The sequence below is a fragment of the Galbibacter sp. L-19 genome (assembly GCF_056857615.1).
This window is the reverse complement of record NZ_JBSXNL010000030.1, coordinates 1-57,671: the sequence shown is the minus strand read 5'-3', so window position 1 is coordinate 57,671 and position 57,671 is coordinate 1. Positions and strand designations below refer to the sequence as shown.

The 57,671-nt window shown below is 33.1% G+C and carries 45 protein-coding genes (1 of these 45 running past the window's edge); 13 read left to right on the top strand and 32 right to left on the bottom strand.

Annotation, left to right across the window (positions count from 1 at the left end; translation table 11 throughout):
- The 4 genes from AC13CQ_RS02530 to AC13CQ_RS02515 form a co-directional block, all read right to left on the bottom strand.
- Positions 1–439, bottom strand: the beginning of a protein-coding gene (locus AC13CQ_RS02530) for an RHS repeat domain-containing protein (RefSeq protein ID WP_482882695.1). The gene continues 2,795 nt to the left of window position 1, outside the view; only the first 439 of its 3,234 coding nucleotides appear in the window; it begins with the start codon at positions 437–439; the stop codon falls past the left edge of the window.
- 1,273 nt (positions 440–1,712) lie between these two features.
- Positions 1,713–3,806 (bottom strand): alpha-L-fucosidase, encoded by a 2,094-nt coding sequence (locus AC13CQ_RS02525; protein ID WP_474506732.1) that lies wholly within the window; start codon positions 3,804–3,806, stop codon positions 1,713–1,715.
- Between the two features lie 12 nt (positions 3,807–3,818).
- Positions 3,819–5,357, bottom strand: a complete 1,539-nt coding sequence (locus AC13CQ_RS02520) for a sulfatase (protein ID WP_474507764.1) — start codon at positions 5,355–5,357, stop codon at positions 3,819–3,821.
- Entirely contained in the window at positions 5,341–7,686 is a 2,346-nt protein-coding gene (locus tag AC13CQ_RS02515; RefSeq protein ID WP_474506734.1) for a glycoside hydrolase family 95 protein, read from the bottom strand. Before AC13CQ_RS02515 ends, AC13CQ_RS02520 begins: the two co-directional genes overlap by 17 nt.
- Before the next feature lie 168 nt (positions 7,687–7,854).
- Between AC13CQ_RS02515 and AC13CQ_RS02510 the strand changes: the two genes are divergently transcribed.
- From AC13CQ_RS02510 to AC13CQ_RS02480, 7 genes are all read left to right on the top strand, one after another.
- Positions 7,855–9,045 carry a glucuronyl hydrolase gene (locus AC13CQ_RS02510; RefSeq protein ID WP_474506735.1) on the top strand — a complete coding sequence of 397 codons (1,191 nt, stop codon included), beginning with the start codon at positions 7,855–7,857 and terminating at the stop codon, positions 9,043–9,045.
- A 371-nt stretch (positions 9,046–9,416) separates the two neighbouring features.
- Positions 9,417–9,980, top strand: a complete 564-nt coding sequence (locus AC13CQ_RS02505) for an RNA polymerase sigma-70 factor (RefSeq protein ID WP_335587816.1) — start codon at positions 9,417–9,419, stop codon at positions 9,978–9,980.
- Positions 9,981–10,102: 122 nt separating this feature from the next.
- Positions 10,103–11,059, top strand: a complete 957-nt coding sequence (locus tag AC13CQ_RS02500; RefSeq protein WP_337901986.1) for a FecR family protein — start codon at positions 10,103–10,105, stop codon at positions 11,057–11,059.
- A 395-nt stretch (positions 11,060–11,454) separates the two neighbouring features.
- Positions 11,455–14,643, top strand: coding sequence for a SusC/RagA family TonB-linked outer membrane protein (locus AC13CQ_RS02495; RefSeq protein WP_474506736.1), 3,189 nt, complete (start codon positions 11,455–11,457; stop codon positions 14,641–14,643).
- 19 nt (positions 14,644–14,662) lie between these two features.
- The gene (locus AC13CQ_RS02490) at positions 14,663–16,405 is read left to right on the top strand and encodes a RagB/SusD family nutrient uptake outer membrane protein (protein ID WP_008613157.1); all 1,743 of its coding nucleotides are present in this window, start codon (positions 14,663–14,665) and stop codon (positions 16,403–16,405) included.
- A gap of 185 nt (positions 16,406–16,590) precedes the next feature.
- Positions 16,591–17,730 carry an alkaline phosphatase gene (locus AC13CQ_RS02485; RefSeq protein ID WP_040879676.1) on the top strand — a complete coding sequence of 380 codons (1,140 nt, stop codon included), beginning with the start codon at positions 16,591–16,593 and terminating at the stop codon, positions 17,728–17,730.
- Between the two features lie 2 nt (positions 17,731–17,732).
- Positions 17,733–19,511, top strand: a complete 1,779-nt coding sequence (locus AC13CQ_RS02480) for an alkaline phosphatase (RefSeq protein ID WP_474506737.1) — start codon at positions 17,733–17,735, stop codon at positions 19,509–19,511.
- 246 nt (positions 19,512–19,757) lie between these two features.
- Here the strand turns inward: AC13CQ_RS02480 and AC13CQ_RS02475 are convergent, their stop codons facing one another.
- A complete protein-coding gene (locus AC13CQ_RS02475; protein WP_474506738.1) occupies positions 19,758–21,119 on the bottom strand; it encodes a Gfo/Idh/MocA family protein in 1,362 nt (453 codons plus the stop codon).
- A 220-nt stretch (positions 21,120–21,339) separates the two neighbouring features.
- Positions 21,340–23,943: an alkaline phosphatase D family protein gene (locus AC13CQ_RS02470; protein WP_474506739.1), complete on the bottom strand. Its 2,604-nt coding sequence runs from the start codon at positions 23,941–23,943 to the stop codon at positions 21,340–21,342.
- Between the two features lie 210 nt (positions 23,944–24,153).
- Between AC13CQ_RS02470 and agaR the strand changes: the two genes are divergently transcribed.
- Entirely contained in the window at positions 24,154–24,918 is a 765-nt protein-coding gene (gene agaR, locus AC13CQ_RS02465; protein WP_008613187.1) for a transcriptional repressor AgaR, read from the top strand.
- 70 nt (positions 24,919–24,988) lie between these two features.
- Here agaR and AC13CQ_RS02460 read toward each other — a convergent pair whose 3' ends face one another.
- The 12 genes from AC13CQ_RS02460 to AC13CQ_RS02405 all read right to left on the bottom strand — a co-directional run bounded on the left by AC13CQ_RS02460 (position 24,989) and on the right by AC13CQ_RS02405 (position 38,162).
- Complete coding sequence (locus AC13CQ_RS02460; protein WP_474506740.1) at positions 24,989–25,192, bottom strand: hypothetical protein; 204 nt, start codon at positions 25,190–25,192, stop codon at positions 24,989–24,991.
- Positions 25,193–25,228: 36 nt separating this feature from the next.
- Complete coding sequence (locus tag AC13CQ_RS02455) at positions 25,229–26,299, bottom strand: BatD family protein (RefSeq protein ID WP_474506741.1); 1,071 nt, start codon at positions 26,297–26,299, stop codon at positions 25,229–25,231.
- Entirely contained in the window at positions 26,283–28,010 is a 1,728-nt protein-coding gene (locus tag AC13CQ_RS02450) for a VWA domain-containing protein (RefSeq protein WP_474506742.1), read from the bottom strand. The genes AC13CQ_RS02455 and AC13CQ_RS02450 overlap by 17 nt, the downstream gene beginning before the upstream one ends.
- The gene (locus AC13CQ_RS02445) at positions 28,003–29,010 is read right to left on the bottom strand and encodes a VWA domain-containing protein (protein ID WP_337901976.1); all 1,008 of its coding nucleotides are present in this window, start codon (positions 29,008–29,010) and stop codon (positions 28,003–28,005) included. The genes AC13CQ_RS02450 and AC13CQ_RS02445 overlap by 8 nt, the downstream gene beginning before the upstream one ends.
- Positions 29,003–29,479, bottom strand: a complete 477-nt coding sequence (locus AC13CQ_RS02440; protein WP_474506743.1) for a DUF4381 domain-containing protein — start codon at positions 29,477–29,479, stop codon at positions 29,003–29,005. Before AC13CQ_RS02440 ends, AC13CQ_RS02445 begins: the two co-directional genes overlap by 8 nt.
- The gene (locus tag AC13CQ_RS02435; protein WP_474506744.1) at positions 29,476–30,417 is read right to left on the bottom strand and encodes a DUF58 domain-containing protein; all 942 of its coding nucleotides are present in this window, start codon (positions 30,415–30,417) and stop codon (positions 29,476–29,478) included. Before AC13CQ_RS02435 ends, AC13CQ_RS02440 begins: the two co-directional genes overlap by 4 nt.
- A gap of 336 nt (positions 30,418–30,753) precedes the next feature.
- Positions 30,754–31,719 carry an AAA family ATPase gene (locus tag AC13CQ_RS02430; protein ID WP_474506745.1) on the bottom strand — a complete coding sequence of 322 codons (966 nt, stop codon included), beginning with the start codon at positions 31,717–31,719 and terminating at the stop codon, positions 30,754–30,756.
- Between the two features lie 263 nt (positions 31,720–31,982).
- Positions 31,983–33,035 carry a sulfatase-like hydrolase/transferase gene (locus AC13CQ_RS02425; protein WP_474506746.1) on the bottom strand — a complete coding sequence of 351 codons (1,053 nt, stop codon included), beginning with the start codon at positions 33,033–33,035 and terminating at the stop codon, positions 31,983–31,985.
- Entirely contained in the window at positions 32,941–33,492 is a 552-nt protein-coding gene (locus tag AC13CQ_RS02420; protein ID WP_474506747.1) for a sulfatase-like hydrolase/transferase, read from the bottom strand. The genes AC13CQ_RS02425 and AC13CQ_RS02420 overlap by 95 nt, the downstream gene beginning before the upstream one ends.
- 714 nt (positions 33,493–34,206) lie before the next feature.
- Entirely contained in the window at positions 34,207–35,289 is a 1,083-nt protein-coding gene (locus tag AC13CQ_RS02415) for a Gfo/Idh/MocA family protein (RefSeq protein WP_474507336.1), read from the bottom strand.
- A 153-nt stretch (positions 35,290–35,442) separates the two neighbouring features.
- Entirely contained in the window at positions 35,443–36,798 is a 1,356-nt protein-coding gene (locus tag AC13CQ_RS02410) for a pyridoxal-phosphate dependent enzyme (protein ID WP_474507337.1), read from the bottom strand.
- A gap of 128 nt (positions 36,799–36,926) precedes the next feature.
- Entirely contained in the window at positions 36,927–38,162 is a 1,236-nt protein-coding gene (locus tag AC13CQ_RS02405; protein ID WP_474507338.1) for an ABC transporter permease, read from the bottom strand.
- A 3-nt stretch (positions 38,163–38,165) separates the two neighbouring features.
- Here AC13CQ_RS02405 and AC13CQ_RS02400 point away from each other — a divergent pair, with 3 nt between their 5' ends.
- Positions 38,166–39,395 carry an exo-beta-N-acetylmuramidase NamZ family protein gene (locus tag AC13CQ_RS02400; RefSeq protein ID WP_474507339.1) on the top strand — a complete coding sequence of 410 codons (1,230 nt, stop codon included), beginning with the start codon at positions 38,166–38,168 and terminating at the stop codon, positions 39,393–39,395.
- Positions 39,396–39,403: 8 nt separating this feature from the next.
- Here AC13CQ_RS02400 and AC13CQ_RS02395 read toward each other — a convergent pair whose 3' ends face one another.
- Entirely contained in the window at positions 39,404–40,219 is an 816-nt protein-coding gene (locus AC13CQ_RS02395; RefSeq protein WP_008613217.1) for a sterol desaturase family protein, read from the bottom strand.
- 69 nt (positions 40,220–40,288) lie between these two features.
- Positions 40,289–40,783 (bottom strand): YkgJ family cysteine cluster protein, encoded by a 495-nt coding sequence (locus tag AC13CQ_RS02390; RefSeq protein ID WP_474507772.1) that lies wholly within the window; start codon positions 40,781–40,783, stop codon positions 40,289–40,291.
- 154 nt (positions 40,784–40,937) lie between these two features.
- Between AC13CQ_RS02390 and AC13CQ_RS02385 the strand changes: the two genes are divergently transcribed.
- Both AC13CQ_RS02385 and AC13CQ_RS02380 read left to right on the top strand, forming a co-directional pair.
- Entirely contained in the window at positions 40,938–41,609 is a 672-nt protein-coding gene (locus AC13CQ_RS02385; RefSeq protein ID WP_474507340.1) for a hypothetical protein, read from the top strand.
- Between the two features lie 3 nt (positions 41,610–41,612).
- Entirely contained in the window at positions 41,613–42,320 is a 708-nt protein-coding gene (locus AC13CQ_RS02380) for a class I SAM-dependent methyltransferase (RefSeq protein WP_474507341.1), read from the top strand.
- Between the two features lie 31 nt (positions 42,321–42,351).
- Here AC13CQ_RS02380 and AC13CQ_RS02375 read toward each other — a convergent pair whose 3' ends face one another.
- Positions 42,352–42,984: a 7-carboxy-7-deazaguanine synthase QueE gene (locus AC13CQ_RS02375; RefSeq protein WP_008613221.1), complete on the bottom strand. Its 633-nt coding sequence runs from the start codon at positions 42,982–42,984 to the stop codon at positions 42,352–42,354.
- 226 nt (positions 42,985–43,210) lie between these two features.
- Between AC13CQ_RS02375 and AC13CQ_RS02370 the strand changes: the two genes are divergently transcribed.
- Complete coding sequence (locus AC13CQ_RS02370) at positions 43,211–44,725, top strand: helicase HerA-like domain-containing protein (RefSeq protein WP_335587354.1); 1,515 nt, start codon at positions 43,211–43,213, stop codon at positions 44,723–44,725.
- Between the two features lie 796 nt (positions 44,726–45,521).
- Here the strand turns inward: AC13CQ_RS02370 and AC13CQ_RS02365 are convergent.
- From AC13CQ_RS02365 to AC13CQ_RS02320, 10 genes are all read right to left on the bottom strand, one after another.
- The gene (locus AC13CQ_RS02365) at positions 45,522–45,890 is read right to left on the bottom strand and encodes a VOC family protein (protein ID WP_474507342.1); all 369 of its coding nucleotides are present in this window, start codon (positions 45,888–45,890) and stop codon (positions 45,522–45,524) included.
- Positions 45,891–46,091: 201 nt separating this feature from the next.
- Positions 46,092–46,907 carry an AraC family transcriptional regulator gene (locus AC13CQ_RS02360; RefSeq protein ID WP_474507343.1) on the bottom strand — a complete coding sequence of 272 codons (816 nt, stop codon included), beginning with the start codon at positions 46,905–46,907 and terminating at the stop codon, positions 46,092–46,094.
- A gap of 106 nt (positions 46,908–47,013) precedes the next feature.
- Positions 47,014–47,841, bottom strand: a complete 828-nt coding sequence (locus AC13CQ_RS02355) for a mechanosensitive ion channel family protein (protein ID WP_335587357.1) — start codon at positions 47,839–47,841, stop codon at positions 47,014–47,016.
- Entirely contained in the window at positions 47,834–48,010 is a 177-nt protein-coding gene (locus AC13CQ_RS02350) for a hypothetical protein (protein WP_008613227.1), read from the bottom strand. The genes AC13CQ_RS02355 and AC13CQ_RS02350 overlap by 8 nt, the downstream gene beginning before the upstream one ends.
- Before the next feature lie 2 nt (positions 48,011–48,012).
- On the bottom strand, positions 48,013–48,585 hold the full coding sequence (locus AC13CQ_RS02345) for an RNA polymerase sigma factor (protein ID WP_008613228.1): 573 nt from the start codon (positions 48,583–48,585) through the stop codon (positions 48,013–48,015).
- 83 nt (positions 48,586–48,668) lie between these two features.
- Positions 48,669–49,148, bottom strand: a complete 480-nt coding sequence (locus tag AC13CQ_RS02340; protein WP_474507771.1) for an SRPBCC family protein — start codon at positions 49,146–49,148, stop codon at positions 48,669–48,671.
- Entirely contained in the window at positions 49,138–49,836 is a 699-nt protein-coding gene (locus AC13CQ_RS02335; RefSeq protein ID WP_474507770.1) for a lycopene cyclase domain-containing protein, read from the bottom strand. Before AC13CQ_RS02335 ends, AC13CQ_RS02340 begins: the two co-directional genes overlap by 11 nt.
- Positions 49,836–50,285: a sterol desaturase family protein gene (locus AC13CQ_RS02330; RefSeq protein WP_456867525.1), complete on the bottom strand. Its 450-nt coding sequence runs from the start codon at positions 50,283–50,285 to the stop codon at positions 49,836–49,838. Before AC13CQ_RS02330 ends, AC13CQ_RS02335 begins: the two co-directional genes overlap by 1 nt.
- Positions 50,282–51,133 (bottom strand): phytoene/squalene synthase family protein, encoded by an 852-nt coding sequence (locus AC13CQ_RS02325; RefSeq protein WP_008613233.1) that lies wholly within the window; start codon positions 51,131–51,133, stop codon positions 50,282–50,284. Before AC13CQ_RS02325 ends, AC13CQ_RS02330 begins: the two co-directional genes overlap by 4 nt.
- Entirely contained in the window at positions 51,130–52,593 is a 1,464-nt protein-coding gene (locus tag AC13CQ_RS02320) for a phytoene desaturase family protein (RefSeq protein ID WP_474507346.1), read from the bottom strand. The genes AC13CQ_RS02325 and AC13CQ_RS02320 overlap by 4 nt, the downstream gene beginning before the upstream one ends.
- 417 nt (positions 52,594–53,010) lie before the next feature.
- Here AC13CQ_RS02320 and AC13CQ_RS02315 point away from each other — a divergent pair, with 417 nt between their 5' ends.
- A complete protein-coding gene (locus AC13CQ_RS02315) occupies positions 53,011–57,579 on the top strand; it encodes a choice-of-anchor L domain-containing protein (protein ID WP_474507769.1) in 4,569 nt (1,522 codons plus the stop codon).
- On the opposite strand, the gene AC13CQ_RS02310 is transcribed toward AC13CQ_RS02315, so the two are convergent.
- Positions 57,554–57,671, bottom strand: a 118-nt coding sequence (locus tag AC13CQ_RS02310) for a transposase (RefSeq protein ID WP_482875575.1), incomplete at its 5' end; no start/stop codon positions are given. The genes AC13CQ_RS02315 and AC13CQ_RS02310 overlap by 26 nt on opposite strands.

Genomic DNA, 57,671 nt, shown 5'->3' with positions numbered 1-57,671 from the left:
CAGTTCCTCCAATTTCAGAATCTTGGATATCGTCATAAATAGCTGAAGATCCTTGTTGATTATAGTCATTTCTAATATCCGAGACTTTTCGGGTCTCATACATATAACCAACACCGGGAACATCATCTGGAAGCCCTCTCATAGTTCTAGATACAACTCCACCAGCATTTAAACTCCATCCTAGGCCTACTCTGGAAGCAATTTCTTCTACTCGTATTCCTCCCGCATGATATGAAATACTTATTGGTAAATTCAAATCTCCATGCTTAATCTCATACAATGGGATTGAAATATTAGGAATTCCAGTTGATGTTGCTACTGGCATATCTACATATTTACCTAGCGATGCAGCTTCTGGAGATGGAGGTAGAATAGAGGGAAGTTCTTGTCCAAAAATACAGCTGGTAAATAATAGCAGACTAAGGTATATTTTATTCATATTGGGGTTCTTTATTGTTAAAAACAAGGATTTTATAAATCAAATTCACAATAGGTATGCTATGCTTAAAAAAGCATATCTAAAAAAAAAAGGAATAACGATATGATAGAATTTCTAAACACTATTGTATCATTACGTTATTTATGATTAGGAAACAGAGCTAGATTTTTATTGCCTGAAAGAATTCGTGGCAGTCTTTTTGAAAAGAATGTATATACATAAGTAGTCTTGTTTAGGTTAAATGTTTATTAGTAATAAGGGATTAATTCTATGTCGAAAATAATGAATATTTTTAAATATAAAAATATTCATGTTAATTTTTTTATAAAATAAAAAATAAAGAATACCCACTCTTAATTTAAAACCTTAAAAATCATTATATTAACTTCTGATGTATTTAATCCCATACAACAATAACCGATATTGACCATTGTAATGGAAGCTAACTAAATATTAGGCTTATTTTAGAGAATTATAATATCCCTGACAGAACATGAGATATAACTGTAAACCCCTTTATTAGAGAACACAAAAAATAAATTTATGTCACTAAAAATCTTAAATCCGTGTTAAAAATGTTAAAGTGATACTTTTATGGATACCCACTAAAATACAGAGTCTCCAGTTCCCTATAAACACTGGGGAAATATAATTTTAGTCGTTCTCCCCGACTCCACTTTTTGGACGACAATCCATATCACAAACCCTGTAATAAGTTGATTTACAGGGTTTTTTATTTTTTATCACTTTATATAATAGCAAATGATACGGCACTAAACGATACCTATATGGATACCCCCTTAATTCTCCAAAAAAAAGGTCTCGCTTTAATTATAAAATATTAATTTTCAAATGATTACAAATATTAAAGCGTTTTTAATTTTTATGGCTTTTGAATGGTTTTAGTCAATAAACCAGATTAAAATTTTCAATTATGAGAACGGATTACCATGTACATTTTTATATTAGAAAGACAAAAATTAAAAAAATGGCGTAGTTCAAGCAGATTTTAAGTGATCTAAAAAAGGAATGGCGCTACAAACTAAGTTTATAACGCCATTAAGAATCTTTTACAAAGAGATTTTTATTTGCACCAAGTACTTTAATAGGTTTATACAAGTTAATCGGATGGAAGTAAATTGTACATAAAGGAATTGAGATTATTATCTATTAAATTTCCCTTCTGAAAACCCCATAAATACTATTAAACTTTCATTATTATCCCCTCCATGAAGAGAATCTTTATCATTGCAATTATAGAGACTCTCTTTTATTAATTCAAAATAACTCCTATTTCTCCTATGGTAGTTTCTTTACTTTCTCCTGTTGTTTTATTGGCAATTAGTTTTATCCATTTTGCCTTGGTAGGAGCAAATACAACTTCTTGCTTAATTCTATTATTAACAATATTTCCAAATTCTCCTTGAGAGGTTTTCTTCCAGTTTTTTCCATCTGTAGATACTAAAAAAGTATAGTTAGTAATTAAACCATACGGAAACCTAGCCTGCATTGGCGTATATGTAAATCCTTTAATTATAAGTTCCTCTCCTAAATTTATCATCACTTCTTGAGTCTTATTTATATTTTTATCGGAGCTCCAAAATGTATTCGGATCATTATCTATTATTTTAGCCGCCGCTTTTTCCCCAGATGTTACTCTGTCTATTATCCACTTTTGCTTTGTATATTCTAACTGGATTTTCTTAACCTCAGTTTTTTCTCCCGTTTCTGTATTGACAGATACATACTGTAACACAGTCGGATTTTTAACCATAAAAGGAGCTGTATAATTAATGCCAGAAGTAGTTGGTTTGGAGCCATCCAATGTATAATACACTTCTATAGCACTATCTTGGATATGCATTGCAACTTCTCCCTGTTTATTGCGAGTAACTTTTGGTAATACCAACAAGTTTGGTGCTTTATACAATGCTACCTTGGACAACGTAATTGCTCCTTTTGCTTTTTTAATAGAAACTCTTACTTTGGATGCCTCTACAGCTTCAAATCTTAAAATTCTTTTATAACCAATGGTGGTCTCTTTAGCTACACTTTTCCATTTATTATTTACAAAAACAGCCACTGTAAACTCTTGAATTCTTTGCCCTAAAGGAATATATTCTTGTAATAAAATTCTATTTACTGTAGTTGGTTTTTTAAATGTAAAAAGCAATTCTGCACTGGTTACGGCATCATCTGTAGCCCAATAGGTTTCTGTATTTTGATCTATTACATTTGGCACATCAAAATTCTCATTCTCCCCCCTAACGTTAGATGCCTTTATCTTTGCATTTATTGCCAAATCTTCGGCAAAATCTTTATCTAACTGTGTACGAAGTAACATTAATTGCTGCTGATCTAATTGGTGTACCAATCCACGTTTATCTACTGGCAAGTTCAATAAAAGTGAGGCATTTCTACCAACAGATTTGTAATATATATCGATTAACTCTTCCAGTGTTTTAACTTGATGATCTTCTGAAGCATGGTAATACCAACCTGGTCTAATAGATACGTCTGCCTCTGCTGGCAACCAATGTGTTCCATCTTCATGTCCACCTCTTAATTCTTTGTATCTAGGCCATCCTGGGTATATTTCATCTCTCCGCATGACACTCCAATTAGTAGCATTTGCCTTTCCATTTTCATTCCCTACCCAACGGATATCTGGTCCGCCATCGCTAAATATAACCGCATTGGGTTGTAATTCTCTAACAATATTAACCGCTTTATCCCATTGGTAATACGTTTTATTATCAATCTTTCGTGTCTCATTTGCTCCTCCATAATATCCAGAACCTCCATTTGCTCCATCAAACCAAACCTCAAAAATAGCACCATAATTAGTTAATAATTCGCGAAGCTGCTCATGAAAAATAGAAACATATCTTGCATCTCCATAATGCTCATTATTTCTATCCCAAGGCGACAAATAAACGCCAAACTTTAATCCATACTCTTTACAAGCCTCAGAAAGTTCTTTAATAATATCTCCCTCTCCATTTTTATAAGGTGAATTTCTTATAGAGTGTTCGGTGGTTTTTGTTGGCCATAGGCAAAACCCGTCATGATGCTTTGCGGTAATTATAATAGCTTTCATTCCTGCTTCTTTAGCTACTCTTGCCCATTGCCTCGTATCTAAATTTGTTGGGTTGAATTGTTCAGGACGCTCGCCTCCTAATCCCCATTCCATATCTGTAAACGTATTCATGTTAAAGTGAATAAAAGCGTAATACTCCAACTTTTGCCACTCTAATTGTCGAGCAGATGGTGTTGGTTCTACGGGAACTGGAGCTACTACTTTAGGCTTACACGAAAGTATTGTTATTATTAAAAATAGTAATATGGTTGTATTGGCAGGTCTCATTAGTTTGTTTTTTTATAACGTTTCGGCTGGGTATTTTACAGTCTTCTTTGTTTTTTTATCTATTGGTAATTGTGCTTTTACCTGTTTTAAATAATTAGTTAGCTCGCTTGCAAGCTCGCTAACTACTTTACGCTCCTTATGCGATAAATTGTTCTCTTCTCCAATATCATTAGGAATGTTATACAACTCAAAATGCTGGTCTTTATAAAAATAGATAAGCTTCCAATCTCCTTTTCTTATCATGCTTGAGGTTCCTATTCCAGGGCCATTTCCTCCCCATCTATTTGGATAATGCCAAAACAGGGATCTATTATTGGATGTTTTATTTTTCTTTATTAGCGGAACAAAACTTTTTCCATCAACTTGTTGTATCGTTTCTACTTTTTCTATTCCAGTCATTTCTAGTATTGTTGGAAAAAAATCTTCAATAATTAAATACTCATTTGTAACAGATTCAGGTTTTATCACTCTAGGCCATTTAACAAGCATTGGTTCTCTAATTCCTCCTTCATACATAGAACCTTTTCCGCTTGCTAAGGGTTTGTTGTGTGTATGCAACTCGCCTCCTCTTTTGTGTGCGCTTAATCCTCCGTTATCCGACATGAACAAAATAATAGTGTTTTCAGCTAAATCATTTTCATCTAAATAATTCATAATATCCCCTAAGCTTTTATCCATTCCTTCTACCATTGATGCGTATTTTGCTTCCTCCTCATCAAGTCCTTTATCTATATATTTCTGCAAATACCGATTATCTCCATATAATGGAATATGCACTGCATAGTGAGCCATGTATAAAAAGAAAGGTTTGCTTTTTACACTATCTAAAGCAATCAAGGCTTCCCGAGTTAGAGCCTCTGTTAAAAATATATCTTTGCCATAATATTCTTCAAGACCTGGCACATCATTTAGGTGTTTTTTGTCTCCATTATTCCCAAAATCTTCAGTACCTAAATAACTATGTGGAGAACCTGCTGCATGCCCTGCTATATTAACAGTAAACCCAAGATTTAAAGGGTTTTCGCCTGGTGTGTCTATTGCTCCAAAGTGAGCTTTCCCAACATGAATTGTTTGGTACCCGTTATCTTTTAAAATTTGAGGTAACGTAGTGGCTAACACTGTTCTTTCCACTCCTTCTTCAGGAGAAATTCCGTTAACGTTCCAAGCGGGAAAACTCAAGTCTTCATCTTCATAATCGGTTGCTTTATTTTTTTCTAATGTCCAGTTTGTTACACAATGTCTAGCTGCATTCATCCCTGTCATAAAACTTACTCTTGTTGGCGAACAAACAGGTGTTGCGTAAGCCTGTGTAAACTTCATGCCCTCTTTTGCTAATCGTTCCATATTTGGCGTTTCATAGAGTTGATTAAAAGGTGTTTTCTTGTTCCAGAACGGTACAGATGTATCTTGCCAACCTAAATCATCTACCATAAAAACAACGATATTTGGTGGGTTTTCTTCTGATGAGTATTTTTCTACCTCTTGAGCATTCAGTTTAAAAAAGGTAATACTCAGTAAAACTAATAGCAACATTCTATTCCAAATTCCCATTGAGTTCTGTTTTCTGATTAGCAACTAAAGTAACTAATTGTTTTTTATTGTTGTATACTACTTCTACGTCTTTATTTTTTGCTGAAAGTAAATGTAAAGAAACTAATTTTCCGTTATTCCAAGTAATATCAACCTCTATATTTCCTCTTGCTTTAAGCCCAGAAATAGTTCCCGATTTCCATTGCTTTGGGAGGGTTGGTAATATTCTAATAAATCCTTCGTGCGATTGCAATAAAAGCTCTGCTATTCCAGCTGTATAACCAAAATTCCCATCTATTTGAAAGGGCGGATGCTCATCAAATAAGTTTGGTGCAATTGATTTTTCAAAAAATTTATTGATATTTTCTTCAGCGGACACAGCATCCAATAAACGCGCATTGAAATTAATCATCCATGCCCTACTCCAACCAGTTCCTGCTCCTCCATGCTCCAATCTGTATTCTATAGATTTTTGTGCTGCTTTAAAAGCATCTGGAGTTTCTGGTGTAATTTTATTTCCAGGATATAATGCGTACATATGAGAAATATGCCTGTGCCCTTTTTCTGCTTCTTCATAATTTTTATCCCACTCTAACACCCTTCCATCTGCTCCAATTTGAACCCCTGGACGTAGGTTTTCGGCTTTCTTTTTCACTTCTTTAATCAACTCATCATCTATAGCTAATATTTCTGAAGCACTTATTATGTTTCTAAAAACCTCCCCAATAATTTGTTGCCCCATAGCAGTCCCTCTTGAAACAGCAGCTGGTTTTCCATCGTTGGCGATATATGAATTTTCTGGAGAAGTCTCTGGATACGAAAACCATTCTTTTGTGCTTTCATCATATTGAAGCCAGTCGAGATAAAAAGTAGCCACCTCTTTTAAATAAGGATACCCCTGCTCTTTTAAAAACACTTCATCTTCTGTAAACAAATAATATTCCCAATAATGCTGAGCTAACCAACCAGCACCATGAATCCAAGCTCCCCAATATGGTGTTCTTGCTCTCATAAAAGTTGGCCCCCATAAATCGGTTGCATGATGCGACATAGACCCTCTATTAATTCCGTACTGTTTAGCAGTTTCTTTACCACGTATAATTAAACGATTTCCAAAATCAAAAAGAGGAAGCTCACATTCAGCTAAATTAGTTATAGGAGCCAACCAATAATTCATTTGCAAATTAATATTTAAATGATAATCGGCATTCCAAGGTGCTGTAATATGATTATTCCATATGCCTTGTAAATTTGCTGGATTTGTACCCTTTCTTGAAGAAGAAATTAATAAATATCTTCCATAATTGAATAAAGTTTCTTGTAAACCAACATCAACCACACCAGCTTTATAACGCTCTAAACGCTTATCTGTAGAGAACTCCTTATTAGAATTGTCTGTTTCAATATGCAGAGAAACTCTATTATACAAGTTTTTAAAATCTTGAATATGATTATTCACTAAAGCTTTATAACCTTTAGATTCGGCATTTTCAATAACAAGCTCAGCTTTCTCTATATAATCGGGATGATAATAGGATGTCTCGGTAGCAATAAGCAACAACACTTCTTTGGCATTTCTAACAGTTAACCTGTTTCCATTAGAAGTGATTATCCCAGATTTACTTTTAACCTTTAAGCGAGTTTGAAATTTAACTCCATTTTTAATAGGTGTTGGAACACTCTCTACAACTCCTCCCATTTGTGTAACTTCTCCATTCATCAACATTAATTGCTTTTCTGGAAAAGTAGCAACCTTTACTGTTTCAACCCCTTCATCTTTTGGTCTTGACATTTCAATATCGAAATCCATCCCATTTTGATTAGAATTTTCTAATTTAATGACCAATACATTATCTGGTTGCGATGAAAAAGCTGTTTCTTTAAAAGTATTTCCATCCACACTATAAGAAACATAACTAGTTGCTTTCTCAAAATCCAAGCTTCGTTTATAATTAGTTACTCCCCCTCTGTTTTTAAAATGCAAAAATAAATCGCCTGCCGTTTGATGAGAACGAACTATATCTTGTCTTGAGAATTTATCTATAATTAGCGAATCTGCTTCATGTACTTTTCCTTCATCAATTAATTTCCTCATCAGAGCTAAATCTTCTGCTGTTCCTTTCGCATTAGATAAGTTAGGGCTTCCCGGCCACATAGAATCTTCATTTAATTGAAAATGTTCTGTTTCAATACCCCCATAAATCATCGCTCCCATTCTCCCATTTCCAACTGGCAAAGTTTCCATCCAAGTATCAGCAGGCTGAGAATACCATACCCCTGAATTGCTTTGACCTACAGCATTTAACGACATAATCATTATTGAAGTAATAAAAAGTATTCGTAACATCATTATTTATTAATTTGTTTTGATTAATTTTCATTTAATATACATAAAATAAATAATAATTTTCGATAAAATTTACAATCGATTGTAAATTTTTGTACTTTTTATATATATTTGATTATTATAAAGCAATTATATTTCTCTTATTTCTAACTATAAAAATAAATACTAGCCATGATTAAATCCTTAAACACCCTAATTACATTAGTACTCGTTGTAATTTTGAGCGCATGTAAAGAACAAAAAAAAGAAACAGAAACTGTAAAAAAAATGGATCTTACTGAAACCATTACAGAACAGTATAACAAAGCATATCCAGAGGTAAACAAACATATTGAAGATAAAAAGTTTATTCCACGTGCTATAAAAGAAGATTCGACAAAATTTGTTGGCGTATACGACTGGACAAGTGCATTTTACCCAGGTACATTATGGCATTTATATAAAATTACAGGGGATGAAAAATGGAAAGAACGCGCTACCTTATACACAGAAAAATTAGACACCATTCAATACTGGCAAGATAACCACGACGTTGGTTTTATGATTGAATGTAGTTTTGGAAACGGAATAAAGTATGGTAACAAAAATTACGAAGATGTAATTGTACAAGCCGCAAAATCGCTCTCTACTAGATTTAATAAAAATACAGGAGTTATAAAGTCTTGGGAATGGAGTAAAAAATGGGAATATCCAGTTATTATAGATAACATGATGAATTTGGAGTTATTATTTAATGCTACTAAAATTTCTGGCGACTCTACCTATTACAACATTGCAATTACTCATGCTAATACAACAATGAAAAATCATTTTAGAGATAATTTTAGTTCATACCACGTAGTAGATTACAATCCAAAAAATGGTAAAATAATTAAAAAGAACACACATCAAGGAATTAGCGATGATTCTGCATGGGCTCGTGGCCAAGCGTGGGGGCTTTATGGTTTTACAATGTGTTATAAAGAAACTCATAATGAAGCATATTTAAATCAAGCCAAAAACATTGCAGCATTTATAAAGAACAATCCTAATCTCCCGCAGGATAAAATTCCGTATTGGGACTATAATGCTCCTGCAGGGAATAACACTCCTAGAGATGCATCTGCAGCTGCAATTACAGCTTCTGCTCTTTATGATTTAGCTACTTATGTAGATCAAAATGAAGCTAACGAGTATATTTCTTTTGCTGATGAAATTATGACTAGCTTAGCTTCTCCAGCTTATTTAGCTAAAATAGGAACTAATAGCGGGTTTATGTTAATGCATTCTGTTGGAAGTAAACCTCATGGAGAAGAAGTCGATTCTCCTTTAAACTATGCAGATTATTACTTTACAGAAGCATTGATTAGAAAAAACAAATAAGACGGACACTACATACATCTTAAAGTAAAAAATAGCCTTTAGGAAAAGCCTAAAGGCTATTTTTATGCTAAAAACTAATCTAAATGAATTCTTAATCAACTACCTCGGGGTTAACCTACAAGGTATTCAAAGGAAACAAATTTAATTCATTTCGACGCAGAGCCTTTCGGTAAACTCAGCACAGGCTCTGGGGAATTAGACCCTCTATGAGGGATTAAACTTCTTTCATTCTAAAAATCAAATAATCAATTTCAATACAAACTCTCTAATCAATTTAAAACAAGCTATAAAAATCAACCTCTAAAATAGATTCATGAGAATTTACAATACCGTAATGTTGGCGATTTTCTATTTTGCTAGATTTGCTTCTCATGAAGAAGTCAACTCTCGATAAAATTCCTTTAAAAAATCTTGCTGAACTGATCTCAAAATCAGATAAGGAAGCTTTCAATACTTTGTTTGATTTACTATGGGATCCAATGTATACCTATGCTACTTCTATAATAATGGACACGGCAATTGCAAAAGATTTAGTGCAAGAAGTATGGATTGATTATTGGCAACGAAGAGAATATGTAGAAGTTCAAAATATAAAGTCTTATTTATACAAAGCCATTCGTTACCGTTGTTACAACAACCTCAGAAATTCTAAGTTTAATAAAATTCAAATAGAAACTGCTAGTTCTATTTCGGTGAATCCTGATGTTGAATTAGATGAAAACGTAATTGCATTAGAAAATAAGATCTATCAATCTATTCAAGCACTTCCAGAGCGATGTCAGGAGATTTTTAGATTAAGTCGCGTTAATTTTATGAGCAATAAAGAAATTGCAAATCAATTAAATATCTCACAACGATCGGTTGAAAATCAAATTTCATTAGCATTGAGTAAACTCCGAAAAGATTTGTCCATTGTTAAGTTTCTGCTGTTTTAAACTCTTCAATTTTAACTAATAGTTAACAGAATATTAGAGAGGTTAAGAAATTATTAACCCTCACTTTTTTACTGTGCGCACATGTGTGTTTTTGGTACTTATAACTGAATACCAACAAAACAATGACAGAAAAAGAGATTAAAACCTTAATGAAGAAGTATCTCAACGGTACTATTTCCGACAAAGAGGAAACTTTACTAGAAGAATTTGATAGTAAGCTCATTCTAAAGAATAAAGACACTTTCCGTAATGAAGAAGATAAACAGCGGATTCGCCATGCTATTAGTAAGAATCATAAAGGCAAACATAACAATTCTTCTTTTAGCAACTTGGCAAAAGTTGCAGCTTCTATAGTTGTACTTTTTGGTTTAGGATATCTCTTTTTTATGATTGCCCCAATAAATAATGCTAAAGAAATACCCGTAGAAGAAGTGGTACTTCAAACAGAATGGGGACAAAAAATGAATCTTACTCTGCCAGATGGTACTCAAGTTCATTTAAATTCTGGAACTACTATAAAATTTCCAAAAAAATTTAGTGCATACAGCAGAGAGGTCAAACTAGATGGTGAAGCTTTTTTTGAGGTCGCCAAAAATCCTAATAAACCTTTTATTATACAAACAGGAGAAGTAAATACCATGGTTCATGGAACTTCCTTCAATATAAATAATTATGACGATAAAGACCGTGTAGAAGTTACAGTAGCTACCGGAAAAGTAGAAGTAAGTTCCAACGAAGAAAAAGTATTTCTTACTCAAAATGACCAAGCAATATTTGATAGAACTACTAAAAACATTACCAAAGAGCACGTAAATGCAGCCGATTATTTGTATTGGAAAAAAGGGATTATCAATTTTAAAGATGCTCCTTTAGCTGAGGCTTTAGAAGCTTTAGAGCGCTGGTATGGAGTATCATTTATAGTTAAAAATGAAAAAGTGAAACGATGTCATATTACTGCTTCGTTTAATAATGAAATTTTAACCGTCGTTTTAGAAAGTATCATCTATGCAAAAAAAGGATTGCAATTTGAATATATAGAAGATAATAAAATTATGATAAAAGGAAAATGTACAGACTAAATCAACTCCCTAGAGACAAACCCATGAAGTAATCAACTACCTCGAGGCAAGCCTGCGAGGTATTCAAAGGAGAATAAAACCCTCAATGAGGGATTTAAATGAAACAATTATAAATCACTCAACGCATCGTTCTTAGATAAACTCAGGGCAGGCTTTGAGAAATTAAACCATCATAAAAGGTTCAAATAAAAATCCATTATCAGCCTATGAAATAAAATCAACAATAAAACACAAAATAAAAAAGGCAGTCTGAGACACTTTGGCGAGCGGAAACAGACTACCTAAAGTTAACAATTACAAATAATAATCATTAAACGTTATGCTAAATTATGAATTCAATAACTATTAAACAATTAATCAAATTGACATTTCAATCATTTTGCTTTCTTATAATTATGTCACTCTTAAATCCTGTGCTAGCCGCAGATGCACGAGGACAAAAACTTGATCATTATAAAGTGGATTTCACTTTAAATAATGCATCAGTTGTAGAAGTTTTGCATCAAATTGAAAAGCAAACAGGCTTTAAGTTTGTGTATGATAGAAAAGTTAATCGTTTGCAAAACATTTACAATGTTTCTTACCACGACAGGTCCCTACGTACTGTTTTGGAGATTATGGCAAAAGAAGAAAACCTAACTTTTAGAAGAATCAATAAAACAATTTCTATCAATGTAAAACAAAAAGTTCCCGTTAGAGTTGTAGAAGTTGATTATAAAACCGTTACAGGATTAATTACCGACGAAAATGGAGTTCCATTGGCTGGAGCTACTGTTCTAGAAAAGGGAACTCTAAATGGTACTACTACAGATTTTGATGGAAATTTTTCATTAGAAGTAGAAGAGGGTGCTATATTAGAAGTTTCTTACATAGGCTACATAACAAAAGAAGTAGCCACAAATGTAAATGAAGATATTACGGTTCAATTAAGTCCAGATGAGACTCAATTAGAAGATGTAGTAGTGGTAGGTTACGGAACTCAGAAAAGAACAGACATTACAGGGTCTATTGGTTCTGTAAATAATGAAGATTTTAACAAAGGGCTGGTTACAAATCCAGGACAGTTATTGCAAGGAAAAGTAGCTGGTGTAAATGTTTCTGTTGTAAGCGGAGAGCCTGGTGCTACACAAGATGTTATTATTCGTGGTGTAGGAAGTTTACGTTCTGGCACTACTCCTCTCTATGTAATAGATGGTTTTGCATTAGATAATTCGGTTACAGGGGTAGCCACCAATCCATTAAACTTTATCAATTCTCAAGACATTGAAAAAATTGATGTTTTAAAAGACGCTTCGGCTACTGCTATTTATGGAGCTAGAGGAGCAAATGGAGTTATTGTAATTACTACAAAAAATGGTAAAGGCAATAAAGGACAAATGGATTTAAGTGTTGCATCTGGCTTTTCAACCCTTACCAACAAAGTGGATGTATTTAGCGCTAATGAATTTCGTGAGCAGGTTGCTGCTGCTGGTGGTAATTTACAAGATGGCGGAGCTAATACCGATTGGCAAGACGAATTAAGCAGAACTGCTTATTCTAAAAACATTAATTTCTCGTTAAGTAATTCCTCCGATAATTTTTCATACCGTGCTTCTTTAGGAGTAAACGACCAAGAAGGGGTTTTAAGAGGAAATGATTTACAACTGTATTCGGGGCGTTTAAATCTTACTCAAAAAGCATTTGATAACAAATTAACAGTAGAGTACAATTTAACGGCAAATAGAATTGAAAATTCAAGAGCAGATGCTCAAGCTATCGTTGGAGATATGTTACAGTTAAATCCTACGTTACCATTGTATACAGACGGAAAGCCAACGCTCTTAGAAAACAGATTAAATCCGTTAACAAGAGAAGAAATTTATAGCGATAAAGCTATAAATAATAGAATTTTGGCAAACATTGCTCCTTCTGTTAAAATAACAAAAGGATTAACCTATAAATTAAGTTTAGGGGTTGACTACTCTTCTACAAATAGAGATGTTCAATATAAACCATATACTTTATTAGAAGATTATGTAAATGGAACTTTAAACTCAATTTACACTTCTAATAAAAATACCTTAATTGAAAATACATTAACGTATAATCTTTTTAAAGAAAAACATAATTTAACGTTTTTAGCGGGGCATACGTATCAAGAAACCTTTGTAGAGCAAAAGACTTTTGAGTTAGAAGGCTTTTCTGACAATGGTATCGATCCAAAATATCAAGATCAAATTAGCGGAGAAAGCACCCCAACATACATGAATACTTTTGCTGTTAAAAATGAATTACAGTCGTTCTTCGGAAGGGTAAACTACGCATTTGATGATAAGTATTTACTTACAGCAACTATGCGTGCCGATGGTTCTTCTAAATTTGGAGACAACAATAAATACGGATATTTCCCTTCTGTTGCCATTGGATGGAATTTAATGAACGAAGAATTTCTAGTAAATTCTACTACTGTTAGCAACCTTAAATTACGTGCTAGTTGGGGTAAAACTGGAAATCAAGAAATCCCTTCTAAAATAACAAAATTAAGTTACACAGACAGTAAAGGAGGGAACGATAGTTACCCAATAAACGGAAATGAAAATTCAATTGAAGATTATCCATATGGTACCATTTTTACAAGATTGGCTAATCCTGACATTCAATGGGAAGTTTCTACACAAACTGATGTTGGATTGGATTTTGGTTTTTTCAATAATAAATTAACAGGAGCCATAGACTACTTTAATAAAGTATCTGAAAATATCTTATTAGAGGTTACTCCTGCAGATCCTGTGCAGCCAACAGATAGATATTGGACTAATATTCCAGATATGGAAATTAAAAACAACGGAATTGAATTCACTATAGATTACAATGGAACTATAGGAAACGATTTTGGATTCAATCTAGGAGGTAATATAGCGTATACCGATAATAAAGTGGAAAACTCTCCATACAAAGTATTAACCACAGGAGCAGCACAAGGTGCAGGTCAAACCGATGCTACCATCAATGGTAATATCAATGGAGAGCCTATTGGTTCTTTTTACATGCAAGAATTTATGGGTATTGGAGCAGATGGATTAAGCATCTTATCAGATGATCGTACGGTAGTAGGTAGTGCTTTACCAGATATTGTATATGCCTTTTATTTAAACCTAAATTATAAAAACTTTGATTTAGGAATTAATTTCAACGGAGTTTCTGGAAATAAGGTGTACAACCATACTGCTATGTCTTTGTTTGGAAAAGGACTTCTAGCATCTAATTTTAACACTACAGATTTAGCAACGCAATATCCTAATGAAGATACTACCAATTCAAATACAGTATCGACTCGTTATTTAGAAGATGGAGATTTCCTACGTTTAAATAATACTACTATTGGCTACAATTTAAAGCCAGAGCTTATAGGAATGGGAGAATGGATTAAGAGCATTAGATTTTCTGTTACTGGTCAAAACTTATTTGTGATTTCCAAGTATAGTGGTTTTGATCCTGAAATTAACTCCAACCTAACATTAGATGGAATTCAAACTTTTGGTATTGATTATTTCAGTTACCCAAAAACAAGAACTCTTTTATTCGGTTTAAATGTATCATTCTAATCAAAAAAAATACTTGAAAATGAAGAATAGAATTATAATAGCACTTTTCGGAATCAGCTTATTTTCAAATATAAGTTGTACCGACCTTAACGAAGAAGTTATAGACGAGTCTTTAGACGGAAGCGGACAAGCAGAAGCTGTAAGTGGTGCAATAGCACCTGCTTATGGACAAATAGCATGGACTTGGAGGCATACAAATTATTACGGACTACAATTAATTCCTTCTGATGAAGCTATATTGCCATATCGAGGCGGAACAGATTGGTATGACAACGGTAAATTTTTAGATGCGCATACGCATGATATTTCTCCAAGTAACGATTTAGTAGGAAGTTCTTGGAATGAAGTTACCAAAAATATCTCTAGAACCCTATCGGCAATTGAAGTTTTAAAACCTTTGGCAGAAGCTGGAGATGCAGAAGCCGAAGGAGCCTTGCATGAAATGATTGCGCTTCGAGCTTACTTAAACATGTTAACATTAGATAGCTGGGGAATTGCTTTTAAAAAAGAAACTTCAGAAGAGCTTTCTGAAATTTTACGAGGACAAGAAGCTATAAACTATATCGAAAGTGAATTAATTTCAGTAGTAGACATTATTAATACAAATAAAGCGCCTGGGAGAATGTCTCAAGCCGCTGTTTGGGGACTTTTAGCTAGGTTATATCTTAATGCTGCGGTGTATAGAGATCCTTACGGAACTCCACAATTTTCGCAAGAAGATATGAAAATGGTTGTTCAGTATACAGATAATATTATTAACTCTGGAAAATTCTCTTTTTCACCAGAATATTTTGATTTATTTAATGATGACAATCATGATAACCCTGAACTAATATTTGCATTAGACCAACGTGGTGTTTTAAACAATGAACATAGCCGTTGGGCATATTGGTCGCTTGCAGGATCTTGGTTTCCTAGACCAGAGCATCCAAGTGCCGATGGTACAGATGGTCCAGCAATTACCTCAGATTTTTACCAAACTTGGGTAGATGCCTACGGAAATGTAGATCCAGCAGAGGCAGATGCTAGGTTTTATAAGAAAAATCAAGATATTCCTGTAGCACTTCAAGATTTAACTGGCTTATCTCCTTTAAATGATGAAGCTCATTATTATTGTATGGCAGCCGAAGATTTTGAAATCGATAGAGGAATTATTCGTGGCGTAATTTGGGGACCAAGAAAAGATGATAATGGGTCTTTTTATACGTGTGATGGAGGTTACAGAATATATCCAGTTAAACAAACAAAAGGAAATGGACCAGATAAGGATGTTGCCTATGTAAACCATACCTTAAAAGTTGATTTTTCCAACCAAGGGCGTTTGCATGCAGCAGGATATAGAGCCTCAAAATATCAGTTTAGTCACACGTCTCCAAACGGAAACAATTACAGCAGTGTAGACCTTGTTTTAATGCGTTATGCGGAGATATATTTAATGAGAGCAGAAGCAAAATTAAGATTAGGAGATAATGCAGGGGCTTTGGCAGATGTAAACAAGGTAAGAACCTCTAGAACGGCACGTGCACCTATTCCAGCAGCTCTAGCAGCTATAGATTTGGAATCGTTATATAGAGAGCGTGGATTTGAATTATACTGGGAAGGCTTTAGACGTGGAGACCAAATTCGTTTTGGTCATTATGAAGATGCTTGGACAGAAAAAACAAGTAGCGATGTTCACCACCGTCTCTTTCCTATCCCGCAAGATGCTATTGATGGAGCTTCCAATATTTCTGGATACATAGAGCAAAATGCAGGATACTAAAAATAATAAATCAATTACCTCAGGGCAAGTTCAAGAGGTATTCAAAAGAAAATAATTTAATCCATTTGGATGTAGAGCCCTTCGGTAAACTTAGGGCAGGCTCTGGGGAATTAATCTATTTTATGAGAGCAACAAGTTGTATTAATAGCTTGTTGTTCTCATTCATTTTAAATCAATTAAAAAATATGAAATTTTCAATTCAAACAATAGTACTTCTACTAGTGTCTTTAAACACTATTGGTTGTGCAACAAAAGAAAATAAAAAAGAAGTTGAAAAAGAAAAAGTAGGTAACGAAATAGCTCAAACTCCTAATATCATACTAATGGTAGGCGATGGAATGGGGATTTCTCAAATATCTACAGCTTTTTACTTTGGTGAAAGTACTCCTAATTTTGAACAATTTTCGGAAATCGGCTTAATGAAGACTTCAAGTACAAGTCATACTATTACAGATTCTGCCGCTGGAGCTACTGCATTTGCAACAGGAGAACGCACCTACAATAGAGCTATTGGAGTTTCTAAAGATACTGTTGCTGTTCCTACAATTTTGGAACAATTAAAAGAGGAAAACTATCAAACTGGCTTAATTAGTTTAACATCTATTACCCATGCTACTCCAGCTAGCTTTTATGCGCATGTAAAAGATCGAGATATGCATGAGGAAATAGCAGAACAAATGACCAAAGGGAAGGTTGATTTTTTTGCTGGTGGAGGATTGGATTTTTTCACCAAACGAAAAGATGGAAAAAATTTGTATCAAGAAATGCAGCAAAATGGTTTTCAGATGGATTCTGTAAACCTAATCTCTTTTAATGCTGATAAAAAAAATGGATATCTGTTAGCTGCCGATGCTTTCCCATCTAAAACGCAAGGAAGAGAAGGTTTTCTTCAAGAAGCTACAAAATTATCTTTGGATTATTTTGACGCTAAAAAACAACCATTTTTTTTAATGGTAGAAGGTTCTTTTATAGACTGGGGAGGTCATGCTAAAGATGCTGATATGATGGTTCAAGAAGTATTGGATTTTGACAAAACATTGGGGATTGTATTAAACTATATAAAAGAAAATCCAAATACGTTATTAGTGGTAACAGCCGACCATGAAACTGGTGGAGCTAGTGTAGGAAAATATTATGATGTAGGTGCTAATGGAAAAAAAGTAGAAAATCCAGAAAAGGTAGCAGTTTCCTTTAATACCGATCAACATACGGGACAATTAATTCCAGTTTTTGCTAAAGGCATTGGAGCAGAAAATTTTCAAGGAATTTATCAGAATAATGAAATTTATCATAAAATGTTTCAAGCAATAAATAAAAAGAAATAGCTATGAATAAAATGATAAGATTAACAATTATCTGCCTATTATTTCACTTTTCCTTAAATGCTCAGGAGCAATATCTAGTACATTCTCATAACGATTATAAACAAGAACTTCCCTTTTGGTATGCATACAGTAATGGAGCTACCTCCATTGAAGTTGATGTTTTTCTGAAAGATCAAACGCTTTTTGTAACTCATAGCGAAGATGAAATTTCGGAAAGTGCAACGCTTGAGTCGGTCTATTTAGATAGATTAAATGCTTTGTTACTATCGGGAGAATTAAGAGAATTACAGCTACTTATAGATTTTAAATCGGAGGCTTATACAACCATCAATAAATTAGTTGACGTACTCAAGGAGTATCCAGCCCTTTTAAAATCTAATAAAATTCGTTTTGTTATTTCGGGCAACAAACCAAAGTCAGAGGACTACATTAAGTACCCTGACTATATAATGTTTGACCATCAAAACTTAAATAATTTAGAGGAAATAGATTTAAGTAAAGTAGCCTTAATAAGCGCTAATTATAAAGATTATTCGGTATGGAATGGTTATGGAAGAATGGTTGCTTCGGAAGCAAAACAGGTAAAAAACGTTATTGAAAAAGCACATAATATCTCTAAACCGATTCGTTTTTGGGCTACGCCAGATACCAAAACAGCTTGGTTGCGGTTATCTAATCTTGGAGTAAATTATATCAATACAGATAAACCTGCACTTGCTAATCAATATATAAAAGCTATTGAAAAGAATACATACCATTTAGCCAACAAAGTTAAAACCTATCAGCCTAAATATGATTATGATGAAGATCAACAGCCTCAAAACATCATTTTAATGATAGGAGATGGAAACGGACTTGCGCAAATATCGGCAACCATGATTGCCAATCGTGGGGAGCTTACAGTTACTAAAATTAAAAACATAGGTTTGATAAAAACAGCTTCAGAAGATAACTTAATAACCGATTCTGCTGCAGGTGCAACAGCTATGGCTACAGGGGTTAAAACTAATAATCGTGCTATAGGAGTAGATTCAGAAGGAAAAAAATTGAATAATTTAATAAACATTACCAAGGCTTCTAATTTTAATACCGCTATAGTTTCTACAGATGCTATTTATGGAGCTACCCCCTCATCTTTCTTTGCGCACCGAACAGAAAGAGACGACACCAAAGGGCTTGTTACTGATTTAAAAGGTAGTAAACTAGATTTTTTTATAGCTGGAGGAAGAAGTCAGGAAAAAAATATAGAGAAGGAATTTAAAACTGAAAGATTAGAGACTTTTTCAGATTTCGATGGACAAACAGCTATTTATATAGGTGAAGAAAAAGCGCCTACAATGAGTAAAGGAAGAGAGAATACTTTTCCTACAGCGCTAAAAAAGGCACTAAAAGTATTAGATAGCAAAGAAAAACCATTTTTTTTAATGGCTGAAGGAGCTCAGATTGATAATGGAGGACACTCCAATAACATCAAAGGAATTATAGAAGAAATGCTTGATTTTGATCAGGCAATAGCAGAAGCATTACGATTTGCAGATGCTAATAAAAACACATTAGTATTAATTACTGCGGATCATGAAACTTCTGGATTAGGAATTGTTGGAGGTAATATAGAAGGTACGGTGCAAGCAGATTTTCTAACTGTAGACCATACTGGAATTATGGTTCCTTTGTTTGCTTATGGTCCACAAGCAGATAAGTTTACAGGTATTTATGAAAACACCATGATTTTTAAAAAAATATTGGAGGTCTTAGCCATTAAAACATTAATGTCCGAATAAACATGCAATTTATTGTTTAAGCAAACGAAGAAAAAAAACTAAAATAGAGAAATGATATCGCTTTTAAAGCTAGAAGGAGTTATATTAAATTTCATAAAAACATAGAGTCTTAAAAGGATTTAGAAGATTGATTGTCAGAAAAATATTCAATATTTTTCTGACAAATAAAAAAGCGAATGATGATTAATCATTCGCTTTTTTTAAGCTAACTGCACAATAAACTTCTAACAAAAAATAATCAATAAATTAGTACCTATATTCCTCTTTCATCCAATCAAAAGGTTTTCTTGCAATCCATTGCCCTCTTGTAAAATCTGGAAAATCTTGAGGCTCTCCATTATTTGCAATAGAAGCCTCAGAAAGTGGTGTAATAGCACTCCAAGCAGCTGCATCATACGCATCCATTGGCGGCGCAATATTATCTATTGCAGATTCCACAAAAGCTTTCATTACAAAATAATCCATTCCGCCATGTCCTGCTCCTGTTGCTATTTTACCATATTTTTTCCAGATTGGATGGTCGTATTTCTCTAACCATGCATCTGCCTCATCCCATTTATGCGGCTCAGATTTCCCTTCTATATAAATTCTATTTCCATCTACTTCCCACAAACCATTTACACCTTGTACTCTAAATCCTAAAGAATAAGGTCTTGGAGAATTAGTATCGTGAGTTATTATAATTGTCTCTCCATTAGCAGTTTCTACTGTTGAAGTAATAATATCTCCTTGCTTAAATTTTACACTAGCATTAGGATGATCTGTGCCCCCTTCATTAACTATATATCTATTTAAACCTCTTGCTTTGGTTGCATGAGAAGTTAAAGAAACAAATCTATTCCCTCTATTAATATCTGTCATTGCAGCAATAGGTCCAACACCATGTGTTGGATAGGTATCTCCATTTCTGGAAACCGAATGTTGTGTCCTCCATTTTGCTTCAGAAAGAGCCTTCTCTCCAAACTCTACACCGCCACCATATGGTTGCTTTCCGTTATTAAATTTTACAGCTCTTAAATCATGCTGATAACCGCATCTAAAATGTAAAAGCTCTCCAAAAACATTCTGTTTTACCATATTTAATACCGCCAAAACATCACGACGGTAATTTACATTTTCAAGAATCATTAAGTGAGACCCTGTTTCTTCCGAAGTATTAACTAAATCCCAACATTCTTCAATGGTTTGCGCCGCAGAGACTTCAAGTCCTGTATACTTACCAGCTTTCATAGAATCTACCGCCATTTTAGTATGCCAAAGCCAAGGCGTAGCAATTATTACAGCATCTATGCTCTCCAATTGAAGCATGTTACGATAATCGTAATCATCTTTTCCAAACACTTGTGGTTTCTTCTGTCCAGCTTCAGTAATTTTTTTTGTTGCAATATCTATTCTATTTGGATCTACATCACAAATAGCAACCACTTCAACATCGTCTCTTAATAATGCATTATTTAAATGATTAGTCCCTCGAAGTCCAACCCCGATAAATGCTAATTTTAATTTTTCGTTTTTGCTAGAAGCGTATCCAAAAGATAGGTTTGGAGCAAGAGAAATACCTGCGCCTACAACAGCTGATTTTCTTATAAAATCTCTTCTTGAATTCATAATTTAGGTTTTTTATAATATCACTCTACTTTTTTGAAGAACTTAATGCTTTTTTATTAAAATGAAGCTATAAGTAAATAATTTATTTTCATTTTGCTTCGACAATATAGAAAATTACTTTCTAACATGAAAATAAAAAATAAATTTTAAGATTTTAATTAAAAATATTCAGTAACAAAAAACATTTATTCTATACTCTAGAGCCAATTATAACTTTCTATTATATTTTAACCGATGTTTTATTGATTACTAATGCTGTTAATAAATGTTCTTCTGTTTTATCTTCTTTTTCAAAATACAAAATCACCTTATGTACTCCTTCTTTAAAAGTCTTTAATTGAAACGTATTAGAATTTGGTTTATAGGCATATATCAATTCATCTGCATCATACAACTTTACTAACGGAATCTCTTTCTCAGATTCTACAATTAACTCTGGCAACAAATACTCCTTTTCTTTAGCATAGCAGTCGTATTGATTAATTGTTATTGGCCATCCTGGATATTGTTCTTCTCTATTTACTCTAACGTCAACAAATCTTGGCCAACATTCCGTTTTAATACTTCGCTCTTTTTTATTAAAAGTTACCATTCCATAACCAGTAGCTCTATTGTATAAAACTGCTGGTTTTAAATCTGTTTGATATGGATTTCCAGCTCCTAGCACGGACATTTTATTCCCAAAACCATCAATATGATTTCCTAAAAAAGCTGGCTTCTTATAGGTATGGTCTTTAACATTTTCTATTGGCGGCCAAAATCTTCTTGGCCAAATATTATTTAATGCAGGCCCTGCAAACGCATAACCACTGTCTCCAAATTCTTCCAATCCGTATTTAACAAAACTCGCCATATGTTGATCTCCAGCAATATGAAAAGCAAAAGCTTTTCTAATAATGCGTACCGCTTTATCTCTTTTATTAGCTGGCCACCCATTAGAATCCATATCTGCAGTCATTGCATCTCCTAAAATATATTCTTCTTTTTGCGGAATTTTAAGTTCAGGAACAACAGCATCTGTTCTCGCTTCTTTCGGAAGTGTTGCTACAGTAGCCAAATTGGTTTGAGATAAAACTACTTTTATTTGCGTATCATCATTCCAATCTTGCACCCATTCTTCAAGAAAATCCTCTTGACGTTTCCCTAAAAGTTCAGCATCCAAATCTTTATACTTCTTGATATCAAAATTCTCATTCTGAATCCATCCATTCCAAATGTCAGCCTCTTTTGGCAAAACATGCATGGGAGCCGATTTAAACTTTCTATCTTCTAAAATTGCAAAACTCAATCCTGCATATTTCCATTGGGTATAATACACGCCTATTACTTGTTTTACAGGGCGGGCATCATAAGGGTCTGGTAAATGACTAGTTTGTGTAAATTGAATCATATTGATCCATTCTGGAGACATTTTATAGCCTCCTGAATCTTGAGAAGATGCTCCAAAACCTTTAGAAGTATCTGCTACAGCACCTCCTTCTCCCCATACATTTCCATGATATACATCATGATCGTCTGGAATTATAGCACAAGGTTTATGTCTAAAAAGTTCTCGATAAGACCACCCAAATAGTAGCCATTTCCGAAGATATTCAATACATAAATCATCAAAGTCTCCTTCATATATAACTCCATATCCTCCTGTGGCTTCATAGAATTGATCTCCTAAGAACAAGATAATATCTGGATCTAAATAAGAAACATTATTACATACATCCTGATCTGGAAAGCCATAATGAAAATTACAACTAAACACTCCTGCCTTAACTTCGTTTTTATCAAGAGGCTCTTTAGCTATAGTACCATCATAAAAATACTGATGAACTTGATTTCTAAGAGGTAACTCTACCAAAACTCTATATGGAATATCTTGCGTTTCCTTCCAATGTTCAATTATAAAATTATTGGCTCGTCCTGGGTTTGAGTTTGTTTGCGTCTCTACAGTTTGCCATTCCCCATCTCGCTTAAACTGCAATATTACTTTATGATTAGGGATCTTTTCAAAAGGAGTTAATTGAGTTGTCAACTTCAATTTTTCTTTATGCAAAGTATACTGAGCAAAGCATATAGGACCATACAATTGCTCTTCACTATAGTTTAACCCTGTAGAAGTTACTTTCCAATTAGAAAAGGAAGCGGTTTTATTTTTAACTGCTTTTTTATGTTGCGTGTGAACTACTAAAGAAAAATTTCCATTAACTTTTTCAGCCTCTACCATACTTTCTACGGAAGCTATTTCTATTGAGGAGCTATCTATAGCGCTTACATTTAGCTTATAATAGCCATTTTTGTAGGTTGCTTTGAGCTTTAATTTCAAACTATCTGGAATTTGAAGCAAATTTGTCTTAAAAACTTCCTCTCCAATAATAAAATCCCCGCCTCCTGTTAGTCCAACTGGCAGTCCTTTCCCAAACACTGAAGCAGATCTATAATCGTTGAACTGCCCTCTTACTCCAATTTTAAATCCAACAAAAGCTTTTGTATTTCCTTTTATCTCAGAAGACAATACATCAATCTCTACTTCTTGCTCAAAATTATCTGTATTATCTCCCTTCTGGATAGTTAATAAATTTAAATTCCTATCCGTTCCAGAAACTATACATACTGCCCTTCCATTTTCAATAACCCAATCCTGCATCCGGTTTGCCCAGTATTCTGGACCTACCCACTTCATATCAAACCAATTATTCCAATTACTTTTAAAATTGACTTCTTTTATTCCGCCAAAAAAATTCAAAACATTGCTATTTAATGGCCTATTCATTCCAATAGCAGGTAAAATAGCTCCTAATGAAAATGTTTTAAGATAGTTCCTTCTATTCATAATTAATATTAACTTCTTGAAGCTACTAATATAAAACAATCCTTAAAAAATAGCATATCAACAAAAAATATATTTCGAATTATTTCTTTTTAAATTTACTTACTTCATGAATCGAAAATATTAATTTACTTTTTCATTAACTTTTATTTCTTTTTTATGTAGAATTTATTGTTTATTTTTATTTTTGATAAAGTCATTAATACCATTACAGTGAAAAAAACAGCAGTTAGAAGATCCTTAATTTTAAAGGAATTAGATGAGTACGGTCAAGTAAGCGTAAACGACCTAAGCAAAGCTTTAGGTGTAAGTGAAGTTACTATTAGAAACGATCTCGATAGATTAGAAAAAAACAAACTTCTTATCCGTGCACATGGAGGAGCTTTTAAAACAAGTAATATTGCTTTAACCGTTAGTGAAAAAAAGAAAATTAATCTTGATGTAAAAAGGTTGATTGGAAAAAAAGCAGTAAGCCTTATTGGAGATGATGAAAGTATTATTCTAGATTCTGGAACTACCACATTTGAAATCTCCAACAACCTTGCAGAAATTCAAAACTTAACTGTAATTAGTAACGCACTAGACATTGTAAATAATCTTTCGCAATATAAAAACTTACAAGTTTTTATGCCAGGGGGGTATTTAAAAGAGTTTTCCATGTCGTTGGTGGGACCAATGGCAGAAAGAAACTTAAAACAACTGTATTGTAATAAGCTTTTTCTAGGGGTTGACGGAATCAAACCAAACTTAGGTGTTTTTACACATCATGTGGAAGAAGCGTACCTCAACCAATTAATGATTGAAATTTCTGATGAAGTTATTGTTGTGGCAGATTCCTCTAAATTTAAAAGAAGCGGACTTGCATTTATTTCTAATTTTGATAAAATCGACAAAATTATAACCGACTCCAATATTGACGAAAGTCATATTAAAGAACTTGAAAACCATAATGTAGAAGTCATTCTTGCAGATAAATAAAAACATTTAAGCAAATCCTCTCAAGCAAAAAGAGGGTTTGCTTAAATATTTCCTTCCCACATCAATAATATTAAGGATTAATCCATTTCTTATCCAGCGATATTGTATTTCTATTCAAGTAATTTTTTCTGATATTTTTTAATTTATGAACACTTAAAGACGAGTCTATATTAGCTACATCTACTTCGTTTTTAACATCATATTTTTGAAGCAAATATTGAGCACTCGGCTCTTCTATATTTATTTCGTCAATCCAACGATACAGCGCATTCATAACCTTAGTTTTATCATTACTTCCAACCGTCCTTTTCTATTTATTAAAATAATATAACTCTGAATTCTTATATGCTTTTCTGCGCTTAATTATGTATTTAATGATTCTTTTTAGTAGAAAAAAAACAACTAACAAACTTACTATCAAAATAATACACGCTATAATAAATTCTTTTACAGAGAGCCCTAAAATTGTATAAGGTCTCTCTTCTGAAACTTCTTCAGAAATTTGTACCTCTTGAAGTTTTAAAGAATCTCTCACACTATCCAACATTCCTAAATCTGGATTTGCTGCTACTTCAATAGTTACAGCTTTCAATGTTTTTTTATAAAGCTTTTTTTGGAATGGATGGTACCATGTAAATACCTTTTCTGGAATGGTTATTGTCCCTTCTTTTTCAAACAAATAGCGTACAGACTCTGTACGTTGCGCACTTATATATGTTTTAGACTTATAGTTATCTATAGTTCCACGCCCAGGGTACATACCAACATTTGGAAGAGTATCCCATACTGCTGGCGGAATTAATTCTGCAACAGTACCTCCTGCCTTTCTGGTAATTGTACGCTCCAAAACATCGCCCACTTTTGCTTTTTTTGTATTTCCAGACCAATGTTCAGAAACCGTTAAACTGGAGGCTACTAACCAATCCGAATGCTTAAAATTTGGTGGAATTGGCTTTACTTTAATCAATTTTTCTGAGGTCTTTACCACATGTTTTATCCCTTTATACCCCCCAGGAGCAGGCGATTCAACTTCAATCTCCAAAGCAGGAAATGTAACATTGTCTTCACTAAAAGGGAAAACATTATAGATAAGCTCCACCCCAGCAAAATTCTTCCCATTCCTCTGAAAAGATTTACTAACAGGTCGAAAGTATACCGAAAAAGCACCATTTACTTTTATATTTCCTAAATCTAGTCCCTTAGTAAACCAAGTAGATGTATATACGGTAACACTAACTTGTACAGGCTCTCCTACATATACACTGGATTTATTTAAACGTGCTTCTCCCCATATTTGCTGCGCAGTTAAACTTTGTAAACTAAGTACCACAAACAGCAAGAAAAGCAATTTCTTTACTAACATACTACCACACTTCTTCATTGGATTTTGGTTTTATGTTATACTTTTTTACCTGATATTTAAATTTTCGCTGTAAAAACAATGTAGGATCATCGTCTACTTTACGCATCAAAATTTTACTATCGTCCTGCGGGATTGATGCTTTAATATCATCCGGAACTTCATCTAATTCTTTTCCTTTATGAATATTTGAATTTACTGTTTCTTCCTGACGCTCTTTTTTCATATCCTCCTTACTAGCTTCTTGCCCACCTCCACTTAAATCTTCAGGACTCTTATTCTGAGTATTCTTAGAATTCTTTTCATCTTTTGATTCCTGAGCATTTTCAACCGACAATTGGTCTTCTTCTGGAAGAACTTGCATCAATTTTTGTCGGTTTACTTTTGCGGCTTCCAAAGAGGGATCTTTTTCAACAGCTATATTAAAAGCCAATTCTGCGGCGGCATAATCGCCATTTTTAAAATATGAAAGTCCTAAATTATAAGCCCCCATAGCGGTGGTATCTTTTGAAAAAGAATTAATAGCAGCTTCATAATCTCCTGCTTTAAAATAAGCAACTCCTTTCCTCAAAGGGTCTTTATACACATCTGCAGCTTCTTTAAAATCCCCTTTATTGCTCAAGCGTTGTCCTTGATAGTCTTTAGTATACCATAAGTCAGAAAAAATAGAAGCATCATCGTTACACGAAACCAAGAACAAAAATGTAAGAGAATACAGCACCCATCCTTTTCTAAACCATAACAATAACAATAACAATACAGCCATTGGAATAATAAACAATAATCCTACATCTCGCCAATCATTATCTTTTTCTTCATTTTTCTCTGTAAACTCTAAGTTTTTACTGATGTTTTTTGCAATTAACTCCACATCACTATCGTCCAGCGTTAATTGTTGAACTGTAATTCCTTCTATTTCATTCAAACTAGCCATCAATGTAGCATCTAGACTTGACCGAACTGTTTTACCATCTTTTCCTTTTATGAAACCTTTATCTCTGGCTGAAGGAATTTCGGATCCTCCAGGAGTGCTCATCGGAAGTATTACAATTTTATTTTTAGAATTCTTCGCAAAATTGCTTAAGATACCTCTTTCCTTTTCCTGAAAATCATCTGAAAACACAACAATTGTACCTGGCGCTTTTGTAACCTTTGTTAAAGAATCGCCTAAAATTAAAGCGGCTTCCAAATCTGAACCTGGAAAAGGCATTGTGGAAGGTTTTAACCCTTCAATATGACTGTTTATAATTTCATAATCCTTTGTAAGCGGTACAATAGTATGAGCAGTTCCAGCAAATCCTACGAGCGCCATTCGGGCTCTAGGATTGTATTTTATTAAATCTTTTATTTTAAATTTTGCTCGTTCTAATCTGTTGGGTTGAATATCATCGGCCATCATGCTTTGAGAGATATCTAACAACACTACCATTGGAGTTTCTAATTTCTGACCTGGCACTTCAATTTTTTTCCACGTAGGCCCCGAAAGTCCTAATATTCCACTAGCAAATGCAAGCAACAACACTAAATGCATAAACACTTTTACAGCATTACTTCCTTTAGAAATTACATAAGGCCTTAAATGAGGTGCAATTATTCTTTTCCACTTTAATTCTTGTTGCATGGATAGCAAACTAATAACCATTAAAACAACAACAGGCAGTAGCAACCACATAAATTGAGGTCGTAAAAAGTGAAAATCACTCCAGTTTATAGGAAACAAATCTTTATACATAACTTTCCTTTTTATGAGTGAGCTGACGAATAACTTTTGCAATAGTAAGCACCAACATCATAAACAGCAATAATCCTATAGCTACTCCTAATGGATACATATACAGAAGCGTTACGGGTTTATTTTGCTCCTCTTCATACGCTATTGGTTCTAATTTATCAAGTTCGGTATAAATTTGCGCTAGGCGCTTTTCGTCTTTTGCTCTAAAATATTGCCCATTGGTAAGCTCAGCAATATCTTGTAGTGTTTTCTCATCCAAATCGGTTCCAGCTCCCCCCGGATCTCCAATACCAATAGTATAAATTTTAACTGTGTCTTTTTGAGCAAGGTCGGCTGCATCTAGTGGTAAAATATCTGTTCCTGCATCCACACCATCTGTTAAAAGCAACATTACTTTTGTTTTGATGGTATCTTTTTTAAACATCCCAACCCCCTTTGTAATTGCTTTCCCTATATGTGTCATTTGTCCAGCCATTCCTACATCTGCTTCTTCTAACATCTGATCTACAACTGCTAAATCTGGAGTAAAAGGTGCTTGAATATAGGAACTCGACCCAAAAAATATGAGCCCCATTCGGTCGCCTTCTCGTTTTTTTATAAAATCGTGCATTAAATTTTTAACAGCATCCCATCTTCTCGATTGCTTGCCGTTAATTGTCCAATCTCGTTGCGCCATACTAAAAGAAATATCCGCAGCTATTAAAAAGTTACGAGACGTTTTTACTTTCATTTCTGGCTCTCCTACAATTTGAGGAGAAGATAAAGCGACTAATAAACAAGCCCAACAAACAAAAAGACCTAGCCATACCAAAAAATTACGCCTTTTTATAAAAGCAGATTTTTTAGGCTTTTGGTGGGTATATTTTATTGCATTACTAAACCCTGGAAAAAATAATGACGCACTTTTTATTCGTAATGATGGAAAAAGTGCATACACTATAAAAGGAAGTGGTAATAAAAAGAATATCCACAAATATGCTATTTCAAAATTATCAGGCATGTGATTTTATCCATTTTTTAGAATTTGTCAAAATCTCTTGTTTTACTTGAGCGTCTACATCTATATTTTTATAAATTGAATTTTGAATTTCTGTCTCCAAAGGAATAAACCGAACGTCTTTTCCTGTTTTATCTAAAAACTCCAACCAAGGTTTTCCGTACAAACGCCCTACTTCTTCACGTCCAAACGACTGTAATGCAACCATTTTTAAAACAACAAGTACTTCTGAAACCGTTGTATTATTAGTAAGTTTCTTTATTGCTTCCCTTCTATAAGCGTTCTTTATGTAATTTCTAATAAATACATAACTTGCTATTATTAAACCAAGTAAAATAACAGCTCCCAATAGTTTCCACCCAATAGTTTCAAAAGTAAATCCTACGGGCTGGGGCTCATAAATTTCTTCAAGCTGAAGATTTTTTATGTTATCTGGAATAGAATCTTGTATCGTAGTAGGTATTATTTTCATCTTTTTGCATTCATTTTTCCAAATACTTCTGTTAACTGAAGATCTAAATCTGTTACAGTATCAATATTAAAAATTGGAATTTGATATTTTTTCATTTCATCTTTAAAGGCATAGAAATCGCCTTCAAAACCTTCTTTAAAGGCTTTCTTTATACTTTTATTTTTTCCATCTACTACAATTTGATGGGTTTGATTACTAGCTACAAACTTAGTATCTGGTATGGCATATTCCATAGGGTCTGAAATTTTAGCCAAAATTAAATCGTTATGCATTGATATCCCCGAAATTGCTTTTATAACTGCTGGAGAATATCTTAAAAAATCGCTAATAATAACTACCAAATAATCATGAGTTACTATATTATGGACTCTGGGAATTACAGCATTTAAGGTTTCGTCATGAGCATCTGCCTTTGAAACTATCAAGTCATGATTCCGTTTTACAATTTTCTCTAAAAAATGAATGATATTTTTCCGACTCCGTTTCGGAGCTACAACATCAAAACCTTCATCAGCAAATATTACTCCTCCAACTCTATCTCCTTCTTTAAATACTCTAAAAGCAGTAACAGCCGCTAATTCTGCTGCAACTACAGCTTTTGTTTTATGTACCGACCCAAAGAACATGGATTTGGATTGGTCTACTACAATAAGGACAGGTTTTTCTTTCTCTTCTGTATAAACTCTGGTATGTGTTTTTTGAGTTCGGGCAGTAACTTTCCAATCAATATTCCTTATATCATCTCCTTTTACATAATTGCTCACTTCTTCAAAGTCTAAACCACGACCTCTAAGTTTTGAGGCATGTTTTCCAGATAAAATACTGTTAACTTTATGTTTTCGAGCTAGCAATGTAAAGCTATGAGCGGTATGCTCCTTTTTAAGCAAATCGGTCAAGGATACAAATACATTTTCTGGATATTCTACTTTTTTAGACATTGATTTCTATATATAATTTTATTGTTGTCCGATAAAAGCAGACAGCGTTTATTGCATTCCACATATATCAAGGGTTAATAGAGGTTTTTAAAAATAGCCCTCTTGCTATTAAGAAAAATGAATAAAAAGAGGAGTTTATTAATGTTATTTCTTTAAACTACTCATTTTATAATAGTTAATGTTTAGTCTTTGTTCTTTTCTCTTACAGCGAAGCGGTCTTGTATTTTATTCGGACATTAATGATATAATTTATGTCTTTCGCTAAAAATTTTCAATAATTCTTTACCCTAAACAACTTATAAAAAACCGACTATTTGGGTTCTAGGCATTAATTATTTAAGCAACTACAGCAACCTGTTTTAAAATTTCATCTAATACTTGATCTGCTGAAACAGCATCGGCATTGGCCTCATAACTTAACATAATTCGGTGACGAAGACAGTCGTGAACTACCGCTCGAATATCATCTGGAGACACAAAATCTTTCCCTTCCATCCAAGCGTGCACTCTACAAGCGCGATCTATAGCAATAGACCCTCTCGGACTTGCTCCAAAATCTAACCACTTATCTAGTTGTTCATTATAGTTTGAAGGATACCTTGTAGCAGAAATAATATCAACTATATATTTTTCCATGGCTTCAGAAATAGTAACTTTTGCTATTTCTTTGCGTGCATCAAAAATTACACTAGGCTCTAAAAGCTCATGTTTCTCTTCTTTAGTATGTTTTTGCTCTGCTCTATTAAGGCGTAAAATAGCTAATTCTGAAGCATCATCTGGATAGCCTATTGTTACATGCATTAAAAAACGATCCATTTGCGCCTCAGGTAAAGGATACGTTCCTTCCTGCTCCACAGGGTTTTGTGTAGCCATAACCATAAAAAGAGGTTCCATGGCATATGTTTTTCCAGCAACCGACACTTGTCGTTCTTCCATCGCTTCTAATAAGGCAGCTTGAACCTTTGCTGGGGAACGGTTAATCTCATCTGCAAGAATTAAATTACTAAAAATAGGTCCTTGTTGAAATACAAATTTATCTTTTAGTTCTGGCTGATAAATTTCGGTCCCTGTAATATCTGATGGCAATAAATCTGGCGTAAACTGAATCCTACTCAACCCACAATTTAACTCTTTTGCCAAAGTCTTAATAGCACGTGTTTTTGCTAAACCTGGCAATCCTTCTAACAACATATTTCCATCGGCTAGGAGCACTAAAATAATTCTTTCAATTAAGGTGTCTTGACCAATAATAGCTGTAGACATCCTTGATTTAAGCGACGTAATAGCTTCATGTGCTGTCATAATTTTTTAAAATATTAATTTATTATTCTTCAACTAAAAATTTATAGAGAACTAAATTTTCGGTTGTTCATGTGTGTAATTAAAAGTGGCTGTCTAAAAAGTATCCAAACTCTAAGTGCCTTCCTGAGCTTGTCGAAGGACACTTTTGAGTATCAGTTGTTTAAAACTTCGACGAGCTCAGTTTGACAACTGACAAGCACAGTTTGACAACTACAAATTACTTTTTAGATAGCCACTTTTCTAATTTCTTTACAAAGAAACTTTTAGTTTCTTGCTGGAGTAGTCATTTGTTTTACTACCTCATCTATAGACAATGAAGACCCTTGTACAGGAGGATACTTCTTAAAAGTTGCTAAAAATTGAGCAGCTCTTTGTTGTGCTGGAACAAATAACCACATATTTTCTGCATACCATCTAATATACATCCCTGAATCTGGAGAAACCTCATAAGGATCTGCTCTCAAATTAATTGCCAATGGCCAAGCTGGTTGCTTTCTATAAGCTGTACTAATATTACCTTCTAAAATAGTAAAGTGTAATTTCCAGTCTTGATAACGAATTGCATTTAAGTTTCCACCTTGGTCAAAATAGAAGATTTCTTCTCTAGGCGATTTTTCCACCTCTCCTTTAAAAAATGGCAATAAATTATACCCATCTAAATGTGCATTGAAATTTTTACCATTAGCACTGTAACCATTTAGCATTTTCTTTACTAAATCTGGCTCTCCGGCAGCGGCAGCCAAAGTTGGCATCATATCTTCATGAGAGAAAATATCATTATAAACTGTTCCTGGCTCAATTACCCCAGGCCAACGTATAGCACAAGGCACACGGAATCCACCTTCCCAAGTAGTTCCTTTCTCTCCTTTAAATGGCGTACTACCTCCATCTGGCCATGAGATTTTCTCAGCACCATTATCTGTAGAATACATAATAATGGTATTATCCATAATACCTAGTTCTTCTAGTTTAGCTAAAACACGCCCTACTGCTTTGTCATGTTCAACCATACCATCTGGATACAAACCTATCCCAGTAACTCCATCACTCTCTTCACTTAGGTGTGTCCAAACATGCATTCTTGTTGAATTTAACCAAACAAAGAAAGGTTTTCCTTCTGCATGTGTTTTTTCAATAAATTTAATGGCTGCATCTGTAAACTCCTTATCTATAGTTTCCATTCTAGTAGAAGTAAGTGGCCCTGTATCTTCAACCTTTCCATCAGAATAAGAATGTATTACCCCACGAGGCCCATATTTTTTTTCTAAACTCAGGACTTTTTGGATAATAATATCCTTCTGGTTCTTCTTCTGCATTTAAGTGATATAAATTTCCGTAGAATTCATCAAAACCATGATTTGTAGGTAAATGCTCATCTTGATCTCCTAAATGGTTTTTACCAAATTGCCCCGACACATACCCGTGTGGTTTTAAAACTTCTGCAATTGTAGGCTGATTGTCTTTTATTCCCTGCTTAGATCCAGGCATCCCAATAGTTAATAATCCTGTTCTAAAAGGATGTTGTCCTAAAATAAAAGCTGCACGCCCAGCAGTACAAGACTGTTGTGCATACCAGTCTGTAAACATAGCCCCTTCTTTAGCGATACGGTCTATGTTAGGGGTTTCGTACCCCATCATACCATGGTTATATGCGCTCACATTCCCCCAACCTATATCATCTCCCCATAAAACGAGGATATTAGGCTTGTCTTGCGCCACAAGAAAATTAACCAATAGCATTGCTAATGATAAAAAAATAGAATTCTTCTTCATAATAAGATAATAATTAATAGTTTAAACTTAAATCTATAGCGATATCTATAGTAATGTATAGGATGTGGAGGAATATATAAGAAATAATTTCAAATAAAAACAGCTTTACCTTAAATTATAGTTAAGATAATTATTTATTAAAAGTGAACTATAGCTATAAATCCCAACACTATGAGAATGAATTTATTATTGAAAACCAATAATTTAACTTAAATTAATAAAAAATTAAATCTTCAAAAATCACAATAAATTTAGAAGTAAAAACTGAAGAAATTCGCCTTTATTTTATTTAAAAAAAGCGTAAAAAGGAATTAGGAGCATAAAATTAGTATGTTCCTGAAATTCTAAAACGTATTTAAAAAGGTTGTTATCCTATGATACCGATAAAACTAAAAATAGCTGAAATAAAAACCCAAGATAAAACAGCTATTAATATCAAAACAACAGCTTTTAATGCGTAAATAAGAATTGAAGATTCGTTGTGTAAAGATTGCCCCATGTTTATACATTTAAAGAATTAATAGTTATTGAAATGGGGCTAGCTCAATAACCTAAAGTTACAAAAAAAATTATATTAAACTGATTTATAGATAGATAAATTACTACCTCAGATTCCCTATGAAGCATTTAAATGAAATAAATTTATCTAATTATAACACAAAACTTTCCGATAAACCCAGAACAGACTTGACAATTTAAACTTTCATAGAAAGTTTAAATTGAAATCCAACTACTATTTTTAGAAGCCGACTCATAAATTTTTTCTACAATATGGATATCCTTCATCCCTTCTTCTCCAGGAACTAACATTGGTTGATGGTTGAGAATTGCCAAAGCATCATCGTCCATTTGTTTTGCTTGTTGATTGCCTTTCCAAGGTTTTAATATCTCACCATCGCTAGTAGCGCCTTGAACTCCACTGTATGATTGAAAAGGTTTTAAAAAATAGCTTCCTTCTTCACAAGTAGCTTCTAAATTATTAAAGTGCTCTCCTAAACTTGTTTCTCCATGCGCTATAGTTCCATCAGAAAATTTTAAATCGAAAATGGTAGTCTCGTCAACTTCATGATAAATTTCTGGTCTCATTGTTATATGTTTAGCGCTAACAGAAATAGGTTCTTTCCCTTTGGTATAACGAATAGCATTTAGTGGATACACTCCCATATCGTACATAGCGCCGCCGCCGAGTTCTTTTATTTGCTTCCAATGATTTGTTCTAGTATCAAAATACCCTGCCTTAGCTAAAACATTATTTATTTGTCCGTAAGGCTCGGTCTCAGCCCAATTCATCAAAGTTTGTGTATTTGGCTCATGATGCATTCTATACCCAATAGCTAGTTTTACTTTATTTTTCTTGCAAGCATCTATCATAGCTTGACACTTTTCTGCACTTACCTCCATTGGCTTTTCACACCAAACATGTTTCCCCGCATTGGCTGCTATAATACTATATTTAGCATGTAAAGCAGGTGGTAACACAATATAAACTACATCTATTTCATCATTATTTGCAATCTCATGCATTGTTTCATAAGAATATACATTACCATCTTTTATTCCGTATTTGGATTGCCATACTGGAATCTTTTCTGGACTTCCTGTTACAATTCCTTTTAGTTCACAATGCTTGGTTAATTGCAATGCAGGCGCCAATAAATCGGTGCTATAATAGCCCAAACCAACTAAGGCAATTCCTAATTTTTTATTTTTCTGCGGAAGCAAAAAGGATGGATATGGCATCATCCCAGCTGCCATAATTAATCCTGATTTATGTATAAAACTCCTTCTGTTAATCATAAACATCTATTTTACTGAAAGTTACTGATTTTTAATCAACTACCTCGAGGCAAGCCTACGAAATTTTCAAAGGAAAATAATTTAATTTATTTTGATACAAAGCCTTCGAAATACTTAGTACAGGCTCTAAGGAATTAGACCCTCAATAAGGGATTAAATAGCACTTATAATATCATGTTTGGTAATTATTCGAAACTTCCCATTCCCTAAATCCACCAAAACAGCTTTATTTTCTCTATTAATAAGCTTTGAAAGTTCATCTATTGCTAGATTCTTTTTCACCATTGGAAAAGGAGATTGCATAATCTCTTTAATTGGTTTATCTGCTATATCTTTGTTGTCTATGTATGCTTTAAAAAGTGTAGATTCATCCAAAGAACCTACAAAACCTTTAGAATCTACCACAGGAATTTGAGAGATGTTGTATTTCTTCATTCGCTCAATTGCATGAGCCACCAACTCTTCTGTTTTAGCTGTAATTAATTCATGTTCATTTATACCTATTAAATCTTCCGCCAACTTAACCTCAGTTTCCAAAAACCCACGATCTCGCATCCAATCGTCATTAAAAACTTTGGCAATATATCTACTTCCCGAATCGTGAAATAAAACAACCACTACATCTTCTGGCTTGAAATGCTCTTTAAGTTGTAGTACTCCTTTTATGGCGGAACCTGCAGAATAACCAACAAAAATGCCTTCCTCTTTGGCTAGTTTCCTTGTAAAAACAGCTCCATCCTTATCGGTAACTTTAGTAAAACCATCAATTACCTCAAAGTCTACATTTTTAGGAAGAATATCCTCCCCAATTCCTTCGGTTATGTACGTATAAATTTCATTTTCATCAAAAACACCTGTTTCATGATATTTTTTAAAAACAGAACCATAGGCATCTACTCCCCAAATTTTAATGTTTGGATTCTTTTCTTTAAGGTATTTTCCTACCCCAGAAATGGTTCCACCAGTACCCACTCCTACAATAAAATGAGTGATTTTTCCATCTGTTTGCTTCCAAATTTCTGGCCCTGTTTGCTCGTAATGTGCTAATGAATTTGAAAGATTATCATACTGGTTTACGTACCATGAATTAGGAGTTTCTTCAGACAATCTTTTAGAAACCGAATAATAAGAACGAGGATCTTCTGGAGAAACATTGGTAGGACAAACTACCACTTCCGCTCCAACAGCACGAAGGATATCCATTTTTTCTTTGGATTGCTTATCGCTAATAACACATATTAATTTATACCCCCTAGCAATTGCAACCAATGCAAGTCCCATTCCTGTATTTCCGCTTGTTCCTTCTATTATGGTCCCCCCAGGTTTTAAACTCCCATTTGCCTCTGCATCGTCAACCATTTTAACCGCCATTCGGTCTTTTACAGAATTCCCAGGGTTAAATGTTTCTACTTTAGCCAATACTAAAGCTTCAATACCTTTAGTTATTCTATTTATTTTAACCAAAGGAGTATTTCCAATGGTTTCTAATATATTCTTTGCGTATTCCATGTTTTCTTTTCTTCCTTTTAAAGATAAGAAATGATAGCACAGAAAATTAAATGTAAGAAGTTAAATAATAGATAAATTGGTTTTATATGAATTACTAAAGAAACAGGTTATCAATAAATTGCATTGAATTATTCAAATTTAATCGACCTTGCTGGAGATATTTTTGTGATGATATACGAAGGAATTAAAAGCATTAATAAGCATAAAATTAACACTCCAACATTTAGAATAATAACATGAATAGGATTTATATAAACTGGAGCTTCAGAAACATAATAAGTAGCGGCATCCAAGCTTATAAATCCAAATTTATCTTGTAAAAACAAGATTCCTAGCCCTATTAGATTTCCCCAAAAGAGTCCAATAACAATAAGGTAAGTGGCGTTGTACAAAAATATTTTTCTAATACTCCAATTATTAGAACCTAAAGCTTTTAAAAGTCCTATCATTTGAGTACGCTCTAAAATAAGAACAAGCAGAGCAGTTATCATATTTATCCCTCCTACAATAATCATAATCCCTATGATTATAGCTATATTAAAATCGAATAACGATAGCCATTCGAAGATGATGTAGTATTTTTCAGCAATTGTTTGAGAATCTAGTGTGGAGAGCGTTGCTCCATAAATCTCTCTTCCTTTTTGCTCTATTTGATCAAAATCGTCTAAAAAAACTTCAAAAGTACCAATCTCATCATCTTTCCATTTGTTCATTCGTTGAATATGGCGTAAATCAACGAAAATGTAATTGGCGTCGAAATCTTGAAAGCCACTATCGTAAATACCTACAATCTTAAATTTCACCTGACTTGGAATGGCGCTCACTTCATCTTTTAAAAAAAATGCCCAAAATTCGGTTCCTACTTTAAATTGTAACCGATTTGCTAAGTATCTCGAAATTAAAATTTCTTCATTTCGTTTTCCAGAATAATCGGGGATTCTCCCTTCAACTAAAAAATCTTTAAAAGGATCCCAGTTATAATCGGCGCCAACTCCTTTGGCTATAATCCCTTCAAAAGTATTTTTTGTGCGTATAATCCCTCCTTTTGTAGCTACTGCTTGCACATGACTAATGCCACTTACGTTTTTAAATTCTGGATAAAAATCTTGATGGATGGAAATCGGATTCACAGAAACATCCGAGGTATTATTATCGTAATTATAAATTTGAACATGCCCATTAAAAGCTGCAATTTTTTCACGGATTTTTCGTTGTAAACCAACTCCAGTGGCAATTGCAATCAACATCATAATAACCCCCATTGCAATTGCTGCAATAGCGATTTTTATTATTGGTGCCGATATACTACTTTTATGCTCCTTTCCCTTTATAAGGCGTTTGGCAATAAAATATTCTAAATTCAAACTATGCGATACTTTATGAGTTTCAAAAATACATTTTTATTATTGTTTTTAGTAGTGATTTCCTGTGCGAATGGAAATCAAGAAAAAAAAGTTGATATTTCTACTGAAGAAAAACCAAAAGAAACTCCAATTATTGTTGGCGCTAATAGAACTGAAGAATATTTATCTCTTTTAAAAAATAAAAAAGTTGGAATAGTAGCCAATCAGACTTCTGTTATTTATAAAGAAGATGGTAACTACACACATTTGGTTGATTCTCTTACAGCTTTACAAGTAAATATTCAAAAAATATTTTCGCCTGAGCATGGTTTTAGAGGAAAAGCGGATGCTGGAGAGCTTGTTGAAGGAAATAGAGATGCTAAAACAAGTTTGGAAATTGTATCCTTATACGGGAAACATAAAAAACCAGCTGCTGCCCAATTAAATGCTATAGATGTTATGGTGTTTGATATTCAAGATGTAGGAGTGCGTTTTTACACCTACACTTCAACCCTACATTTGGTAATGGAAGCTTGCGCCGAAAATAACATTCCACTAATTATATTAGACCGTCCAAATCCCAATGCTAGCTATGTTGATGGCCCTACACTTGAAGTTGAACATGCTAGTTTTTTAGGAAAAGTTCCTATTCCGCTTGTATATGGATTAACTATTGGAGAGTACGGAAAAATGCTTAACGGAGAGCTTTGGTTAGCCAATAAAGTAAAGTGCGATTTAACCGTTATTCCTGTTAAAAATTACAATCATAGCCTAGCATATAGTTTACCAATTCGTCCTTCTCCTAATTTACCTAATGATCAATCTATTTTGCTATATCCTAGTTTAGGGCTTTTTGAAGGTACTAATGTAAATGCAGGAAGAGGAACAGAATTCCAATTTCAGCGTTATGGTGCTCCATGGTTGGATAAAAAAGTGTTTTCTTTTGAATACACTCCAAAGCCTAATTTTGGCTCTAAAGATCCAAAACAAAATGGAAAAATATGTTATGGGGAAAATCTTTCAGAAATAACACCGCCTAAAGAAGTTACTATGAAATGGATTATTAAAGCTTATGAAAATTCCACCGATAAATTTAATTTCTTTAAGACCTCTGGATTTACACTCCATGCTGGAAATGAAAAACTACAAAAACAAATAGAGGCAGGAATGAGTAATGAAGAAATTAAAGCCTCATGGCAAGCAGACATAGAAAATTTTAAAAAAATTAGAAGCAACTATTTAATTTACGAATAACACACGTTTTAACTGTTTCTATATTTTTCAAAAGGGATTTTTAATAATTTCCCTACTCTTGTAGATGTATTTATATCTGGATGTGTGTCTATTCCGTAGATCAAATCTTTTGAATTCATTTTAGAAAAAGTACCTAAAAGCCGATCCCAGATAGCAAAGATATTTCCGTAATTAGTGTCGGTATACGGTAAGACATAATGGTGATGTACTTTATGCATATCTGGAGATACAAAAACCCAACTCAACAAGGTATCCAGTTTTTTTGGTAATTTAATATTTGCATGATTAAATTGAGAAAAAACCACGGAAAGCGACTGATATAATAGTACAATTCCTACTGGAATTCCTCCTATAAACACTCCTAAAGTTGTAAAAACAAACCGTACAAAACTCTCCCCAGGATGGTGCCTATTTGCTGTTGTAGTATCTACATAGGTATCTGTATGATGTATTAAATGAAACTTCCATAACACCTTAACCTTATGTTGCACCCAATGCGCCAACCAAGCCCCTATAAAATCTAACAAAAGCACTCCTAATAACACTGTTGCCCACATTGGAAATGCTATCCATTGAAGGATTCCAAAACCATTTACAACCACCCAATCGCTTGTTTTTAAAAGAATAAATGCCAATAAAAAATTAACAATAATAGTAGTAAACGTAAAGAAAATATTAGGCCAAGCATGTTTAAGTTTATGATACCTAAATTTAAATAATGGTATTCCGTACTCCAATATCCAAAAAAAAGTAATCCCCGAAATCAAAATTAAACTCCGATGTGAGGACGGAATTGTTTCAAAATAAGTAATTAAAGTTTCCATATAAACAAGATACAATAATTTTTAATTTGAAATATAAATGACTTAAACTCACTCTATTTTACAAAAATTTTATTTTGGAAGTTTTGCTTTCATAGCCTCTACAATATTATATACGGCAGGACATATGGCTGTATTTTTTATAGTTAAATTGCTTATCTGCTGAAATTTCTTTCTGTCCGTATGTGGATATTCGCGACAAGCTTTAGGGCGTACGTCATAAATTAAGCAATAATTATCGGCTCCTAAAAATGTGCAAGGCACTTCTTGTAAGACATAATCATTGTCTTCATCAATTCTTAAATAAGTATCTATAAACTGCTGGGGCTTCTGCTTAAAATGTTTTGAAATACGTTCAATATCTGCATTGGTAAATAGCGGACCAGTAGTTTTACAACAATTTGCACATGTTAAGCAATCGGTTTTTTCAAACTCCACTTCATGCAATTCTTGCATTACATAATCTATATTTTTTGGTGGCTTCTTTCGTAATTTAGCAAAATACTTTTTGTTCTCGTTTTGCTTGTCTTTAGCCAGTTGCGGGAGTTGTTTTAAAAAATCGTCCATTTATTTCTTATCAGAAGAAAAAATCCTTTCAGCTACAAAGATAAGGCTTATTATAGAATAACTGTTCCTGTCTTATTTTCATTAATATGTTTTAATATTTTTTTGGATTTTAAAGAAAATTCCTCTTAATTTACTGTAAATGAATTACATTCTTATGAGAAAAATAATCTTATTACTATGCATCCTCGCTTGTACTTTACTCCAAGCGCAAATTGATCAATATGGATACCAAAATGGTCCATTAATAGACACTAAAAGTTCTAACGAATTTGCTGGTTTAGAAGGTTCTATATATTTAAATGGAGATGAATTTACAAAAGGAAAAATTTTTGCAGATGGAAAAGTGTATGATAATGTAGATTTACGGTACAATATTTACAAAGATTATATCGAAATTAAAATGTCGGAATCTGAGATCTATAAAGGTTCTACAAAGCCAAATTATGCCTACGAGATTCATGGTAAAAAGCTATATTTAGTAGACTACCAAGACAAAAATGAAAAGAAGACTGGATATATGGTTTGTCTTTTCTGTACAGCAGATGATATGCTTTTAAACAAATACACCAAAATATATTATCCACCAGAAAAAGCAAACACAGGTTACCAAAAAGATAAACCTGCTAAGTTTAGCGATAACGAAGATTACTTTATAAAGTTAAAAGGAAGTTCTTATGCTATTCCTCTGGAGAGTAACACAAAAAAGATTTTAAAACAGTTTGATAACAAACAATTAGATAAATTTGTAAAAGAAAAGAAATTGAATTTAAAGAAAGAAGACGATTTAATTACTTTCTTTAAATATTATGTCAACATTAATAAATAAACTTTGAAAGACCTCCTCGGGAAAGCTATTGTAGACTTTTATTCTGATAATTTTTTAGAAGAAGTTCTTACCGAAACCTCCATCTCCGAAGAAGATATTCTTCCTATTTCCTATTTATTTAGAAGTTATAAAGAGATGCCTCCTTTGGAGAAAAAAGCCTTAGATAAAAGTTTTGGTAATATCCTCGATATAGGATGCGGTGCTGGGAGCCATGCATTATACTTACAAGAAACTAAAAAAAACTCTGTAACTGCTATTGATATTTCTGCTGGAGCTATTGAGGTTGCTAAAAAAAGAGGTCTTAAAGATGCATTTCAAAAAGATGTTTTCGAGCTAAAGGATAAAAAATATGATACCATTTTAATGCTCATGAATGGTACTGGAATTTTTGGAACCTATAAAAGTGTTCCAGAAAAACTAACACACCTAAAAAACTTACTTACTGATAACGGACAAATACTTATCGATTCTACAGATATTATCTACATGTTTGATGAGGATGAAGATGGCGGAAAATGGATTCCTATGGATAATGATTACTATGGCGAACTTACCTATACCCTCAAATATAAAGGAGAAACAGAAACTACAACATGGCTGTATTTAGACTTTAATACTTTAAGCCTCTTTTGCGAAATGGTAGGACTCCAATGTAATCTCCTAGCCGAAGGCAAACATTACGATTACCTAGCCCAACTCACTAAAAAATAACAACATATAGGAAGCAATTTTCAACTTTCAACTAAGGAATATTCAAGTATTTATGGGTTTGTAAAGACACTTTCCATTTCGGATTCTTCATTACGTACTCCACTATCTCTGGAATCATCTTATCACGTTTACTCCATTCTGGTTGTAAGTATAAAATGCAGTCTTTTCCTACCTTTTCAGCTTGAGCTTCAGCAAACTCAAAATCATTTTTATTATAAACAATACATTTAAGCTCGTTCGCTTTTTCGTACACTTTTGCAGTTGGCAACTTCATTTTCTTTGGCGAAAGGCAAATCCAATCCCATTCTCCTGTTAATTCATACGCTCCAGAAGTTTCAATATGCGTTTTCAAGCCTCGCTTTTTTAATTCAGAAGTAATAAACGTCATATCCCAAGTAAGCGGCTCTCCTCCAGTAATTACAATAGTATCTGAGTATTTTGCAGCATTCTCTACAATAGTAGCAACCGCTGTTGGCGGGTGGGTTTCGGCATTCCAACTTTCCTTAACATCGCACCAATGGCAACCCACATCACAGCCTCCTATTCTAATAAAATAAGCTGCTGTCCCTTTGTAAAACCCCTCTCCTTGGATGGTATAAAACTCCTCCATCAACGGGAGCATTTCCCCCGCATTTACCTTCGCTAAGATCGCTTCTTTTGTCATGCCGCAAAGATACGTTTTCCTTTTTTATTTTTAGTAGCCATTTCCTATTGCTTTTTTGGAGTCGCCATTTCCTGCTTTCGCTACTACACGGTAGTTAGCTCAATCAGGGCTAGCATCAATAATTAGCGTACGCTTACTAATGGTAACACTATAAAAAAATACTCCTTTCAACTTAGCAAACTTTACCTTATTTTAGTAAACACGTTCAATAGCAAATAATTTCAAGATGAGCAATAAAGACGCTTTTTTTCAACATATAGAAGAAGGTTATAAAACTAAAGGTGATTATATAAGTATGGGAGCCGCCATGCTTGATGGTGACCCGCTAACTAATGCCTTGGTTAAAATCCCTCTAAAAACTTTAAACCGACACGGACTCATAGCCGGTGCCACAGGAACTGGAAAAACAAAAACACTTCAAATTCTGGCCGAAAATCTTTCGGAAAAAGGAATTCCAGTTTTGTTGATGGATTTAAAGGGGGACCTTAGCGGACTAGCACAACCCGGAAATGATAATGCTAAAATACAAGAGCGACATACCAAAATTGGATTTCCATACGAAGCAAAAAAATTTCCTATAGACATCCTTACTTTATCCGAACAGAACGGAGTGCGACTTCGTGCTACCATCTCTGAATTTGGTCCTATTTTACTATCTCGGATTTTAGACCTAACAGATACACAACAAGGAATTGTAGCGGTGCTTTTTAAATATTGTGACGACCACCAGCTTCCGCTTCTTGATTTAAAAGACTTCAAAAAAATATTACAATACTGTACTTCCGAAGGAAAAGAAGAATTCCAAGAAGCCTATGGGCGAATTTCAACATCTTCTACTGGAGCTATCTTACGTAAAATTATAGAATTAGAACAACAAGGAGCTGACCTATTTTTTGGTGAAAAATCTTTTGATGTAGAAGATCTTACCCGTATTGATGAGAATGGTAAAGGAATTATAAACATAATCCGATTAACAGATATACAAGACAAGCCTAAACTTTTTTCTACTTTTATGTTGAGTCTACTAGCCGAGGTTTATGCTACTTTTCCTGAACAAGGAGATAGCGACCGTCCAGAGCTTGTTATATTTATAGACGAAGCACACCTTATTTTCAATGAGGCTTCAGACGCACTTTTAGACCAAATAGAAAGTATTGTAAAACTAATTCGCTCTAAAGGAATTGGACTCTATTTTGTAACGCAAAACCCAACTGATGTTCCAGATGCTGTACTTTCTCAACTCGGATTAAAAATTCAACATGCGTTACGTGCTTTTACTGCAAAAGACCGAAAAGCAATAAAACTAACTGCAGAGAATTACCCTATTTCAGATTTTTACAATACTTCAGAAGTGCTTACTTCACTCGGAATTGGAGAGGCTCTCATCTCTGCTTTAGATGAAAAAGGGCGACCAACACCTTTAGCTGCAACTATGTTAAGAGCTCCTATGAGTAGAATGGATATTTTAACAGATACTGAAGTAAAACAAGTAATTAGTGCGTCTAAATTAATTCCAAAATACAATGAGGTAGTAGATCGTGAAAGTGCGTATGAACTTCTAAATAAAAAAATTGAAAAAGCACAAACTGAGGAGGCTCAGCAAAAAGCAAAAGAAGAACAAAAAAAGACTTCGAGAACTTCTACTCGAAAAAGTTCGGCTATGAATCCTATTATAAAAGTGCTAACAAGTGCTACTTTTATAAGAGGTGTTATGGGAATCTTAAGTAAAGCCATGCGATAAAAAAACAGCGCTTAAGAAATTAATCTTAAGCGCTACTGTTTTGGAAATTATTGCTACAAAACCCTCATAATGTAACAACTATTGCAATTTCTTACTTATCATTTCATTTTTTCAACTTCATATAAGTTTCTCTAGACTTTTTGTAATCAAACCAACTAATCAAAATCAAAAAAATTAATCCTGGCAAAATTAAAAATTGAATAAGTAAAAAAACCATTTCCATTATTTATCTATTTAATTTATATCTTATTATATGTTTTGTTGTTTGCTTCTCTATATTATAAGACACATGATTTTTGAAAAGGTCACATATACTTTTATCGAAAAATTAAAATAACCCATCACTAAAAACATACAATAAACTCACAGTCAACTACTTAAATATAAAGTGTTAAAATTTATTAAATTGTGTAAGGGAGCTATCATAATAGAAGAAAATTATAAGGCCTTGTAGATTTTATTGATTTTGAATTGAATAAACCACTTCAAACATAAAAACACAGAGCTTTTAGTAAACTAAAAGTGTTTTAAGATGAATTTAAATTCATAATTTATTTCTTACTGTGTGGCATAGGTAATTCTTACAAGTAAGTAGGACACAAGTTTTTTAGTAAAATATTTTGAAGTAAGCTCTCGTGGAATTCGAAATAAGAGTTATATATAGCTTAAGAACGTCGTTAACGTATAGATGTTGACAACGGTTCTAGTTAAAAGTTATGGAGTTACTATGTTACAAAGAAAAACAATGTTTACTGCTATTGCCTATAAACATTGCTGAGCGTTCGCTCTTTTCTACTTAATTTGAAGAGTTTAAACCAAGTCTATTTCCTTCTGTATCCAAAAATAAAGCAAAAAATCCATTTTCATCTGCATGGGCTGTTTTCGGCATAAGGATTTTTCCGCCATTCTTTTCAACTTTATCAAGAATGTTTTGAAAATTGTCTCCGCCATTTAGGTATATTGTTACTCCATCAGCAGAAGGTTTGTATCCATCTCCTTTTATAATTACTCCTGTTACCATTTGTTGTTCGTATGGAAATATTCCCATCTCCATTCCTGGCATTTCTATTTTTTCAATATTAATATTTAAAATTGCTTGATAAAAATTTACTGCCCTTGAAATATCCGTTGCAGGAATTTCAAAAATTGAAATATGACTTTTCATTTCTATAGTTTTTTGATTTAGATTAGATTCAACCGCGTAAGATTCTGTTTTTGATTTATTTTGATTGTTGCATGCAACTATATTTATAGATAGTAATACAATTGCACAAAGCATGCCCTTATTCATACAGTTTTGTTTAATTTGACAGGACAAATTTAGTTTACTTGTATAAATCAAAATTGTAAAAATGCGACACGCTGACTATTTGTAGAAAAGAGTAGAAAGCGTCATGTTTTCATTACCTAAAAACTCCTTTGGGTTGATTCCAGTAAATTCTTTAAAGTCTTTTATAAAGTGTGCTTGGTCAAAGTATTCACTTTCATAGGCAATGTCAGTTAGACTTCCTGAGTCTTTGTTGAGCAACATTTTGAGAGCCGTTTGTAGTCGGATTACTTTGCCTAATTGTTTCGGACTTACACCAATTTGTTTAATAAAATTTCTCTCAAGTTGCCGTCGTTTGGACATATCTTCTTTAAGGATTTTGCTTATTGAAGCACTCCCTTTTGATGCTAAAAGAGCATCTATAGTAGTTTTTACAATAGTATTAATAGTAGATTTTTCATTAAATTTCTTTAAAAGAAAATCTTCAATAATCTCTATTCTTTTACTAGTATTCTTTGCCTCTATTATTTTTCGCTCTAATTCACTAGCAGGTTTTTCTCCGAACAATAGTTTTATTGGTGTTTCTTTATTAGCCAATTTCTTAATCGGCATTGTTACGAAATTCGAAAAACCATAAGGATAAAAACGAATGGCAAAAGTATTGACATACCCTGTCGGTTCGATATAAAAAGGTTCAATTGTCTGTCCGAGAACCATTGCACGAGGCTGTATAATGAATTCATTTTCTGAAGTGTATCGTTTAATATCGTCTCCAAGAATAAAAGCCATTTCAATTGTTCCATCTGGAATTATTCGCTGTCTTTGCGCAGAAAATTCTGCAGGAACTTCTAAAGTCCAATAACAACTGATAATAGATTCTAAATCAGAACTTGGTTGAAATGTTTGATAATTCACAACTTAGGGAATCGTTTTTTAAGTGATATACAATTAGCAAATAAACTGTATTCAGTTTAAAATAAATGCTTTATAAATTGATTTTCAATAATTCACTAACCAATTATCAATTTAAAATCTCTACTTTTTCATTAACTATTTGTTTAATTGGAACCACTATCTTTTTATTTTCGTCATTTTTTATAAGAATGGAGATATTATTTACAGCGAGTACAACTCCCTCTATTTCTCCAAATTTTATACGCTTCCCAATGGAAAAAGTCTTTCTTGTATAAAAAACAAAAAGTAAACGAGAAACAATGTCTCTAGAACCTAAACCAAGTGCTATTGCTAAAGCTGCCATAAATGTTCCTATTATTAAAAATAGGTTATTAGTGATTATTTCGGTATCTACCCCTGCTTGGTTAAGAGACATGATGGCTACTATAATAAACACTAAGTAAAAAACTAAAATACTTATGGCTTTAGAGCCATTCATATCAAAAGCTTTTAAGGCAGATTGAACTGCTTTTCGTAATAAAACTGCACCATAGGTACCTACAAGAAATATAATAACTGCAGTAAAAATTCTAGGTAAGTACTGTACTAGTTTACCAACTTCGTTGGAAACTATAGATAGCCCTAAAATATCGGCCCCAACAATAATTAGTATTAATATTAAAAACCATTTTAAAAAGGCAAGAATAATTTTTGTTGGTTTAATTTTTACAGAATCTCCAAATATTGGATTTTTATCATTTACATTCTCTAATAACGAATCTATTTTAGTTAGTTTCAATGATTTTTTTGCTATAAAAAGTATCAATTTTAATAGTAGCCAACTTAAAATTATGAATACAATTCCTCCTACAACTTTAGGCAAGACCTCTAAAAAATCATTATAATAATTGTGTAAAATCTTGAAATCAAAATTCATTTGTAATTGTCTAATCATTATCATCTCCTAGGTTTAAAATATTAGTTATTGTTTCTGGATATTTAATAACAAACAAATCCGCAACATCGAGCGACAGCTTAATTAAATCAATATCCTTCATTACCTTTTTCCTTACGGCTTCTGGTAATTTTTCATTGTTTATTATTGTTTTGAACGGATTATCCATAATTACAACGTGTTGTAGATTTCAATTAAACGTCCTTTTGCTCTATTCAATCGCATTTTTACTGCACTGCTTCCCAAATCTAGAACTTCTTGAATTTCTTTTATTGAAAAATCATCTTGATATCTCATTAATAATATCATCTTGTCATTAGCTTCAATCTTTTTTAGCGCTTTTTCTAATTTCTTAGATTTTAACTGATAAATATTTTCATCTAAAATTTCCTGATACTCATGCGACTCACCAGGTAATTCTTCTGTCTGCACAAACTTATCTTGTCTTTTATTTAAGCTCCTTTGGACATAATTCACACAAAAATTATAAGTAAAGGAATACAACCATGTAGAAAATTTTGACTTTCCTTTGTAGGTTTTTAGCTTTAAGAATAAGTTTATGAAAATATCATGAGTTAAGTCTTGAGCCTCTTCTGCTTCATGCGTAAAACTGAGGCATTTGTTATATATTATTTCAGAATATCGGTCGTAAAGAATCGCAAATAAATGCGTGTTATTAGTTGCAACAATTTCTGCTACAAGCTGTTCATCATCTATCTCACTATCTCCCTGCGTGTTTACCAAAATAACAAAAAATTAGGTTAAGGCTAGTCCCAATCATTTAGACACAAGAAGTAAGAAATGGTCACATTAAATTTAAAAAATTATTAAAAAAAATTAAAAATTACTTCTTTCCTAAAGGTAAATATTTCTACCAAACGTTTACGAATTATTTTTCCTCCAATAAAACGTCCTAGTAAACCAAATGGTATTTTATAGGTAACTATGTCTTCAACCAAGGTTTTATTTGCATCAATCTTTTTAAAATGATGTTCATGATGGAGCATTTTATAGGGCCCTAAACGTTGTTCATCAACAAATAAACTTTGATTTTCGAACTGTGTAATTTCAGTTACCCAATTAGTTCTATATAAAGGTAACACTTTAATACTGTATGTTATAATCTGACCCTTATAGGTTTGATTACTTTTTGGAGAGGTTATTTTAAAGTCTAAATCCTTTGGGGTTAAACTATTTAAGTTCTGCGGATTTATAAAAAACTCCCATACATCTTTTATAGAAGCGTTAACTTCTTGAGAGACTCTTAACTGATAAATCCCTGAATGAGATGTTATTTTAATGCCCAAAACGTTTTTTTTTAAAATGTTCAAATAACAAAATGCTTCCATAGAGCATTGAAAAACAATAGAAAAAATCTTCTAGTGGAATGGTTCCTACACGAATTCCTAAATTCTCATCATCATTATAAAAAACAATAGGCTCTGCTGTAAAAGCCCCTGTAAGCCATGAATTGACAATAAAAAAGGGGATTAAAATAATAAGGAATGAAAGTATATATCTCTGAAAAATGGCAAAACCATACTTTAATTGTATAAGCATTAAGATACTGAAAAGTCCAAAACTACAGAGGGTATATATTTTATCGAAATTTAAAACTGCCACTACCGCACTCAAAATAAATAATGAAAGACTTAAATAAAAACTAGATTGTGGAGTTAGTTTAGGCTTCGGGAAAAAGTATTTTAAAGAATAATGAATAAAGTTGCTAGCATAAGGAATTAGCAGAAAAAATAACCATTCTTCTAGTGGAAGATAAAAAATATTTATCCCGACTAAATAACGATTGTTAAACCCCCAAACTCCTTCTACAGTAAAGTAAACATCCCAAGTAATAAAAAACAATCCTACTAATAAAATAGCTAAGAAATAGGGTTTCCAATATTGAATAAAATGAAGATGCTTACGTTCAAAGCTATACGCAAACGGAATAAGAAAACTAAAAACATCTAATACTAAATACAGAAATTTCTCCACTACATTTTAAAGTATTTTTTTGGAACAAAAAGCATCCCAAAACATTCTCCGTCTTCTTTCCCTAAATGTTTATGATGAATCTTATGAGCCTTTCTAAGCCCCTTTAAATAGGTGTTATTAGTACGCTTAAACCACTTAAATCTTTGATGAATTAAAACATCATGCACTAAAAAATAAGCTATTCCATAGAATAAAATTCCTAAACCAATAAAGAACAAATAATTTACTCCGTCTATGGTTCCAAAATAGAACAATAAAATACTAGGAATGGCAAAAATGATAAAAAAGAAATCATTTTTTTCAAAAACATGTGGATATCCGGGTTGGTGATGATCGTCATGAAAATACCACATAAAACCATGCATAATATATTTATGTGTAAACCAAGTAACCGCTTCCATTAAACAGAAAACAAAAACAGTAAGTACTATATAAAAAACATAAATCATATTTGAATTTTTAGACTTTTCTGAACATATATTCTTGAAAACAACATTAATTTTTCAAGATTATTTACTCGAATACGCTTTTTAAATAGTAGCGCAGAATCGGTCTTTTTAATTTTATCAAACAAACTAGTGTAATAAAGATACGCAAGGTAAACTGCAAATCGGGAGGAAAGGGGTAATTTTTTTATTCCTATTATTGCCTCTTGAAAATCCTCCTTAATCTCTTCTTCAATCCTTATTTTATCTTCTAATGTAAAACTTTGGAAGTCTACATTTGGAAAGTAAGTACGATTAAGCTGATGAAAATCTGCACTGATATCTCTTAAAAAATTCACCTTTTGTAAAGCAGCTCCAAAACGCTGTGCATGAGGCTTGAGCGCTTCAAAATCTTTACAATCTCCTTTGAGAAAAACATTTAAACACATTAAACCTACTACTTCTGCAGAACCATATATATATTTCTGGTAGGCTTCTGAATTTAAATCTTTCATCACTCCTAAATCCATATACATCGAATCTAAAAATGAATCTACCAAATGCTGAGGGATAGAAAACGCTTTTTGAGTTCTACAGAATGCTTGTAAAACTGGATTTAATGAAATCCCCTGAGAAAGTGCCAAATGATAATCTGCTACAAACCGATCTAATAATTTTTTCCGATCGTGCTCATAAAAAGTATCTACAATTTCGTCTGCAAAACGAACAAACCCATAGATATTATAAATATTCTCTCTTATTTCTGGGGTTAAAAATAAAATAGAACGGGAAAAAGACGAGCTGTACTTTTTGGTAACCATTTTACTCGTTTCCGAACATACTTTATGATAGAGATTGTAGTTGGTTGTCATAGGTTTTTCTTTTTTATATAGTTACTCACAATTTTACCAGAAATTAATGCTGGTGGAACTCCTGGCCCTGGAACTGTAAGTTGCCCGGTATATAACAAATTCTTAATTTTTTTATTTTTAATACTTGGTCTTAATACCGAGGTTTGTAAAAGTGTATTTGCCAAACCATATGCGTTCCCTCTACAAGAATGGTATCTCGACTTAAAGTCTGTTACTCCAAAAGATTTTTTATATACAATTCTATCCTTCAAATTTTCTCCAGTGCAGGCTTCCAATCGTTTTAAAATAAGATCTAAATAGTTATCATGCATTGTAACATCGTCTTCTATATCTACAGAAACAGGGATTAAAAAAAAAGCTGTAGACATTCCTTCTGGTGCTAATGAAGCATCTGTTTTTGAGGGGAAATTCGCATAAAATAATGGATCCTTAGGGAGACATTTTTCATCATAAATTTCTTTGGCATGGGCTTTAAAGTCGGTATCAAAAAACAAATTATGGTGCGCTAATTTTTCTGTATCTCCTTTAAATCCTATATAATACAAAAATGCAGAAGGAGCAAATGTCTTTTTCTGCCAATAACTCGCTTTATAATTACGTAATTTTGGGGTTAATAGTTTTTCTGTATGCGCATAATCTGCACCAGAAACTACCAAATTACAATGAAATAAATTTGTTTTTGTCTCTACCCATGAAACTTCTTTTCCTTCCAATTCTATCGACATAACCTCTTGGTTGGTAAGATATTTTACCCCTAAAGACTTCCCTAAAGAAACCATTGCTTTTACAATTTCATTCATTCCCCCTTCTGGATACCAAGTTCCTTTACCAAAATCGGCATAATTCATAAAATTGTAAAATGCAGGTGTTTTTTCTGGTTTTGCTCCCAAAAAAAGTACTGGAAACTCTAATATACTTTGGAGCTTTTCATTATTGGTAATCTTTTTTACTTCCGAAGTTATATTGGTAATAAATAAATTAAGTCTAGAAATAGTCTCGGCAGTGACTAATTCTGAAATTGAAATTCCAGGCTTGTAAACTAATTCTTGCATCGCGATAGAATAATTTGTTTTTGCCTCATCAATAAATTTTTTTAGCTTACTACCACTTTCTGGGTCTATAGATTCAAATGTTTCAATAATTTTATCTAAACTATCACCAATTGTTATAACATCGTCCTTGCCAAAAAATACTTTATAAGCAGGCGATAATTTTTTAAGCTGATAATAATCGGAAACTTCCTTTCCGAAGTCGTTAAAAAAGCGCTCAAAAATATCGGGCATCCAATACCATGATGGTCCCATATCAAATTTAAAACCTTCTTCCTCCAAAACAGACGCACGTCCTCCGAGCTGTTCATTTTTCTCCAAAACAACAACATTTCTACCCGCTTGCTGTAAATAACAAGCAGTAGCCAATGATGAAAATCCAGAGCCTATTACAATAACATCATTATCCATATAAGCAAAAAGATGTATTTAATTTGTTGAGATACACCTATTGTTTTGTTTAATTTTTACACTATAAAGTTAAACAAAAAAATCAATAAGCTATAATAACTTTCAAGAAAAAAATTAATTTCCTACAATATACAGAAATCTAAAAATTATGATTCAATAAAACTCAAAGAAAATAAGACATAACCTACTGAAATTCAGTATCATTATTTGCTACATCTGAAAGAATTGACTACATTTAAATAACTATTTAATCTTACAAACACCCCATAGTAGTTTCACCCCAACCTCTATAAATTCTTTTTTATATTAGGATGAAATTAAAATGGTATACATTAATCTTTGTAGGTGTGCTATGCATTGCTAAAATCAATGCGCAACGACTAACTATTGATAATAACCAACCACTTCCAGAGTTAATTGAGGGGGAGTTTTGTAGAGGGTTGTGTAGAAATTTTAAATGTGAGTTCTCCCATTAATGGTATGGCTACTGGTATTGAAAGCTATGGATATTTTAGTAATAATGCTCCCTCCTTTCCTTTTTCTGAAGGAATTGTAATTACCACTGGAGCTATTAACCAAATTAGTGGATCGGTTAATGGTGAGTTATTAAGTGCTGGAGATGAAAATTGGAGCGGAGATCCAGATTTAGAGGTTATTACTGGGGTTACAGAAACCTTTAATGCTACTACAATTGAATTTGAATTTATTGCAGGAACAAATACTATTAGCTTTAATTACTTACTAGCTTCTGAAGAATATTCCAATCATTTTCCATGCGAATATTCTGATAGTTTTGCTTTTTTAATTCAACCCGCCGATGGATCCAAACCCTATCAAAATATAGCTTTAATTCCTAATACAACTATTCCAATTGCTACAAACACTATCCACCAAGAGATTGTAGGATTTTGTGATGCTGAAAATGAAGAGTTTTTTGATGGATATAATATAGGAAACACAAACTTTAATGGACGTACTGTTCCACTTACTGCAACTGCAAATATAGAACCCAATAAACCCTATAGAATTAAACTTATTGTAGCAGACCAAAGAGATACTCTCTCCGATTCTGCTATTTTTATTGAAGCACATAGTTTTACTACGGAAATAGATTTAGGTCCTGATATTAGCACCTGTGCCAGCGCCGTTAAATTAGATGCGAGCATTCAAAATCCGCAAGCTACTTATGAATGGTTTTTAAATAACGTAAAACTTCCGCAAACCACTTCTTCTATTATTGCAAACGAACCCGGTGGAAATTTTAAAGTTATTGCATCTATTCCTCTTGGCTCAAATATGTGTACTATTGAAGATGAGATTAATATTAGTTTAAGCACAGAGCAAGCTTCTACTACCCTCAGCGATTTTATAAAATGTGATGCTGAAAATGATGCTTCTGAAACTTTTAATCTTTCAGAAAAAGATGAAGAGGTCTTAAATTCTCTAGGAAATACAGGTAATTACACCATTACTTACCACCTAACCGAAGTAGATGCTAATTCCAGTAGGAATCCGCAAACAACTGTTATAAATAGTAGTAATCCGCAAACAATTCATGTAAGAATAGAAGAAAACGAGAGTGGTTGTCTTGCTTTTAATCATTTTAATCTTATTGTGAATCCGCTTCCTATTGTAAATAATGATATTACACTAGAGAAATGCGACACCAATGTGGTGGGCTCTGAAAGTTTTGATCTTTCTGAAATTACTCCTCTACTTATTGATGATGAAAACAAGTACGTAGTTACCTACCACGAAACTAAAACAGCGGCAGATAGTGGTATAAATTCTGTAAGTGAAAATTATATAAGCTACCAAGAAACTAAAACACTATTTGTACGTATTAGAGACCCTATTACCCGATGTTTTGCTACAACAACGGTTACACTAAAAATTAAAAAAGGGGTTCTTCTTTCAACAACAGTGAACTCCATTGATGCATGCGACAATGATTTGGACGGATTTGCAAACTTTGATCTTATAAGTGCTGCTCAGCCTATTATTGAAAATCTAACAAACGTTTCTATTAGTTATCATCTTACCAATCAAGATGCTTTAGATGGGGTAAATCCAATTGATAACCCATCTAATTTTACAAATACTACTTCTTTTGAACAAATTATTTATATAAGAATTATCAATACAAATTCTGGATGTATTACTTTGGGGTACATAAGACTTTTTACGAATAGACTGTTGAGTGACACTAATTTAAATCCGTTTTATGTTTGTGACGATGAGCTTAATGACGGAGTTGAGATTTTTGATCTTTTAGAAATTGAAACTACCATTGCCAGTATTGTTCCTAATGTAAATGTTACTTTTTATTTAACGGAAACCGACAGAGATAATCAACTTAACCCTATTGATAAAAACCTCCCTTTTACAAATACCCAAAATCCGCAATCATTATATATTACTATTAGCGATTCTAATTGTTCTGAAGATGATGCGATAGAAATTGGAGTAACACCTCCCATTCAAATAAACCCCATAGGAAATCAACAAATATGTGATGATAGCCAAGATGGATTTACCACAATAAACCTAACGCAATATAGTAACCATTATAAACAGGGAAATCCGAGACTTTCTGTATTCTATTTTTTATCTGAGGAGGATGCTGAAAGCAATACTAATCTTATTCCAAATTCTCTTTTATTTGAAAACACATCAAATCCACAAAAAATAGTGGTTAGGGTAACAAATACTGTAACTCAATGCTTTGGATTAGATAACTTTGAAATTGAAGTCCTCCCCATTCCTATTGCTAACCAACCTACAGATATTTTTGTTTGCGATAATGATGATGACGGAATTGCCACAATTGATCTATCTGAAAAGAGAACAGAAATAGTTGGGAGTTCTTCTACAAGTACAGTTCGGTTTTTTCCTTCAGAAGAAGATGCAAATAATAGTAGTAATGAAATTATAAATCTAAATAATTTTAGTAGTGATTCTACCAAAATTTTTGCGCTTATAGAAAATCCTGTTAATACATGTAACTCTATAGTTTCCTTTGACATTATTATTTCTTCCAAACCTCAAAAAAAACCTATCTCAGATTATGAATATTGCGACACTAATAACGATGATGTTGGGGTATTTATATTTAACTCCAAAGACGATGAGATTCTAAATGGACAGACTCAAAAACAAATTACCTATTACACCTCATTACAAAATGCAGAAAATAGAACTTCGGCAGCTAATAAAAACCTAACATTTACAAATACTGAAAATCCGCAAACAATATATGCTCGAATAGAAAATACTGCGGATCAGAATTGTTATGAAACTGTTTCTTTCGATTTGGTTGTGGTGGATGGGCCAGAATACAACCTTCCTACCGACCTATATACTTGTGATGATATAAGTAATAATGGACAAGAGATCTTTGACTTACAACCTGTAGAAAACGAAATCCGAAATGGATTTCCAGATATAGCAGGTGTTAGTTTTTATTATTCTGAAATAAATGCTATCAACAACACCAATTCCCTCCCTTATTCTTATGAAAATATCGAAAATCCACAAACTATTTTTACTAGAATCGAGTCCAATAATGGGTGTTTTCAAGTGGTAGAATTTGAATTAAATGTTGTAATTGTAGGTTTGGTTAACGATCCTGCTCCTATTATTGCCTGTGATGATGATTATGATGAAATAACTACTTTCGATTTGACAGATGAAAACATTGATATCCTTGGAATACGGCAAGACGATGTGGTTCTTGATTTTTTTAATACGGAAGTAAATGCAGAAGCTAATACCAATCCTATTTCAAATCCTGAAACTTTTGTAAATACCACCAATCCCCAATTAGTATATGTAAGAGCTACCAATACTGTTTCTAATTGCTATTTAATTGTTCCGTTAGATTTACATGTTGAGGGACCACCTCTTTTAAAAACCTTCAATACCTTAAGCCTATGCGCTGATGATATGAATACTGTTTTACTCTCTGATTTAGACATTCAAATTGCACAAAACCCTTCCAAAGTATCCATTTCATATTTTCCTAACCTAACGGAAGCTGAAAACAATACTAATGAGCTAAATACTATTTATGAGCCAATAAATTCTATAAATACTTTATATGCTCGAGTTACTAATACTACCTCTGGGTGCTTTATTATTACAGACATTTACATTGAAGTATCCGACTTACCAAAATATAACATCCCTCCTACACTCCGTAAATGCTCAGAAAGTTTAACTGCAAATTTTGACCTGAGTATACAGTCGGATTTTATTCAAGTTTCCTCAATTCCAGAAGCACAACAAATAGGTTATTTTACAAACCATGAGGATGCTGTGTCAAATACAAACTCCTTAGCTTCTGAAGAAATTTTAAATTTTGAAGCAATAAATGGAGATGTGATTTTTGTGAGATTAGAAAGCCAAAAAACAGGTTGCTTTATAACTACCTCATTTGAGATAAACATCAACCCATTTCCTACTATTCCTATTCAAGATGTTACCGTAAAATGTGCTGCCAACTCCCAAACAACAATAAGTGCAGCCACTGGCTCTACCGGAGAAACTTATTTATGGTCTACTGGAGCTACTACTCCAGAAATTGTACTAAATAATGATGGAGATTATTGGGTTACTGTAACCTCCTCTTTGGGGTGTAGTAACACCAAAAACTTCAAAATATCAACCTCCCGAACAGCAAGTGTTTTAACTATTGAAGAAATTATTTTTACTGATGAAAATAGTATTGTTGTAAATGCAAGTGGAAGTGATAACTATATATTTTCTTTAGATGATAGCGCACCGCAAAACAGTAATGTATTTAAGGATATTCCCATAGGTTATCATACTATAACTGTAGCAGATTTATATGATTGTATAGGAATTGCACAACAACAAATTTTAGTTTTAGGATTTCCTAAATTCTTTACCCCAAATGGAGATGGAACCCATGAAACTGGATCATTCCCAAAAGTTGTGTTTATGCAAAAATTGTGGTTAATCTGAAAAGGAAGAATTCTACATTTTTGACACCTCTAAACTGGGCTCTAAAAGCTTTTATTTTAGCATTAAAAGATTCTGCTGAAGCATTAGTACTT

Bases quoted from the DNA above. Each gene is read 5' to 3' on its own strand.
- AC13CQ_RS02525 (WP_474506732.1), bottom strand. From the start codon at position 3,806: ATGAGACCTGCCAATACAACCATATTACTATTTTTAATAATAACAATA.
- AC13CQ_RS02520 (WP_474507764.1), bottom strand. From the start codon at position 5,357: ATGGGAATTTGGAATAGAATGTTGCTATTAGTTTTACTGAGTATTACC.
- AC13CQ_RS02515 (WP_474506734.1), bottom strand. From the start codon at position 7,686: ATGATGTTACGAATACTTTTTATTACTTCAATAATGATTATGTCGTTA.
- AC13CQ_RS02510 (WP_474506735.1), top strand. From the start codon at position 7,855: ATGATTAAATCCTTAAACACCCTAATTACATTAGTACTCGTTGTAATT.
- AC13CQ_RS02505 (WP_335587816.1), top strand. From the start codon at position 9,417: ATGAAGAAGTCAACTCTCGATAAAATTCCTTTAAAAAATCTTGCTGAA.
- AC13CQ_RS02500 (WP_337901986.1), top strand. From the start codon at position 10,103: ATGACAGAAAAAGAGATTAAAACCTTAATGAAGAAGTATCTCAACGGT.
- AC13CQ_RS02495 (WP_474506736.1), top strand. From the start codon at position 11,455: ATGTCACTCTTAAATCCTGTGCTAGCCGCAGATGCACGAGGACAAAAA.
- AC13CQ_RS02490 (WP_008613157.1), top strand. From the start codon at position 14,663: ATGAAGAATAGAATTATAATAGCACTTTTCGGAATCAGCTTATTTTCA.
- AC13CQ_RS02485 (WP_040879676.1), top strand. From the start codon at position 16,591: ATGAAATTTTCAATTCAAACAATAGTACTTCTACTAGTGTCTTTAAAC.
- AC13CQ_RS02480 (WP_474506737.1), top strand. From the start codon at position 17,733: ATGAATAAAATGATAAGATTAACAATTATCTGCCTATTATTTCACTTT.
- AC13CQ_RS02475 (WP_474506738.1), bottom strand. From the start codon at position 21,119: ATGAATTCAAGAAGAGATTTTATAAGAAAATCAGCTGTTGTAGGCGCA.
- AC13CQ_RS02470 (WP_474506739.1), bottom strand. From the start codon at position 23,943: ATGAATAGAAGGAACTATCTTAAAACATTTTCATTAGGAGCTATTTTA.
- AC13CQ_RS02460 (WP_474506740.1), bottom strand. From the start codon at position 25,192: ATGAATGCGCTGTATCGTTGGATTGACGAAATAAATATAGAAGAGCCG.
- AC13CQ_RS02455 (WP_474506741.1), bottom strand. From the start codon at position 26,299: ATGAAGAAGTGTGGTAGTATGTTAGTAAAGAAATTGCTTTTCTTGCTG.
- AC13CQ_RS02450 (WP_474506742.1), bottom strand. From the start codon at position 28,010: ATGTATAAAGATTTGTTTCCTATAAACTGGAGTGATTTTCACTTTTTA.
- AC13CQ_RS02445 (WP_337901976.1), bottom strand. From the start codon at position 29,010: ATGCCTGATAATTTTGAAATAGCATATTTGTGGATATTCTTTTTATTA.
- AC13CQ_RS02440 (WP_474506743.1), bottom strand. From the start codon at position 29,479: ATGAAAATAATACCTACTACGATACAAGATTCTATTCCAGATAACATA.
- AC13CQ_RS02435 (WP_474506744.1), bottom strand. From the start codon at position 30,417: ATGTCTAAAAAAGTAGAATATCCAGAAAATGTATTTGTATCCTTGACC.
- AC13CQ_RS02430 (WP_474506745.1), bottom strand. From the start codon at position 31,719: ATGACAGCACATGAAGCTATTACGTCGCTTAAATCAAGGATGTCTACA.
- AC13CQ_RS02425 (WP_474506746.1), bottom strand. From the start codon at position 33,035: ATGCAGAAGAAGAACCAGAAGGATATTATTATCCAAAAAGTCCTGAGT.
- AC13CQ_RS02420 (WP_474506747.1), bottom strand. From the start codon at position 33,492: ATGAAGAAGAATTCTATTTTTTTATCATTAGCAATGCTATTGGTTAAT.
- AC13CQ_RS02415 (WP_474507336.1), bottom strand. From the start codon at position 35,289: ATGATTAACAGAAGGAGTTTTATACATAAATCAGGATTAATTATGGCA.
- AC13CQ_RS02410 (WP_474507337.1), bottom strand. From the start codon at position 36,798: ATGGAATACGCAAAGAATATATTAGAAACCATTGGAAATACTCCTTTG.
- AC13CQ_RS02400 (WP_474507339.1), top strand. From the start codon at position 38,166: ATGCGATACTTTATGAGTTTCAAAAATACATTTTTATTATTGTTTTTA.
- AC13CQ_RS02395 (WP_008613217.1), bottom strand. From the start codon at position 40,219: ATGGAAACTTTAATTACTTATTTTGAAACAATTCCGTCCTCACATCGG.
- AC13CQ_RS02390 (WP_474507772.1), bottom strand. From the start codon at position 40,783: ATGGACGATTTTTTAAAACAACTCCCGCAACTGGCTAAAGACAAGCAA.
- AC13CQ_RS02385 (WP_474507340.1), top strand. From the start codon at position 40,938: ATGAGAAAAATAATCTTATTACTATGCATCCTCGCTTGTACTTTACTC.
- AC13CQ_RS02375 (WP_008613221.1), bottom strand. From the start codon at position 42,984: ATGACAAAAGAAGCGATCTTAGCGAAGGTAAATGCGGGGGAAATGCTC.
- AC13CQ_RS02370 (WP_335587354.1), top strand. From the start codon at position 43,211: ATGAGCAATAAAGACGCTTTTTTTCAACATATAGAAGAAGGTTATAAA.
- AC13CQ_RS02365 (WP_474507342.1), bottom strand. From the start codon at position 45,890: ATGAAAAGTCATATTTCAATTTTTGAAATTCCTGCAACGGATATTTCA.
- AC13CQ_RS02355 (WP_335587357.1), bottom strand. From the start codon at position 47,841: ATGATTAGACAATTACAAATGAATTTTGATTTCAAGATTTTACACAAT.
- AC13CQ_RS02350 (WP_008613227.1), bottom strand. From the start codon at position 48,010: ATGGATAATCCGTTCAAAACAATAATAAACAATGAAAAATTACCAGAA.
- AC13CQ_RS02330 (WP_456867525.1), bottom strand. From the start codon at position 50,285: ATGATTTATGTTTTTTATATAGTACTTACTGTTTTTGTTTTCTGTTTA.
- AC13CQ_RS02325 (WP_008613233.1), bottom strand. From the start codon at position 51,133: ATGACAACCAACTACAATCTCTATCATAAAGTATGTTCGGAAACGAGT.
- AC13CQ_RS02320 (WP_474507346.1), bottom strand. From the start codon at position 52,593: ATGGATAATGATGTTATTGTAATAGGCTCTGGATTTTCATCATTGGCT.